This window comes from Streptomyces sp. NPDC002640 (assembly GCF_053592575.1).
This window is the reverse complement of sequence record NZ_JBSFVZ010000007.1, coordinates 226,614-283,594: the sequence shown is the minus strand read 5'-3', so window position 1 is coordinate 283,594 and position 56,981 is coordinate 226,614. Positions and strand designations below refer to the sequence as shown.

The following is a 56,981-nucleotide window of genomic DNA, read 5'->3' as shown; positions in this document are numbered from 1 at the left end:
ACAACCTCAGCGACACCGAGGTCGACCGGGTCATCCTCGACATGCTCGCCCCCTGGGAGTGCCTGGAGGCCGTCTCCAAGGCGCTCGTTCCCGGCGGCATCCTCTGCTGCTACGTGGCCACCACCACGCAGCTCGCCCGCACCGTCGAGTCCATCCGTGAGATGGGCTGCTTCAACGAGCCGACGGCGTGGGAGTCGATGATCCGCAACTGGCACATCGAGGGCCTCGCGGTCCGCCCGGACCACCGGATGATCGGCCACACCGGCTTCCTGCTCACCGCCCGCCGCCTCGCGGACGGCGTCGAGCCGCCCATGCGCCGCCGCCGCCCCGCCAAGGGCGCCTACGGCGAGGACTACGCCGGCCCCAACGCCGACGGCGGCTCCCGCTAGGGCCGTCCGGCGTGCGCGCCCGTGCGCACGCCCCCGCAACTCCCCGGCGCACCGGCCGGGTTGCCGCGCACCGCACGGCAACCCGGCCGGTGCGCCTCGCTGTTGGCGGGCGTGACCTGCCGCGCGGCGCCGTCCGCACGCGGTGTACGCCCCGTGAACGGTCCGCGCACACCCGGACCCCGCGGTTCCCCGGCCGTGTGACGTGTGGCACGATGCTGGACAACCCACCGGCACCGTCCCTCCACGGGAGACACCCACTCGTGCAGCACCCCGACGTCCCGGAACTGGCGCACGCGCACGCCTCCCCCCGCCCGATCCACTGGCTCGCCACGGCCACCGCCGTCGCCGGCGTGATGGCCCTGTCCTCCCTGGTGCAGCCCGGCCACGCCACCGCGGCGCCGCCCCGGGACGACAAGGCCGCCTCCGCCGCTCCGGCCGCCCCCGCCCGCCCGGCCCCCGACCCGGCCGCCGCGCGGCTGCCGCTGGACTGCGGCGACATCGCCGAACCGGTGGTGGCCCGGCAGAGCGCCGGCGACCTCGACGGCGACGGCAACCCCGAGACGGTCGCCGCCGTCCACTGCGACAGCGCCATGGGCACACCGCCCGACGCCGTGTACGTCATCACCCGCGCGGGGGACACCGGCGAGCCCCGGGTGGTCGCCACCCTGGTCGGGCCGAAGGAACGCCGCAACGTCACCGAGCTGGCGGTGCGCGACGGGCAGGTCGAGGCCACCGTGCTCGGGTACTCCTCGCAGGACGTGCCCAGTTGCTGCCCGGACGTCGAGGAGGACGTCAACTGGCGCTGGGCCGACGGCGCGTTCCACCGCGGTTCCCCCGAGGTCACCGAACAGGTCTGAGCAGGGCGTACCGCTGCCGCCCGGTCACCTCACGGGCCGCCCCGGGGCCGCCCGCCGCTCCGTCCGGCCGGTCGTCGTGATGTTCACTGCTTTCGATTCACGTTCCTTGGGTATCTCCCTGGCAGTGAGGGAGAGCGCAAGGGTGAAGATCGGACACACTCCGACGGTCTTTGTGATCTAGGGTTTCAATCGACACCCGCCCAGGTAGGGTCTGGAAGCGTCCAGCTCCCCTTGGAGGAGGTGAGGACCGTGGCAGCCCACGACGACGACATGAACCGCGGCATCCGCCCGGGTCGAGGGTCCGAGGACCCGGCCGGGCAGATCGCCTACCTTGAGCAGGAGATCGCCGTCCTGCGACGCAAGCTCGCCGACTCTCCGCGGCACACGAGGCTTCTCGAAGAGCGGATCGTCGAGTTGCAGACCAATCTGGCCGGCGTGTCCGCGCAGAACGAGCGGCTGGCCGGCACACTCCGCGAGGCCCGCGACCAGATCGTGGCCCTCAAGGAGGAGGTCGACCGGCTCGCGCAGCCGCCGGCCGGATTCGGAGTGTTCCTCGCGGCGAACGAGGACGGCACCGCCGACATCTTCACCGGCGGCCGCAAGCTCCGGGTGAACGTCAGCCCCAGCATCGACCTGGACGAGCTCCGGCGCGGCCAGGAGGTGATGCTCAACGAGGCGCTCAACGTGGTCGAGGCCATGCAGTTCGAGCGCGTCGGCGAGATCGTCACCCTCAAGGAGGTCCTGGAGGACGGCGAGCGCGCCCTGGTGACCGGGCACACCGACGAGGAGAAGGTGGTCCGGCTCGCCGAACCGCTCCTCGACGTCACCATCAGGGCCGGCGACGCCCTGCTGCTCGAACCCCGCTCCGGGTACGTCTACGAGGTCGTGCCCAAGAGCGAGGTCGAGGAACTGGTCCTCGAAGAGGTGCCCGACATCGGGTACGAGCAGATCGGCGGCCTCGGCGGCCAGATCGAGGCCATCCGGGACGCGGTCGAGCTCCCCTACCTGTACCCGGACCTCTTCAAGGAGCACGAGCTGCGCCCGCCCAAGGGCGTCCTGCTCTACGGCCCGCCCGGCTGCGGCAAGACGCTCATCGCCAAGGCCGTCGCCAACTCGCTGGCCAAGAAGGTCGCCGAGGTCACCGGCCAGGCGGCGGGCAAGAGCTTCTTCCTCAACATCAAGGGTCCCGAGCTCCTCAACAAGTACGTCGGCGAGACCGAGCGGCAGATCCGCCTGGTCTTCCAGCGGGCCCGGGAGAAGGCCAGCGAGGGCACGCCCGTCATCGTCTTCTTCGACGAGATGGAGTCCCTCTTCCGCACCCGTGGCTCCGGCGTGAGCTCGGACGTCGAGAACACCATCGTCCCGCAGCTCCTCGCCGAGATCGACGGCGTGGAGGGCCTGCAGAACGTGGTCGTGATCGGCGCCTCGAACCGCGAGGACATGATCGACCCGGCCATCCTGCGCCCCGGCCGGCTCGACGTGAAGATCAAGATCGAGCGTCCGGACGCCGAGGCGGCCAAGGACATCTTCGGCAAGTACCTCACCGAGCGCCTGCCGCTCCACGCGGACGACCTGTCCGAGCACGGCGGCGACCGGGCGGCCACGGTCCAGAACATGATCCAGTCCGCGGTCGAGCACATGTACGCGGAGTCCGAGGAGAACCGCTTCCTGGAGGTCACCTACGCCAACGGTGACAAGGAGGTCCTGTACTTCAAGGACTTCAACTCCGGCGCCATGATCGAGAACATCGTGGGCCGGGCCAAGAAGATGGCGATCAAGGACTTCCTCGACCACAGCCAGCGCGGTCTGCGGGTCTCCCACCTCCTCCAGGCGTGCGTGGACGAGTTCAAGGAGAACGAGGACCTGCCCAACACGACCAACCCGGACGACTGGGCCCGGATCTCCGGCAAGAAGGGCGAGCGGATCGTGTACATCCGCACCCTGATCACCGGGAAGCAGGGCGCGGACACCGGACGGTCCATCGACACGGTGGCCAACACCGGTCAGTACCTGTAACCACGAGGGGGCGGCCGCGGGTGCCTGCGAGGCACCCGCGGCCGCCTCTTACTCCCACCCGCCCGTACGGGCGCGCGGGAGCGGCAAAGAGGCGAATGATCTCCCCGTCGGCGCCGTGGCGTTCTAGGCTCTGCAGTACCGCCGCTCCGCCGCCGCGGGCAGACCGGAACGGGCACGCACCTGCGCCGGAGCACGGGTGGGACTTGAGGGCCGCCCCCGACCGAGGGCGCCGCCGGGCAAGGAGGGCCGCATGACCGTACGGCGAGTGATGGGGATCGAGACGGAGTACGGGATCTCCGTTCCCGGCCACCCCAACGCCAATGCCATGCTCACCTCGTCCCAGATCGTCAACGCCTACGCGGCGGCGATGCACCGGGCCCGCCGGGCCCGCTGGGACTTCGAGGAGGAGAACCCGCTGCGGGACGCGCGCGGCTTCGACCTGGCGCGCGAGGTCGCCGACTCCAGCCAGCTCACCGACGAGGACATCGGCCTCGCCAACGTGATCCTGACCAACGGCGCCCGCCTCTACGTGGACCACGCCCACCCGGAGTACAGCGCCCCCGAGGTCACCAACCCGCGGGACGCGGTGCTCTGGGACAAGGCCGGCGAGCGGATCATGGCCGAGGCCGCCGAGCGGGCCGCCCAGCTGCCCGGCGCGCAGCCCATCCACCTCTACAAGAACAACACCGACAACAAGGGCGCCTCCTACGGGACGCACGAGAACTACCTGATGAAGCGGGAGACCGCCTTCTCGGACATCGTGCGCCACCTGACGCCCTTCTTCGTCTCCCGGCAGGTCTTCGCCGGCGCCGGCCGCGTCGGCATCGGCCAGGACGGCAACGAGCACGGCTTCCAGCTGAGCCAGCGGGCGGACTACTTCGAGGTCGAGGTGGGCCTCGAGACCACCCTGAAGCGGCCCATCATCAACACCCGCGACGAACCGCACGCGGACGCGGAGAAGTACCGCCGCCTGCACGTGATCATCGGCGACGCCAACCTCTCCGAGATCTCGACCTACCTCAAGCTGGGCACCACCTCCCTGGTCCTGTCCATGATCGAGGACGGTTTCATCGCCGTCGACCTGGCCGTGGACCAGCCGGTGCGCACCCTGCACCAGGTCTCCCACGACCCGACGCTCAAGCGGCTGGTCACGCTCCGCAGCGGCCGGAAGCTCACCGCGGTGCAACTGCAGATGGAGTACTACGAGCTGGCCCGCAAGTACGTCGAGGAGCGCCTGGGCGTCGACGCCGACGACCAGACCAAGGACGTGCTCGCCCGGTGGGAGGACGTCCTGGGCCGCCTGGAGAACGACCCCATGAGCCTGGCCGGCGAGCTGGACTGGGTGGCCAAGCGGGAGCTCATGGAGGGCTACCGGCGCCGGGACTCCCTGGACTGGGACGCCCCGCGGCTCCACCTGGTCGACCTGCAGTACGCCGACGTGCGGCCCGACAAGGGCCTCTACAACCGCCTGGCGGCCCGGGGGCGGATGAAGCGGCTGCTCGACGAGCAGGAGGTGCTCAGGGCCGTCACGCAGCCTCCGGAGGACACCCGGGCCTACTTCCGCGGCCGCTGCCTGGAGCAGTACGCGGACGACGTGGCCGCCGCCTCCTGGGACTCGGTGATCTTCGACCTCCCCGGCCGGGACTCGCTCCAGCGGGTGCCCACGCTGGAGCCCCTGCGGGGTACCCGGGCGCACGTCAAGGAACTGCTCGACCGGTGCCGGACGGCGGAGGAACTGGTCAAGGTGCTGAGCGGCAACAACTGAGCGATCTTCCACCCCCGCTTTCGGGGTGGGACCGGTCGTGAAGGGGAATCATCGGGATGGTTTCCCCGTGTGAGGGAACTGTGGGGTCGATGTCGGACCCTGCTTGTAGGGTCTGATCGAGAACGTCGAACCGAGCGGGGTGAGGGTTATGGCGACCAAGGACACCGGCGGCGGACAGCAGAAGGCCACGCGGTCGACCGAGGAGGTCGACGAGCAGGCGCAGGAGGCGCAGGCGAGCGAGGACCTGAAGGAACGGCAGGAGGCGCTGAGCGACGACGTCGACTCCGTCCTGGACGAGATCGACGACGTGCTCGAGTCGAATGCCGAGGAGTTCGTGCGTTCCTTCGTGCAGAAGGGCGGCCAGTAGGCCTCAGGGCCTTCGAAGCGAAGGCGCAGTGCCGAGCACGGGGGCTGCCCTCCGGCGGCCCCCGTGCTCCGGTGTTCGAAGGTGGATCATCGCCTGAGTGCGGGTAGGGTCCGTGGCACAACCAACTGTGCTTCAGCTTGCTCGAACCGCGCAGGTCGGATGCGACGGCGGCGCGGAAGCCGTGTTCTTCGGAAGGAAATGCGTGGAAGCCAACACTCGTGACACGGGGCGACTGCCGGCCGCCTTCCTGACTCCGGGATCCTCCTCCTTCATGGACTTCCTGGCGGGGCACCAGCCGGACCTGCTGCCCGGCAAGCGGCAGCTGCCGCCGATGCAGGGCGTCGTCGAGGCCCCGCACGGCACCACCATCGTGGCGGTGACGTTCCCGGGCGGCGTGGTCCTGGCGGGTGACCGGCGGGCCACCATGGGCAACGTGATCGCCCAGCGCGACATCGAGAAGGTGTTCCCGGCCGACGAGTACTCCGCGGTGGGCATCGCGGGCACGGCCGGTCTGGCCGTGGAGATGGTGAAGCTGTTCCAGCTCGAGCTGGAGCACTTCGAGAAGGTCGAGGGCGCCCAGCTCTCCCTCGAGGGCAAGGCCAACCGGCTGTCGACGATGATCCGCTCCAACCTGGCGATGGCCATGCAGGGCCTGGCGGTCGTGCCGCTGTTCGCCGGCTACGACCTGGACGCCGGCCGGGGCCGCATCTTCTCCTACGACGTCACCGGCGGCCGCTCCGAGGAGCACCAGGGCTTCGCGGCCACGGGCTCCGGCTCGCTGTTCGCCCGTGGCTCGATGAAGAAGCTCTACCGCGAGGACCTGACGGAGGAGCAGGCGACCACCCTGGTCGTCCAGGCCCTGTACGACGCGGCCGACGACGACTCGGCGACGGGCGGCCCGGACATGGCGCGCCGGATCTTCCCGATCGTCACCGTGATCACCGAGGACGGATTCCGCCGGCTGACGGACACGCAGTCGTCGGGGATCGCCCGCTCGGTCCTGGACCGCCGGCTCGAGGAGCCCGACGGCCCGCGCGCGGCGCTGCTCTGACGGCGCGTCGCCCTCACGGACCCTCAGGACGATCCCTGTGACCTCTACCAACCCTTCGACGGAATCCACGGAAAGGGACGGATAACCGGTGTCGACGCCGTTCTATGTCTCACCCCAGCAGGCGATGGCGGACCGGGCGGAATACGCCCGCAAGGGCATCGCGCGCGGCCGCTCCCTGGTCGTGCTGCAGTACGCCGACGGCATCGTCTTCGTCGGTGAGAACCCGTCCCGCGCGCTGCACAAGTTCAGCGAGATCTACGACCGCATCGGCTTCGCCGCGGCGGGCAAGTACAACGAGTACGAGAACCTCCGCATCGGCGGCGTGCGTTACGCGGACCTGCGCGGCTACACCTACGACCGGGGCGACGTCACCGCGCGCGGCCTGGCCAACGTGTACGCGCAGACGCTGGGCACCATCTTCTCCAGCGCGGGGGAGAAGCCCTACGAGGTCGAGCTGGTGGTGGCCGAGGTGGGGGAGACCCCCGAGGGCGACCAGATCTACCGGCTGCCGCACGACGGCTCCATCGTGGACGAGCACGGCTCGGTCGCGGTCGGCGGCAACGCCGAGCAGATCAGCTCCTACCTCGACCAGCGCCACCGCGAGGGCATGACCCTCGGCGAGGCCCTCAAGCTGGCCGTGCAGGCGCTCTCCCGCGACACCAGCGGCTCCGAGCGGGAGATCCCCGCGGAGCGCCTGGAGGTGGCGGTCCTGGACCGCACCCGGCCGCAGCGGCGGAAGTTCCGCCGGATCACCGGGCCGCGCCTGGAGCGCCTCCTGGTGGACGGCGGCGAGGGCGGGGCCACGGCCGCCGAGCCCGATAAGCCCGAGGGGCCGGCGAAGTCGGAGGGGCCGGCGGACTCCGCCGAGAGCTGACCGGTCCGGCCGGCCGGAGCACGGGGCCGCCCGAGCACCCGGCCGTCGGAACACCGACTCCGTACACCGACTCCGAGTACCAACTCCGAGTACCGACCTCCAGCACCGGTTCCGTGCCGCGTGCCCACGGCCCTCGCCGTGCGCACGCGGCACCGTCGTGTCCGGGCCCCGAGCGGGCCGGGTCCGGGCGGCGGGCGGCCGGTGTCAGGGGGCGGGCGGGGGAGCGGTCGAGCCCCTGACGACCAGGTCGACCGGGATGTCCCGGGTGACCGGCGCACGGCCGTCGATCACCGACAGCAGCGCCTCCATGCCGCGCTCCCCGGTCAGCTCCGCGTCCAGGCGGACGGTGGTGAGCTCCGGCTCCAGGGCCAGCGCGAGGATCTGGTCGTCCACCCCGGTGACCGACAGGTCCCGGGGCACCCGCAGCCCCAGGCCGCGGGCCGCCTTGTAGGCGCCCACCGCGAGCATGTCGTCGTCGCAGACCACGGCCGTCGGGCGGGGGCCCGGCGCGCGCAGGGCGGCCTCCACGGCGGCGCGGCCGTGCTCCGGGGTCATACCGGAGGCGGCGGTGACCAGCGCGGTGTCCGCCACCGCCGCCAGCCGGTCCTCCAGCGCCCGGGCCCGCTGGGCGAAGGTCCACGAGGGCACGTCCGCCCGCAGGTGCAGGAACCGGCGGTGGCCGAGGCCCAGCAGGTGGTCGGCCACCTGGCGGACGCCGTCCGCGATGTCCAGGTTGACGGTGGCGGTGCCCGGGGTGGCGCCGGGCTCGCTGTCCAGCATCACCAGCGGAAGCCGGTCGCCGCGCAGCACGGTCAACGCCCGCGCGGCCATCGACGAGGCCAGCACCCCGTCCAGCGCGGCCGGCGCCGAGGCGAAGGGGTCCCGGGCCGGGCCGACGCCCGCCGGTGAGGGGTAGAGCACGATCGAGAAGCCGTGCGTCGCGGCGACCCGGGCGGCACCGGTGTGCACCCCGGCGAAGAAGTGCGTGGTCAGCGAGGGGACCACCAGGAGGACCGTGCGGGTGCGGCCGGTGCGCAGGTTCCTCGCCGCCAGGTTGGGCCGGTAGCCGAGGGTGCGGGCGGCCTCCCGCACCCGCTCCGCGGTGGGCTCGGAGATCCGGCCGTGCCATTTGCCGCCCAGGACGAGTGAGACGGAGGCCTGCGAGACGCCGGCCGCGCGGGCCACGTCCTTGCTGGTGGGGCGGGTCTTGCCTGATGGGGGCATGGTCGCGCGCTTCTCCGGGTCGGGGCTCGTCTGGACTGCGAGTCGTCGGACATGCTACGTATGACGTTCACGTTATACGTAAAACGGAGGGCGTTGCATGCTGTCGCGGTACCTGGAGATCCTCAAGGCCCGGCATGCCGCGCGCCTCCTGGCGGGAACGCTGGTGGGCCGACTGCCCAACGCCACGTCGGCGATCGCCATCGTCCTGTTCGTCCGGGCCGAGGGCGGTTCCTACAGCCTGGCCGGAGCGCTGGCCGCGGTGTACGGCGTCGCCAACGCCGTCGGCCAGCCGGTGCTGGGCCGCCTGGTCGATCTCCACGGGCAGCCGCGGGTGCAGTTGCCCGCCGCCGTGCTGGCCGCCGCGGGGATGGCCGTCTTCGCCTTCACCGGCCTGGACCCCCTGCCCGTCGCCTACCTGGCCACCGCCGCCGCCGGTCTGTTCACCCCGCCGCTGGAGGGCGGACTGCGCGCCCTGTGGCCCTCCGTCCTGCGCCGCGAGGACCAGATCCACACCGCCTACGCCATGGACGCCGTGGCCCAGGAGGTGATGTTCACGGTGGGCCCGCTGCTGGTCTCGCTGTTCATCGCCGTCTGGTCGCCGATGGCCGCGCTGCTGGCGCTCAACGTGATCGGCGTGCTCGGCGCCCTCTCCGTGGTCGTCTCGCAGCCCTCCAGAGCCTGGCGCTCGGCGCCCCGCGAGGCGCACTGGCTGGGGGCGCTGCGCTCCGGGGGACTGCTGGTCCTGCTGGGCGCGCTCTTCTTCGTGGGCATCGCGCTCGGCTCCATCACGGTCGCCGCCGCCGCCTACGCCGACCGCAGCGGCGACGACAGCGACGCGGTCTACGCCCTCCTGCTCGCGGCCCTCGGCTTCGGCGCCCTGATCGGCGGCGGCTTCTACGGCGCCCGTGAGTGGGCGGGAGCCCCCGAGCGGCGGCTGAAGATCCTGGTCGCCCTGCTGGCCGTCGGCTACGCCCCGCTCGTCCTGATGCCGGGGCCGGCGCCGATGACCCTGCTGGCCGCCCTCGCCGGCGTGTTCCTGGCGCCCACCATCGCCTGCGCCTTCGTCCTGGTGGACCGGCACGCCCCCCGCGGCACGGTCACCGAGGCGTTCTCCTGGCTGGTGACCACCTTCACCGTGGGCCAGTCGGTGGGCACCGGCGTCGCCGGCCCGGTGCTGGAGCTCTTCGGGACCCGGGCCGGATTCGCCGTCCCGGCCGCCGCCGGAGCGGTCTCCCTGCTGGTGCTGCTCGCCTCCCGGGGCGCGCTGGCGAAGCCCCGGAATCTCGGGAGAGTCGCCGCCGCTTCGGAAAATGATCCGAATCGGACCGTCGAACCCCGTTTCAGCTCGGGGGATCGGGCGTAATGTTCAGACATGGACCGCCGAATTTTCGGGCTGGAGAACGAGTACGGCGTCACGTGCACGTTCAGGGGACAGCGCCGTCTGTCGCCTGACGAGGTGGCGCGGTACCTCTTCCGGCGTGTCGTGTCATGGGGCCGCAGCAGCAATGTGTTTCTGCGAAACGGCGCCCGCCTCTATCTCGACGTGGGATCGCATCCGGAATACGCCACACCCGAATGCGACAACGTGACGGAGCTCGTCACCCACGACAAGGCCGGCGAGCGCATTCTGGAAGGTCTTCTCGTCGACGCGGAACGCCGCCTGCACGAGGAGGGGATCGCGGGCGACGTCTACCTCTTCAAGAACAACACCGACTCGGCGGGGAACTCGTACGGCTGCCACGAGAACTATCTGGTGGCCCGGCACGGCGAGTTCTCCCGGCTGGCGGACATCCTGATCCCCTTCCTGGTCACGCGGCAGCTGCTGTGCGGGGCGGGCAAGGTCCTCCAGACCCCCCGCGGCGCGGTGTACTGCGTCAGCCAGCGGGCCGAGCACATCTGGGAGGGCGTCTCCTCGGCGACCACCCGCTCGCGGCCCATCATCAACACCCGCGACGAGCCGCACGCGGACGCCGAGCGCTACCGCCGCCTGCACGTGATCGTGGGCGACTCCAACATGTCGGAGACGACCATGCTGCTCAAGGTCGGGGCCACCGACCTGGTGCTGCGCATGATCGAGGCCGGCACGGTGATGCGCGACCTCACCCTGGAGAATCCGATCCGGGCCATCCGCGAGGTCAGCCACGACATCACCGGCCTCCGCAAGGTGCGCCTGGCCAGCGGCCGGGAGGCCTCGGCGCTGGAGGTGCAGCGCGAGTACTACGAGAAGGCCTGCGAGTTCGTCGACCGGCGCGGCATCCGCACCGGCGTCGTCGAGCAGGTGCTCGAGCTCTGGGGCCGCACCCTGGACGCCATCGAGACGGAGGACCTCGACAAGGTCGGCACCGAGATCGACTGGGTGATCAAGTACAAGCTGCTGGAGCGCTACCGCGCCAAGCACAACATGACCATGTCGAACCCGCGGGTCGCCCAGATAGACCTCGCCTACCACGACATCCACCGCCGCCGCGGCCTCTACTACCTGCTGGAGAAGAAGGGCCAGGCCAAGCGGATCTGCAACGACGTCAAGATCTTCGAGGGCAAGTCGGTGCCGCCGCAGACCACGCGGGCCCGGCTGCGCGGCGACTTCATCAAGCGGGCCCAGGAACAGCGCCGCGACTTCACGGTCGACTGGGTCCACCTCAAGCTCAACGACCAGGCCCAGCGCACGGTCCTGTGCAAGGACCCGTTCCGTTCGGTCGACGACCGGGTGGAGAAGCTGATCGCCGGGATGTAGCCGGCCGGCAGGGCCGCGGCACGGCGCACGGGGTTCCGGAGAGCATCCGGAACCCCCGTCCGCACGTACGGGAGCGGTGAGGCGGGGAACCCGTAGAGTGACGCGGGACGCCAACTCGAAGATCGACCGATAGAGGCCCCCATCGTGCGCCGACGCTCACTCCTCCTGGCTGTTCCCGCCGGACTGGCCACCCTCTCCGCCTGTGGCTCCGACTCGTCGGACAAGGAGGCGGAGGCCAGCACCAAGCCGTCCCCGGAGTCGTCCGCCTCCGCCCCGCCGCCGCCGAAGATCGTCGACGGCCCGCTCCCGGAGATCACCGGCGGAACCGCGTTCGGGGAGAAGCCGACGGTGGCCAAGGGCTCCGGATCGCCGTCGAAGGACCTGGCGGTGCGCACGGTGATCGCCGGCAACGGACGCACGGTCGCCGAGAACGACTTCGTCCAGGCCCAGTACTTGGGGCAGAACTGGGAGACCGCGAAGGTCTTCGACAACTCCTACGACCGCAAGAGCCCCATCGTGATCCAGCTCGCCCAGGGCCAGATCATCGACGGCTGGCGCTACGGGCTGGCGGGCAAGAAGGCCGGCAGCCGCGTGATGATGGCGATCCCGCCCACCTGGGGCTACGGCGAGCAGGGCAACGCGCAGGCCGGCATCAAGGGCGACGACACCCTGGTGTTCGTGATCGACATCGAGAACACCTTCAACGCCCGCAGCTCCGCCGACGGCAGCAAGGTCGCGCAGTCCGACGCGGCGCTCCCCAAGGTCGGCACCAACACCGACGGCAAGGCCCCCTCGGTCGAGATCCCCAAGGGCGCGGCGCCGAAGAAGCTGGTCTCCGAGTACGTCCTCGAGGGCGACGGACCGGAGGTCGCCGAGGACGCCACCGTCCTGGTGCAGTACAAGGGTGTGCTCTGGGCGGACGGCAAGGAGTTCGACTCCACCTACGGCCGCGGCGCGCTCACCTCGTTCTCGCTCCAGCAGGTCGTCCCGGGCTGGGCGCAGGGACTGGCCGGCAAGAAGGTCGGCAGCCGCGTCCTGATCGTGATCCCGCCGGACCTCGGCTACGGCGACACCCCGCCGGAGGGCAGCCCGATCAAGAAGGACTCGACGCTCGTCTTCACCGTGGACCTGCTGGCGACCATGTGACGTCCGGGATGGGAGACTGCTCCCGTTGCATCGTGTCGTCCATCAGCAGGAGAGAAGTTTCGTGAGCATCGAGAAGCCCGAGGTCGACTTCCCGGGTGGCGAGCCGCCGGCGGACCTCGAGATCAAGGACATCTGGGAGGGCGACGGCCCGGAGGCCAAGGCCGGCGACGTCGTCTCCGTCCACTACGTCGGCGTGTCCTTCTCGTCCGGCGAGGAGTTCGACTCGTCCTGGAACCGCGGCACCCCGCTGCGCTTCCAGCTCGGTGTCGGCCAGGTCATCAGCGGCTGGGACAAGGGCGTGCAGGGCATGAAGGTCGGCGGCCGCCGCCAGCTGATCATCCCGCCGCACCTCGCCTACGGGGAGCGGGGCGCCGGCCGCGCCATCGGCCCCAACGAGACGCTGATCTTCGTCTGCGACCTGGTCGCCGTCTGATCTCGAGTCGTCCCGCCACGGTCGACGAGTGATCGGAAACGATCACAGTGGGCTTTCAGGGGTCCGCGCCCGGTCCGGGCGCGGACCCCTCGGCTTTCCCCCCGGCCCCCCGAAACGGTACGGTCGTCCGTCGGAAGTGTGTGAGGGAGAGGGCGTAGGGCGTCGATGGCGATTGCCAAGGCAGAGCGGCTGATGAACCTGGCACTGTGCCTGCTGGGCACCCGGCGGCCGCTCAGCAAGCGGGAGCTCCGCGCCTCCCTGGAGGCCTACATGGAGGCCTCCACCGACGAGGCGTTCAACCGCATGTTCGAGCGGGACAAGGACGACCTGCGGGAACTCGGGCTGGTCATCGAGACCGTCGAGAACCTCGACGGCGAGATCGGCTACCTCGCCCGCCACGACTCCAACCAGCTGCCGCCCATCACCCTGGACGCCGAGGAAGCCGCCGCCCTGGGCCTGGCCGCCAGCGTGTGGCAGCAGGCCCGGCTGGCCGGCGCGGCCAGCGGCGCCCTGCAGAAGCTGCGCGCGGCCGGACTGCCCGAGGACGTCGACCCCTACGCGGCCCACGGCGCCCTCGAGCCGCGCATCCCGGTCCACGAGGCCGCGTTCGAGCCGCTGATGCTGGCCTGCCGCGACCGCCGTCCGGTCGTCTTCGACTACCGCAAGGCCACCGCCGCCGCCCCCGAGACCCGTCAGGTCGAGCCCTGGGCGCTGGAGTGCTGGCGCGGGCACTGGTACCTGGCCGGCTGGGACCGAGACCGCGGCGCCGAGCGGGTCTTCCGGCTCTCCCGCATCACCGGCAAGGTCCGCGCCCGCGCGGGCGCCTTCACCGCCGAGGTCCCCGACGTGGTCGGCATCCGCGAGACCGTCGCCTGCTGGGCCGGCGAGAGCGCCGACCGGTCCGCCCTGATCCGGCTCCGCGCCGGCTGCGGCTACCCGCTGCGCGCCCGCGCCACCGCCGTCCGCCCGCTCGGCGACGGCTGGGACGAGGTGGAGATCCCGTACGGCCACGGCCTCGACGCCCTGCTCGTCGAGTTCGGACCCGACGTGGTGGCACTGGAGCCGGCCGAACTGCGGGCCGACGTGATCGACCGGCTGCGCGCCGTGGCCAAGGGCTGAGGGGGAACAGCAGCATGACGACCAGCCGGGGCAGCCGCCCCGCCAACGCCATCGACCAGACCCGGCGGATGCTCTCCCTGGTCACCTACCTCCGGGAGCGCCCCGGCGCCCGGGTCGCCGACGTGGCCCGCGCCTTCGGCGTCAGCGGCGACGAGCTGATCGCGGACCTGGAGCTGCTGCCCATGTGCGGGACCAGCTTCCGCGGCGGCGACCTGCTCGACATCGACACCGACGGCGAGCGCATCTGGTGGCACAACCCCGCCGCGCTCTCCTCCGAGGCGGCCCAGCCGCTGCGCCTCGCCTCCGACGAGGCCACCGCCCTGCTCGTCGCCGCCCGCGCCGTCGCCACCCTGCCCGGCCTGCGCGAGGGCGACCGGCAGGCGCTGCTGCGGGCCACCGCCAAGGTGGAGGCGGCGGCCGGCGAGACCGCCGAGGCCAGCTCCCGCCTCTCGGTGACCTTCGAGTCCGAGGGCGGCGTCTTCGCCGACGTCGACCGGGCCATCTCCGAGGGCCGCCGGCTGTGGATCCGCTACTGGTCCCCGGCCCGTGACGAGGTCACCGAGCGGGAGATCGACCCCATCCGCCTGGTCAGCGTCGGCCACACCTACGTCGAGGCCTGGTGCCGCCGTTCCGAGGCCCGCCGCACCTTCCGCCTGGACCGGGTCGCCGAGATCCGCATCCTCGACGAGCCCTCCGAGCCGCCCCGGATCGAGCCGCGCGACCTGTCCGCCGGACTGGTCCAGCCGTCCGCCGACGACCCCGAGGTCGTGGTCGAGACCGGCCCGGCCGGACGCTGGGTCGCCGAGTACTACCCCCACGAGGGCGCCGAGGAGCTCCCTGACGGCGGTCTGCGGATCACCATCCGCACGCCCGCCCCGGAGTCCCTGCGCCGCCTCGCGCTGCGGCTCGGCCCCGACGGGCGGATCGTCGCGCCGGTCGAACTCGCCGAGAGCGCCCGGGACGCCGCCCGCGAGGCGCTGGCCGCGTACGGGGAGGGCGGTCTGTTCGAGGCCGCCGACCCGGTGTGCCCCGCCGCTCCGGCGGACCCGGCCGGCGCGGGCGCCGCCCCGGCAGGCGCGTAGGCTCGTCCCATGTCCGGTGCGATGTTCTGGGCGATGCTCGCGGTCGCCCTCGGTTTCCTGGGGCTCACCGTCCTCGCCTTCTTCGCCGTGCGGGTCTTCGTGGAGGCCCGGCGGCTCGGTGCGCAGGTGGAGGACTCCGCCCGGCGCATCGGCGGCGCCGCGGCCGACCTGGAGGAGGCGGCGGAACGGACGGCCAGGGCGGCGCGGACCCTCTGAGGCCTCACCCGCGCGAAGTCCTGCCCGGATACGCGCGGTGCGGCGGGGAGGGGCGGTGAGCGGGCTGCGTGAGTCTGTTCGAGCGAGGGCGGGGGCGGGTACGCTGCTGTCTCGCGGGCCGGAAACGAGGCATCGGCTCGTGTGACCGGGAGTACGCCCCGGGGACGCCCGTCGTTCATCCCCGGACGTTACGATCGCTGGCGGAGGCCGGACTGCTGTCCGCTCCGACAGCCAAACACCCCCAGTGGCCTCGGTGAGAAGGTAAAGACTTATGGGACGGCTCGGACCTACCGAGATCATTCTGATCCTCGTCGTCATCCTGCTGCTGTTCGGCGCCAAGAAGCTGCCCGACATGGCGCGGTCCCTCGGCAAGTCCGCCCGCATCCTCAAGAGCGAGGCCAAGGCGATGAAGGACGAGGGCAAGAAGGACGAGGCGGCCCCCGCCGGCCCGCCCGCGGACGAGCCCGCGCAGCGCGTCATCCAGGCCGCTCCCGGTGACGTGACGAGCTCGCGCCCGGTGAACGAGCCGACCGACACGACCAAGCGCTGACGTCCGGGCCGGACCCCCTTCCGGCCTGCCGCACGAGATGAGGATGTGGGTTGCTCAAGTCTGCCCGCAAACAGGAGAAGGACCCTGAGGGGCGGATGCCCCTGACGGAGCACCTTCGGGAACTCCGCAGCCGGTTGTCCAAGGCGGTCGTCGCGATCGTCGCCGTGACGATCGGCGCGGTGTTCTTCAGCGAACAGCTGATGGACTTCCTCGCGGCTCCCGTGCCCATCTGCGAAGGCGGATTCGCGCAGAGCAAGGGCGGCAACTGCGCGGTGCTGTCGTTCAACACGCTGGCGTCGCCCTTCACCGTGACGGTCAAGGTCAGCCTCATGGCGGGCCTGATCATCGCCAGCCCGGTCTGGCTGTACCAGCTGTGGGCCTTCGTGGCCCCGGGTCTGCACCAGCACGAGCGCAAGTACACGTACACCTTCGTGGCCGCCGCCGTGCCGCTGTTCGTGGGCGGCGCCTGGCTCGCCTACGTGGTGCTGCCGGTCAGCGTCAAGGTGCTGCTGAGCCTCACGCCCGACGTGGCGTCCAACATGCTGACGCTCGACGACGTCCTGGACTTCACCGTCCGGATGGTGCTGATCTTCGGTCTGGCCTTCGAGCTGCCGCTCCTGCTGATCATGCTCAACATGGTCGGCGTGGTCACCGGCAGGCGGATGGCCGGCTGGTGGCGCGGCGTGGTCATGGGCGTCTTCGTCTTCGGCGCCATCGCGACCCCCACCACCGACCCCGTCGGCATGCTCGCCCTCTCCGGCCCGATCGTGGTGCTGTTCTTCCTGGCTGTCGGCTTCTCGCTCCTCAACGACAGACGCCGGGCGCGCAAGAACAAGGACGCCGCCCTCTCCGACGACGAGGCGTCCCAGCTGGACCTGACGCCGGAGGCCATCGGGGAGGTCCAGCCGGTGGCGGCCGCGCCGATGCTGCCGGAGCAGGCGGGCGGCGGGCGCGCGGAACTGCCGGGCAAGGTCAACGGTTACGACGACGTGACCTGACCGGGCTCCCCCCGGGGTCGCGGACCTCGTAGGGTGCCGCCGTGACCAGCGACATCACCCTCTTCGTCAACCCCACCGCGGGCCGCGGCCGGGGCGCCCACGCGGCGCAGCCGGCCGCTTCGGCGTTGCGGGACGCCGGGTTCTCCGTGCGCACCGTCCTCGGCCTGGACGCCGACGACGCGCTGGACCGGGCCCGCGAGGCCGTGGCCGCCGGCACCGGGGCCCTGGTCGCCGTCGGCGGCGACGGCCTGGTCCACCTCGCCCTCCAGGCGGTGGCCGGCACCGGCACCCCGCTCGGCGTGGTGGCCGTCGGCACCGGCAACGACTTCGCCGGCGCGCTGGGCCTGCCGCGGCGCGACCCGGCCGCCGCGGCCCGGCGGATCGCCCGGGACCTCAAGGAGTCCCGGCTCGCCGACGTCGACCTGGGCCGGGCGAACGGGCGCTGGTTCGGCACCGTGATCGCCACCGGCTTCGACTCGCGGGTCAACGACCGGGGGAACCGGATGAGGCTGCCGGTCGGCCGGTTCCGCTACGACCTGGCGATCCTCGCCGAGCTCGCCGCGTTCCGCCCCCTGCCGTACCGGATGACGCTGGACGGGGGCGCGACCCGTGACGTCGAGGCGACGCTGATCGCCGTCGGCAACGGCTCCTCCTACGGCGGCGGGATGCGGATCTGCCCCGGGGCGGACCTGCGGGACGGGCTCTTCGACGTGACCGTCGTCGGCGGCTGCGGCCGGAGCACCCTGCTGAAGGTCTTCCCGAAGGTGTACCAGGGCACCCACGTCGACCATCCGGTGGTCACCACGCACCGGGCCGCCCGGATCGAGCTGGTCGCCCAGGACCTGACCGCCTACGTCGACGGCGAGCGGCTCGGCCCGCTGCCGGTCACCGCCGAGTGCGTCCGCAGCGCCGTGCGGGTGGCCGGGGCCGGCTGACCGCCCGACCGCTCGCCCGCCCGCCCGCCCGACCGCTCGCCCGCCCGACCGCCCGCAAAAGATCGTTCGGTTGTCGGCGCCGACGGGTACGCTCGAACGTACGATGACAGAGGATCTCTCCCCCGCCGAACGGTACGCGGCAGCCCGCAGGCGCTCCGCGGAGCAGGCCACCGCCCTCGGCACGTTCCGCGAGATGTACGACTTCGGCCTCGATCCGTTCCAGATAGAGGCCTGCAAGGCGCTGGAGGCGGGCAAGGGCGTGCTGGTGGCCGCCCCCACGGGCTCCGGCAAGACGATCGTCGGCGAGTTCGCCGTCCACCTGGCCCTGAACCAGGGCAAGAAGTGCTTCTACACCACGCCCATCAAGGCGCTCTCCAACCAGAAGTACTCCGACCTGTGCCGCCGCTACGGCGCCGACAAGGTCGGTCTGCTCACCGGTGACAACAGCGTCAACTCCGACGCCCCCGTGGTCGTGATGACCACCGAGGTGCTGCGGAACATGCTCTACGCGGGCTCGCAGACCCTGCTGGGGCTCGGCTATGTGGTCATGGACGAGGTGCACTACCTCTCCGACCGGTTCCGGGGCGCGGTCTGGGAGGAAGTGATCATCCACCTCCCCGAGTCCGTCACCCTGGTCTCGCTCTCCGCCACGGTCTCCAACGCCGAGGAGTTCGGCGACTGGCTGGACACCGTGCGCGGCGACACCCAGGTGATCGTCTCCGAGCACCGCCCCGTACCGCTGTTCCAGCACGTGCTCGCCGGGCGCCGGATGTACGACCTGTTCGAGGAGGCGGAGGGCCACAAGAAGGCCGTCAACCCGGACCTGACCCGGATGGCGCGCCTGGAGGCCAGCCGTCCGTCGTTCCAGGAGCGCCGCCGCGGCAAGATGATGCGCGAGGCCGACCGGGAGCGGGAGCGCCGCCAGCGCTCCCGGATCTGGACGCCCAGCCGCGCCGAGGTCATCGAGCGGCTCGACGCCGAGGGCCTGCTCCCGGCGATCACCTTCATCTTCAGCCGGGCCGGCTGCGAGGCCGCCGTCCAGCAGTGCCTCTACGCCGGGCTGCGGCTCAACGACGAGGACGCCCGCGAGAAGGTCCGCGCCCTGGTGGAGGAGCGCACCGCCTCCATCCCGGCCGAGGACCTCCACGTCCTCGGCTACTACGAGTGGCTGGAAGGCCTCGAGCGCGGCATCGCCGCCCACCACGCGGGCATGCTGCCGACCTTCAAGGAGGTCGTCGAGGAACTCTTCGTGCGCGGCCTGGTGAAGGCGGTCTTCGCCACCGAGACGCTGGCGCTGGGCATCAACATGCCCGCCCGCTCCGTGGTGCTGGAGAAGCTGGTCAAGTGGAACGGCGAGACCCACGCCGACATCACCCCCGGCGAGTACACCCAGCTCACCGGCCGGGCCGGCCGCCGCGGCATCGACATCGAGGGCCACGCCGTGGTGCTGTGGCAGCGCGGGATGAACCCCGAGCACCTCGCCGGCCTCGCGGGCACCCGCACCTATCCGCTGCGGTCCAGCTTCAAGCCCTCGTACAACATGGCCGTGAACCTCGTCGACCAGTTCGGGCGGCACCGCTCGCGGGAGCTGCTGGAGACCTCGTTCGCCCAGTTCCAGGCCGACAAGTCGGTGGTCGGGATCTCGCGCCAGGTCCAGAAGAACGAGGAGGGGCTGGAGGGCTACAAGGAGGCCATGACCTGCCACCTCGGCGACTTCGAGGAGTACGCGCGGCTGCGCCGCGAGCTCAAGGACCGGGAGAACGAGCTCGCGCGGCAGGGCGCGAACGTGCGCCGTGCCGAGGCCGCCGCCTCCCTGGAGAAGCTGAAGCCCGGCGACATCATCCACGTGCCGACCGGCAAGTACGCGGGGCTCGCCCTGGTCCTCGACCCCGGCCTGCCCGCCGGGCGCACCAACGGCGACCGCGGCTTCGAGCGGCACGACGGGCCGCGCCCGCTGGTGCTCACCGCCGAACGCCAGGTCAAGCGGCTGGCCGAGATGGACTTTCCGGTGCCGGTGGAGGCGCTGGACCGGATGAGGATCCCCCGGTCGTTCAACGCGCGCTCCCCCCAGTCCCGCCGCGACCTGGCCTCCGCGCTGCGGACCAAGGCCGGTCACATCGCGCCCGAGCGGCACCGCAAGCGCCGCGCGGAGGCCGCCGACGACCGGGAGATCAAGCGGCTGCGCACCGCGCTGCGGGCGCACCCCTGCCACGGCTGCGACCAGCGCGAGGACCACGCCCGGTGGGCCGAGCGCTACCACCGGCTGCTGCGCGACACCTCGCAGCTGGAGCGGCGCATCGAGGGCCGGACCAACACCATCGCCCGGACCTTCGACCGGATCGTCGCCCTGCTGACCGAGCTGGACTACCTGCGCGGCAACGAGGTCACCGAGCACGGCAAGCGGCTGGCCCGCCTCTACGGCGAGCTGGACCTGCTGGCCAGCGAGTGCCTGCGGGCCGGCGTCTGGGAGGACCTGAAGCCGGCGGAACTCGCGGCCTGCGTCTCGGCGCTGGTCTACGAGTCCCGGTCCGGGGACGACGCGCTGGCCCCGAAGGTGCCGTCCGGCAAGGCCAAGGCGGCGCTGGACGAGACGGTCCGCATCTGGGGCCGCCTGGACGCGCTGGAGGAGGAGTTCCGCATCCGGCAGACCGAGGGCGTGGGCCAGCGGCAGCCGGACCTCGGCTTCGCCTGGGCGGCCTACATGTGGGCCTCCGACAAGGGGCTGGACGAGGTGCTCCGGGAGGCCGAGATGCCGGCCGGCGACTTCGTCCGCTGGTGCAAGCAGGTCATCGACGTGCTCGGCCAGATCGCCGCGGCGGCCCCCTCCGAGGGGTCCACGGTGCCCAGGACGGCCCGCAAGGCCGTCGACGGCCTGCTGCGGGGCGTGGTGGCCTACTCCTCGGTGGGGTAGACGGACGCCGGGCCGGGGAATCGTCCGCGGCGGGCGCCGGGTCAGGAGGGGAAGCCCTCCAGCTCGCGCCCGCTGCGGAAGGCGTGGCGCACGCCGGTCACCGGGTCGGTGAAGCTCAGGGCGCGGGCCAGCAGCTGGAGCGGCCGGGAGAAGTCCCCGGGCGCGGCCGGAGGCAGGACCTCGGGGTACAGCGGGTCCCCGAGGATGGGCACGCCCAGCGAGCACAGGTGGACGCGCAGCTGGTGCGTCTGGCCGGTCCGCGGGAGCAGCCGGTACCGGGCCAGGCCGCCGCGCCGCTCCAGCAGCTCCACCCGGCTGACGGCGTTCGGCTCGCCCTCCACCTCGCGGGCGGTCAGCGATCCCCGCTCCTTCACCATCCTGCTGCGCACCTCGCGGGGCAGTTCCAGCGCCGGGTCGAACGGCGCGATCGCCTCGTACTCCTTGGTGACGTGCCGGTCCCGGAAGAGCGACTGGTAGGCGCCCCGCTCCTCGGGCCGCACGGTGAACAGGACCAGGCCGGCGGTGTGCCGGTCCAGCCGGTGCGCGGCGGTCAGCGTGGGGATGGAGAGGTCACGCCGCAGCCGGGCGAGCGCCGTCTCGGCGACATGGCTGCCGCGCGGGGTGGTGGCCAGGAAGTGCGGCTTGTCGGCGACCACGACGTGCTCGTCCCGGTACACGATCCCGACGGGGAACGGCACCCGTTCCTCGTCCGGCAGGTCGCGGTGGAACCAGACGCACAGCCCCGCCCGGTAGGGCGTCGCGGGATCCACCGGGCGGCCGTCCGCGCCGACGATCTCCCCGGCGGCGAACATCGCGTCGAGCAGTGCGGGATCGGCCGCCAGCCGGGCCCTCAGGTGCTCGCCGACCGTCGTCCCCGGGCCCCCCGCGGGCAGCCGGATCCGCACCGCGTCGACACCGTCGCGCTGCGGCAGGGGAGAGGACGGGGCGGAGGTGCGGCGGGGCATCGTCGGTGGGGGTCGTGGCGCGGCGGCCAAGCGGGCGGCGGTCGGGTGCGTGGTGCCTAGGCGGGGCGCCGGTCGGTCCGTCCCGCCGAAGCGGGGCGGCGGTCGGGCGTCGGCGTCCGGCGGCGGGACGTCAGGCCGCGGGACGTCAGGCGGCGGCGGGGGAGAGCACCGGGGCGTCCGCGGGGGCGCCCTCCTGCTCGGCCTCGACGGCCGCGTTCCACTCCGGCTTGGCGGCCTGCCAGCGGTCCTCGGTGTGGCCCAGACGCCAGTAGCCGGAGACCGAGAGGTCCTCGCGGGGGACCTGCCGCTCCACGCGCAGCAGCCGGCGCAGGTCGCGCACGAAGCCCGCCTCGCCGTGCACGAAGGCGTGCACGCGGCCCTCGGGCCACTCCAGCGACTCGACGGCCGGGACCAGCAGGGAGCCCACCGGCGCCTCGCCGCGGTGCAGCCAGACGATCTCGGCCTCGCAGTCGACCGGCTGCTCCTCCTCCGGACCGGCGACCTCCACGAAGGCGCGGACCTGAACGCCCTTCGGCAGCGCCTCCAGGGCGGCGGCGATGGCCGGCAGCGCGCTCTCGTCACCGGCCAGCAGGTGCCAGTCGGCCGCCGGGTCGGGGGCGTAGGCGCCGCCGGGGCCCAGCATGACGAGGGTGTCGCCGGGCCGCGCGCGCAGGGCCCACGGGCCGGCCAGGCCCTCGTCGCCGTGGACCACGAAGTCCAGGGTCAGCTCGCGCGCCGCCGGGTCCCAGGCGCGCACCGTGTAGGTGCGGGTGACCGGCCACTGCTCGCGGGGGAACTCCTCGCGGATGCGGGCCATGCTGAAGGGCTCGGGGTAATCGACGCCCTCGGCGGGGAACACCAGCTTGACGTAGTGGTCCGTGCACGTCCCGGCCTCGAACGCCGCCAGGCCGTCGCCGCCGAAGACCACCCGCTGCATGTGCGGGGTGAGCCGCTCGGTGCGGATCACCCGCCCGAGGTGCGACTGAGGAGTCTTGCGGACCGGGCGCGCTGCCATGACGGGCCTCCCTGCTAGTTAGCTTAGGCTCCCCTAAGCTAACACCGATTCAAGGTCGGTGACCTTGTGCGGCGGTAAAGTCTCGCCGCGTTCCCCCGGTGCGAGGCCGCCGCCGTCACCCCTCCAACGTGGTCAGGAGGCGCTGCAGCGAGCCTCCCAGGTTCCACCGCGCGGCGAGTGCCTGGACCATCTCGGGGTCGCGCGGCGCCTTGGGCAGAGCCACCTCCACCTCGGGCAGTGGCACGTCCGAGGCCACCCGCACCACCTTCGGGGCCACCGCCAGGTACGGACGCGACTCGTCCAGGCGGCGGCGCTGTGCGGGGGTGAGCCCGGAGGCGGGGTCGTCCACCGCGGCGACGATCCCGGCCAGGTCGCCGAACCTCTCCAGCAGCTTGGCGGCGGTCTTCTCGCCGATGCCCGGGACGCCCGGCAGGCCGTCGCTCGGGTCGCCGCGCAGCAGCGCCAGGTCGGCGTAGCCGCCACCGTCCACGCCGTACTTCTCCCGCAGCGCCGCCGCGTCCATGATCTGCGGGTTGCCGACGCCCTTCACCGGATAGAGCACCCGGATCCCCCGGGCGTCGTCCACCAGCTGGAACAGGTCGCGGTCGCCGGTGACGATGTCCACCGGACCGGTCGCGCGGGCCGTGAAGGTGCCGATGACGTCGTCGGCCTCGTACCCGGCGACGCCGACCCGGGCGATGCCCAGGGCGTCCAGCACCGCCTCGATCACCGGGACCTGCGGCGAGAGGGTGTCCGGGACCACCTCGGCGTCGGGGCCCTGGGCGTGCTCCTCGGCCACCCGGTGGGCCTTGTAGGAGGGGATCAGCTCCACCCGCCAGGCCGGCCGCCAGTCCGCGTCCATGCAGGCCACCAGCGCGTCGGGGCGGTGGTCCTTCACCAGGCGGTCGATGAAGTCCAGCAGGCCGCGCACGGCGTTCACCGGCATGCCGTCCGGTGCCTTCACCGATTCGGGGACGCCGAAATAGGCGCGGAAGTAGAGGGAGGCGGTGTCGAGAAGCATCAGTCGTCCGGTCACGCCTCGCCATCTTGCCGTACCGGTGATTGAGCCGTGTCTCGAGCGGGACACGAATGTAAGCGTGCCGTGAAGGCGGCTTGAACAAACGTTTGCCTCGGGCGAGGTCGGGCAGGCACGGCTCTTGACCCGACCCGTTGCGCATGCCAACGGACCTCCGATGTCGGGTGGTAGGACGAAGGGCTGAACGTGTCATCCAGGTTGCGGGCCGAGCACGTCTACAAGGTGTTCGGCAGAAGACCCGAGCAAGCGGTGGAGCGACTGCGCAAAGGTGCCGATCGTGAAGAGCTGAGGTCCGACGGCGTCACCGCCGCCGTGATCGACGCCTCGTTCACGGTGGAATCCGGCGAGATCTTCGTGGTCATGGGCCTCTCCGGATCCGGCAAGTCCACGCTGCTGCGCATGCTCAACGGGCTCGCGGAGCCGACCGCCGGCACCGTGAGCTTCGACGGGCAGGACCTGTCCGCGCTGAGCGCCGCCGAGCTGCGCACCCTGCGCTCACGCCGGATCAGCATGGTCTTCCAGCACTTCGCGCTCTTCCCCCACCGCACCGTGCTGCAGAACGCCGCCTACGGCCTGGAGGTCCAGGGCGTGCCGCGCGCCGAGCGGGAGCGGCGCGCCGCCGAGGCGCTCGCGCTGTGCGGCCTGGAGGGCTGGGAGAAGTCCTGGCCCGACGAGCTCTCCGGCGGCATGCGCCAGCGCGTCGGCCTGGCCCGCGCACTGGCCACCGACGCCGACCTGCTGCTGATGGACGAGTCGTTCAGCGCCCTCGACCCGCTGATCCGCCGTGAGATGCAGGACCAGCTCCTGGACCTGCAGAAGACCCTCCACAAGACCATCGTCTTCATCACCCACGACCTCAACGAGGCGATGCGCCTCGGCGACCGGATCGCCGTGATGCGGGACGGCGAGATCGTGCAGATCGGCACCGCCGAGGACATCCTGGTCCGCCCGGAGGGCGAGTACGTCGCCTCCTTCATCCGGGACGTGGACCGCTCCAAGGTGCTCACCGCGGCCTCCGTGATGGACGCCGCCCCGCGCGGCGACGAGGCCGACTGCGGCTGCCCCACCGCCACGCCCGACACCCCGGTCGAGGAACTGTGCGCGATCGGCGCCCGGTCCGGCCACCCGGTCGCCGTGCTGGACGAGGACGGCGAGCTGATCGGCTCGGTCTCCCTGGAACGCCTGGCCGGCGTGATCGGCGACGTCCCCCAGGACGGGGAGGCGGCCGCCTGCGACAGCCCCCGTGACGCGAAGGGGGTGGCCGCCTGATGCCGCGCATCACCTTCGGCGAGTGGGTCGACGCGGGGGTCGACTGGCTCCGCGAGAACGTCGCCTGGTTCTTCGACTTCTGCAAGGCCGTCTTCCTCGGCGCCTTCGACGGCATCAACGCGGTCCTCCAGGCGCCCGAGCCGCTGCTCCTGGCCGGCATCCTCGCCGTCGTCGCCTGGCGCCTGCGGGGCCTGGCGGCCGGTGTCCTCTCCTTCCTGGGCTTCGCCTTCATCGACGCCCTCGGCCTCTGGTCCGACTCCATGATCACGCTGGCGCTGCTCCTGGTGGCGACCGTGATCGCCCTGGTGATCGGGGTGCCGCTCGGCATCTGGGCGGCCCGCTCGGACCGGGTGAGCGCCGTGGTCCGGCCGGTGCTGGACTTCATGCAGACCACCCCGGCGATGATCTACCTGATCCCGGCGATGCTCTTCTTCGGCACCGGCGCCCCGGCGGGCGTCGTCGCCACCCTGATCTTCGCCCTGGCGCCCGGCGTCCGGATGACCGAGCTGGGCATCCGCCAGGTCGACCCGGAGCTCGTCGAGGCGGCCGAGGCCTTCGGCACCACGCGCCGCAACATCCTGCTCCGCGTCCAACTGCCGCTGGCCCTGCCCACCGTGATGGCGGGCGTCAACCAGGTGATCATGCTGGGCCTCTCCATGGCGGCGATCGCCGGCATGGTCGGCACCGGCGGTCTCGGCGGCGCCGTGAACTCCGCCATCGGGCAGCTCGACGTGGGTCTCGGGGCGGAGGCCGGCATCTCCATCGTGATCCTGGCCGTCTACCTGGACCGGATGACCGGCGCGCTGGGCCGCGAGGTCTCCCCGCTGGGCCGTCGCGCCGCCGCCGCGGTCCGCACGACCGGCTTCGCGCGGTTCCTCGGTCACCGCCCCCGCCCGGTCGTCGCCGGGGTCGGCGTGGTCGTGCTCGCGATGGTCGCCGGTCTGCTGGGCGTCTTCGGCGGAGCCGCCGCCGGACCCGCGACCGCGGACGAACCCGGCAACGTCGGCAAGGGCGAGAAGATCACCATCGGCTACGTCACCTGGGAGGAGGCCGTCGCCTCCACCTTCGTCTGGAAGAACATCCTGGAGCAGCGCGGCTTCGAGGTGGAGACCCAGCAGTACGAGGTGGCACCGCTGTACACCGCGCTGGCCAACGGCGACATCGACTTCCAGACCGACGCCTGGCTGCCCACCACCTCCGGCCCGTTCCTGGAGAAGCACGGCGGCAAGGTCGAGCGCCTGGGCGCCTGGTACGGCCCGACCTCGCTGGAGCTCGCCGTCCCCGCCTACATGGACGGCATCGACTCCATGGAGGACCTGAAGGGCCGCGCCGACGAGTTCGACGGGAAGATCACCGGCATCGAGCCCAGCGCCGGCGAGATGGCCCTGCTGAAGGACAAGGTGCTGGGCGCCTACGGCCTGGAGGGCGAGTACCAGGTCCAGGCCAGCTCCACGCCCGCGATGCTCACCGAGCTCAAGCGCGCCTACGAGGCGAAGGAACCCATCGTGGTGACGCTCTGGTCGCCGCACTGGGCGTACAACGACTTCGACCTGAAGAAGCTCAAGGACCCCGAGGGCGCCTGGGGCACCGGCGACAAGATCTACACCCTGGCCCGCGACGGCTTCTCCGGGCAGAACCCGGTCGTCGCCGACTGGCTGCGCGACTTCCGGATGGACGAGAAGCAGCTCACCGGTCTCGAGGCGGAGATCAACGCGGCGGGCAAGGGCAACCACGACAAGGCCGTCAAGGATTGGCTGAAGAAGCACCCCGAACTCGTCGACGCGTGGGCGCCGCTGCCGGAGGGATCCGGCGGCGACAAGGAGACCGAGCGCCCGCTGGAGGTCGCCTGGTTCCCGTGGGAGGAGGACATCGCCATCACCTACCTGTGGAAGCACGTCCTCGAGGAGCGCGGCTACACGATGAACCTCAAGCAGATGGACGTCGGCCCGGTCTACACCGGCCTGGCGGGCGGGGACATCGACCTCAACTTCGACGCCTGGCTGCCGCACGCCCAGGGCAACTTCTGGGCGAAGAGCAAGGACGACCTCGTCGACCTCGGCAGCTGGTACGAACCCACCTCCCTGGAGATCGCGGTGCCCTCCTACGTCAAGGGCATCGACTCGATGGAGGATCTCCGGGGCCGCGCCGACGAGTTCGAGGGCAGGATCGTCGGCATCGAGCCCGGCACCGGCCAGATGAACCTGCTGAAGAAGGACGTGCTGCCCGCCTACGGGCTCGAGGACGAGTACGAGGTCGTCGACAGCTCCACGCCGGCCATGCTTACCGAACTCAAGCGCGCGTACGCGGAGAAGAAGCCCGTCGCGGTCACCCTGTGGTCCCCGCACTGGTCCTACGAGGAGTACGAGCTCACCAAGCTGAAGGACCCGAAGGGGGCCTGGGGCGAGGGCAACAAGATCCACACCATCGCCGCGAAGGACTTCCCCGAGCAGTACCCGAGGCTCGCCGGCTGGATCAAGGGCTTCCGGATGACCGAGAAGGAACTGGCCTCCCTGGAGGCCGAGATCGTCCGCAGGGGCCAGGGCAAGGAGCCCGAGGCCGTCGCCGCCTGGCTCGAGGAACACCCCGACGTGCCGAAGCGGATGACCTCCGGCACCTGACGGCTCCCGGCCGGTCGCCCTCCTCGCGCGCAGCTCGTGCGCAGCTCGTGCACAGGGAGGATTCGAACGGCCACGTAGTGCTACGCTCCCACCCCGGTTGCCCTCGCGGCCGGGGTGGGAGTTCGTCGTTCCGGACCGTCGCGCGGCGGACGCGGGACGTGACGGTTCGTCGAGTTCCGTTTGGCCGGAGGGCCGGGGGTCAAGGAAGTCTGGAGAAGGACTTACCGCACCATGGAGTTACGCGCGGGCCGTCCCGGCGCGCGCCGACACAGCGAGGGAGGGAGCCGGAGCGATGGGCGACCACAAGGAACAGCCCCTGCGGGTGGGGGCGGCCGTCCGGCGGCGCCGCCGCGCGCTGGAGCTCACCCTCGCCGCGGTGGCCGAGCGGAGCGGCCTGTCCGTCCCGTTCCTCAGCCAGATCGAGAACGAGCGGGCACGGCCCAGCCCGCGGTCCCTGGAGAAGGTCGCCGACGCGCTGCGCACCACGGCGGTGGAGCTGCTGGCCGCGGCGGACCCGGCCTGCAGCGTGGACGTGGTGCGGGGCGAGGGCTTCGGCGACGACTCCCGCGGCGGCGCGTCCGCCGCCGGGCCGCACACCGGCGACGAGACCCTCGGGCCGGCCGGGGGAGAGGCGCGGACCCGGACCCTGGTGCGCGGACACCACCAGATGCACGCCACCGAGTTCAGCGGGGAGTACGACGCCGGGCGGGAGTTCCAGCACCGCAACGACGAGCTGATGTACGTCGCCGACGGGGCGGTGGAGGTCGAGGCCGAGGGCCGCGCCTACCGGCTCGGGCGCGGTGACACGCTGTACCTCACCGGCGGCGTCCGGCACCGCTGGCGGGCCACCGAGCCGGGGACGCGGGTGGTGGTGGTCGCGGTCGCCGAGCACATCGAGGCCACGCAGGACCGGGCGCGCTGACGCCCCGCTCCCGCGCGGTCGCTACACCGTCACCGGCGAGGAGACCTGGCCCGCGGGCGCGGGCTCGGCCGGCGGCGCGGGCGGCGGGGGAGACACGGGAGGCGCGGGAGCGGCGAGGAGCCGGCCCCGCAGCAGGCCCCGGGCCGTGTGGAAGGCCGCGGCGGCCCAGGCCGTGACCAGGGCCGCGAAGAGGAGCACCGCGAGGGCGTCGAACACCGCCAGCCCGGTCTGCCGCCCGAGCGCCGTCGCGCCGGTGACGCAGGTGCCCACCGGGAAGGTGAACGCCCACCAGGTCATCGCGAAGCCCATCCCGGCGCGCACCGCCCGCACCAGCAGCGCGGTGGCGAGGGCCAGCCAGAGCAGGGCGAAGCCGGTCACCGGCACGCCGTAGAGCACCGAAGCCGCCCGCAGCGCCTCGGCGAACGGGCCCGGCACGGCGTCCGGGGCGGCCACGGCGAAGTTCCCCGCGGCGGTGGTCGACTGGCCCAGCGGGCCGAGGACCAGGAACAGCGTCGGGGTGAGGGCGAGCGGCAGCGGCCCGGCGGTGAGCAGGCGGGCGACCACGGCCGGCAGTACCACCAGCACCGCCAGCAGGCTGAGACCGAACAGCGCCAGGCACAGGGCCAGCAGGGTCTGCCGGGCGGCGCCCTCGGGCAGGTGCGGGACCAGTTGCGGGCCGAGCGCGGCCGAGACCATCGGCACGACCAGCGGCAGCAGCCAGGCGGGCGCCGCGTCCGCCGCGGACGGGCGGTGACGCACGATCATCAGGTACGGGACCGCGACTGCGGCGACCAACCCGGTCACCGTGCCGGCCGTGAACAGCGTGAGGTCCAGGGCGACGGCGGCGGGCAGCCCGATCCAGTCCCGCCCGACCGTGAGCGCGCCGCCGCCGACCGCCAGCAGCGCCATTGCCGCGCAGCCGTAGAACGGGGCGACGGCCGGGTCCAGCAGGTGACGGCGGGCCTGGTCGCGGTGGTGACGCCAGTGGAGCGCGCGGGCGGCCAGCAGGGCCGCCAGCATCAGCGCGGAGAGCGCCCACACGGCGGTCCACAGGGTCCGCGGCACCCACGGGCCGAGCGGGAGACCGGCTCCCGCCGTGCCGACCACGGCGGTTCCCATGACGGACGCGTACCAGTTGGGGCCGAGATGACGTACCGCGCGGATCATGTCCCCATCGTCCGCGGAGGCGGTCCGGACCGGAAGAGGCCTCGCCCCTATGGGGGCATAAGCTGAGGTTATGAGCAGCTCCGACGATCATCACGCCACCGTGCCCCCGGCCTCCGGGGCCGGCCACGCGGCACCGGACGTCCCCGGGTCGCTGGCCCACCGGGTGCCCGACCTCGGGGCGCTGGAGCTGCTGCTGGCGGTGGCGCGGCTGGGGAGCCTGGGCCGGGCCGCCCGGGAGCTGGGCATCTCGCAGCCGGCGGCCAGCAGCCGGGTGCGGTCCATGGAACGCCACCTGGGGCTGGCCCTGGTCGACCGCTCGCCGCGCGGGTCGCGCCTCACCGACACCGGGCAGCTGGTCGCGGACTGGGCCCGCAAGGTCGTGGAGGCCGCGGCGGCGTTCGACGCGGGCACGCGGGCCCTGAAGGACCGGCGCGACTCGCGGCTGCGGGTGGCGGCGAGCATGACGATCGCCGAGTACCTGCTGCCGGGCTGGCTGATCGCGCTCAGCGAGCGGCGGCCCGGCACGGCGGTGTCGCTGCACGCCGGGAACTCGGCGGAGGTGGCGCGGCGCGTGCGGTCCGGCGAGGCGGACCTCGGGTTCGTCGAAGGGCTCTCCGTGCCGGAGGGGCTGGACTCGGCGGTGGTCGCGCACGACCTGCTGCTGGTGGTCGTCGCGCCCGGGCACCCCTGGGCGCGGCGGCGGCGGCCCGTGCCGGGGGAGGAGCTGGCCGGCACGCCGCTGATCCTGCGGGAGGAGGGGTCCGGGACGCGGCAGGTCCTGGAGGACGCCCTGGGCGGCGTGTCCCGCCCGCTGATCGAGCTGTCCTCCACCACGGCGGTGAAGTCGGCGGCGGTCGGCGGCGCGGGTCCGGCCGTGGTCAGCGAACTGGCGGTCGCCGAGGAGGTCGCGGCGCGGCGCCTGGTCCCGGTGCCCCTCGACCCCGAGGTCCGCCTGCGCCGGGACCTCCGCGCCGTCTGGCCCGCCGGCCACCGCCCGGTGGGACCGGCCAGGGAACTGCTCTCCCTGACCCGCGTCTGAGGCCCCCGCCCACGCCCTGACCCACGCCGTCCGGACCCGTTCAGGCCCGGGCCCCGCTCACGCCCGGACCCGCGCCGCCCAGGCCCGCGCCGTCCGGATCCGCTCTGGCTCGGCCCCGCTCAGGCCCGGACCCCGCTGATGCCCGGACCGCGCCGCCCGGACCTGCTCAGGCCCGGACCCCGCTCAGGCCCGGACCCCGCTCAGGCGCGGACCCCGCTCACGCCCGGTGCCCGCTTAGGCCCGGACCCCGTTGATGCCCGGCCCTGCGCCGCCCGGCCCCGCTTAGGCCCGGACCCCGTTGATGCCCGGCCCCGCACCGCCCGGACCCGCTCAGGCCCGGACCCGCGCCGCCCGGCCCCGCGCCGTCCGGCCCCGCGCCGTCCGGCCCCGCGCCGTCCGGATCCGCTCAGGCCCGGGCCCCGCTCAGGCGCGGACCCGTGTCGCCGAGTCGATCAGGGCGCGCAGCAGGCGGAGGTCGGTGCCCATCTCGGGGTGCCACTGGACGCCCAGGACCCAGTCGGCGCCGGGGCGTTCGACCGCCTCGACCGTCCCGTCGGAGACCGCCCGCGCCGAGACGACCAGGCCCGCCCCCAGCCGCTCCACCGCCTGGTGGTGGTAGGTCGACACCGACGTCACCTCCGGCACCAGCTCGGCGTACCGCGTCCCGGCCACCGGCATCACCGCGTGCCGCCCGAACACCCCCGGCGCCTCCGCGTGGCCGTCCACGTGCTGCGTCAGCGTGCCCCCGAGGGCGACGTTGAGCAACTGCATCCCCCGGCACACCCCCAGCAGCGGCACCCGCGCCCGGAGCGCCGCGTGGATCAGCGCCAGCTCCCACGCGTCCCGCTCGGGCGCCGGCGGCCCGGTGCGCGGGTCCCGCTCGGCGCCGTAGCGCGAGGGATCCACGTCCGGCCCGCCCGCGACGAGCAGCCCGTCCAGCCGCGCCACCGCCTCCGCCGCCCGCTCGGGCGCGTCCGGCGGCAGCAGCAGCGCGATCCCGCCCGCCCCCTGCACCAGCCGGTGGTAGCCGGACGGCAGCAGCGCCGCGTCCAGCTCCCAGGAGCCCCACCGCACCCCCGCCTCCAGGTAGGTGCTGAGCCCGATCAGCGGACGCTCGGACATGAGGCTGCCTCTCTCCCTGGTTCCGCCGGCGCGGCCCCGGTGGTGCCGTTCCGGCCGCGTGACGCCCCCGAGGCCGGTCCTGCCGCACACCCTGATCGTTCCGGCCCGCCTTTTCAACCGGAACGCCACCGGTCACGCCGGACGCACCGGCCCCAGGAGACCGCCGCGCCCCCTTCCCTCGCCGAGTCCGCACGCCCTACGTTAGGCATCGCGGCAGGCCGCAGGGCCTGTGCGTGAGCCTGAAGGAGGACCATCCCGTGGCCGACCGCACACCCCCGCTCGGCGTGGACGAACTCAAGGCCCTGGTGACGGCCGGGGAGATGGACACCGTCGTCCTCGCCTTCACCGACATGCAGGGGCGGTTGCAGGGCAAGCGGTTCGCCGCCCGGTTCTTCCTCGACGAGGTGCTCGACCACGGCACCGAGGGCTGCAACTACCTGCTCGCCGTCGACACCGAGATGAACACCGTCGACGGATACGCCATGTCCTCCTGGGACCACGGCTACGGCGACTTCGCCATGTACCCCGACGTCAGCACCCTGCGCCGGATCCCCTGGCACCCCGGCACCGCCCTGCTCACCGCCGACCTCGCCTGGGCCGACGGCAGCCCGGTGGCCGCCGCGCCCCGCCAGATCCTGCGCCGCCAGCTCGACCGGCTGGCCGCCCACGGGCTCACTGCCCGGGCGGGCACCGAGCTGGAGTTCATCGTCTTCAAGGACACCTACGAGCAGGCCTGGGACGCCGGTTACCGCGGCCTCACCCCGGCCAACCAGTACAACGTCGACTACTCGGTCCTCGGCACCGGCCGGATGGAACCCCTGCTGCGCCGCATCCGCAACGAGATGGGCGCCGCCGGGATGACCGTGGAGTCGGCCAAGGGGGAGTGCAACCCGGGCCAGCACGAGATCGCGTTCCGCTACGACGAGGCGCTGACCACCTGCGACCAGCACGCCCTCTACAAGACCGGTGCCAAGGAGATCGCCTCCCAGGAAGGCGTCTCGCTCACCTTCATGGCCAAGTACAACGAGCGCGAGGGCAACTCCTGCCACGTGCACCTGTCGCTCTGGGACGGTGACGGACGCAGCGTCATGTCCGGCGACGGCGAGCACGGCATGTCCGACACCATGCGGCACTTCCTGGCCGGACAGCTCGCCGCGCTGCGGGAGTTCACGCTGCTGTACGCGCCCAACATCAACTCCTACAAGCGGTTCCAGCCCGGCTCCTTCGCGCCCACCGCCGTCGCCTGGGGCCAGGACAACCGCACCTGCGCGCTCCGCGTCGTCGGACACGGGCAGTCGCTGCGGTTCGAGAACCGGCTGCCCGGCGGCGACGTCAACCCCTACCTGGCGCTGGCCGGGATGGTCGCGGCCGGACTGCACGGCATCGAACGCAAGCTGGAACTCCCCGAGGCCTGCCCGGGCAACGCCTACGCCGCCGGATACCCGCGGGTGCCCGGCACCCTGCGGGACGCGGCCGACCTCTGGGAGCACAGCGACCTCGCCCGCGCCGCCTTCGGCGACGAGGTGGTCGACCACTACCTGAACATGGCCCGCGTCGAGGTCGCCGCCTTCGACGCCGCCGTCACCGACTGGGAGCTGCGCCGCTCCTTCGAACGACTGTGAGGCCGCGCATGACCGAATCCGCCAGCCTCGACGTGCTCGACCCCTCCACCGGGGAGACCATCGCCTCCGTCCCCGGCGCCACCGCCGCGGACGTCGACGACGCCGTGCGACGGGCCGCCCGCGCCCAGACCGGCTGGGCGGCGCTCGCCCCGGGCGAACGGGCCCGGCTGCTCCGCCGCTTCGCGGCCGTCGTCGACGGACACCTCGAAGAACTGGCCCAGTTGGAGGTCCGGGAGGCCGGACACACCGTCGGCAACGCCCGCTGGGAGGCCGGCAACGTCCGTGACCTGCTGGACTACGCGGCAGGCGGCGTGGAACGGCTCACCGGCCGCCAGATCCCGGTGGCCGGCGGCATCGACGTCACCTTCCTGGAACCGCTCGGCGTCATCGGCGTGATCGTGCCGTGGAACTTCCCGATGCCCATCGCCGCCTGGGGCTTCGCCCCCGCCCTGGCCGCGGGCAACGCGGTCGTCCTCAAGCCCGCCGAGACCACCCCGCTCACCGCCCTGCGCCTGGCCGAACTCGCCCTGGAGGCGGGGCTGCCCGAGGACCTGCTGCAGGTGCTCCCCGGACGCGGTGACGTCGCGGGCGAGGCGCTGGTGCGGCACCCCGGCGTCGCCAAGATCGTCTTCACCGGGTCGTCCCGGGTCGGCCGGCGGGTGATGGCGCTCTGCTCCGAGCAGGTCAAGCGGATCACCCTGGAACTCGGCGGCAAGAGCCCCAACATCGTCTTCGCCGACGCCGACCTGGAGGCCGCCGCTGCCGCCGCCCCCATGGCCTTCCTCGACAACGCCGGCCAGGACTGCTGCGCCCGCACCCGCATCCTGGTGCAGCGGCCGGTGTACGACCGGTTCCTGGAACTGCTGGAACCCGCCGTCGAGTCGGTGCGGGTGGGGGACCCGGCCGACGAGCGGACCCAGATGGGCCCGCTGATCTCCCGCGCCCAGCTCGAGCGGGTCGGCGCCTACGTGGAGGGCGCCCACGGCGACGGCGCCACGCCCGCCATCCGCGGCAAGGCGCCCGAGGGACCCGGCTTCTGGTTCCCGCCGACCGTGCTCACCGGACTCTCCCCGGAGGCCCCCGCGGCGTGCGAGGAGATCTTCGGGCCGGTCGCCGTGGTGCTGCCCTTCGAGGACGAGGCGGACGCCGTCCGGCTCGCCAACGGCACCGAGTACGGCCTCTCCGGCTCGCTGTGGACCCGTGACGTGGGCCGCGCCCTGCGGGTCTCCCGCGCCGTACGGGCCGGAAACCTGTCGGTCAACTCCCACTCCAGCGTCCGCTACTGGACCCCCTTCGGTGGCTTCGGCGCGTCCGGCATCGGCCGCGAACTCGGCCCGGACGCCCTGGCCGCCTTCACCGAGACCAAGAACGTCTTCATCAGCACGGAGGGCACCGACCGATGACCGACACCAGCCAGACCGGCACCGGCCGGGAAGCCGTCTGCCGCCGCCTCGTCGGCCGTACCGCCGTCGTCACCGGCGCCGGCAGCGGCATCGGACTGGCCACCGTGCGACGGCTCGCCGCCGAGGGCGCGCACGTCGTCTGCGGCGACGTCGACGAGACCACCGGCAAGGCCGCCGCCGACGAGGTCGGCGGCACCTTCGTCCAGGTCGACGTCACCGACCCCGAACAGGTCGAGGCGCTGTTCCGCACCGCGTACGAGACCTACGGCTCGGTCGACATCGCCTTCAACAACGCCGGCATCTCCCCGCCCGACGACGACTCCATCCTGGACACCGGCCTGGAGGCCTGGAAGCGGGTCCAGGAGGTCAACCTGACCTCGGTCTACCTGTGCTGCAAGGCCGCCATCCCCTACATGCGGCGGCAGGGCCGGGGCTCCATCATCAACACCGCGTCCTTCGTCGCCCGGATGGGCGCGGCCACCTCGCAGATCTCCTACACCGCCTCCAAGGGCGGCGTGCTGGCCATGTCCCGCGAACTCGGCGTGCAGTTCGCCCGGGAGGGCATCCGGGTCAACGCCCTCTGCCCCGGGCCCGTCAACACCCCCCTGCTGCGGGAGTTGTTCGCCAAGGACCCGGAGCGCGCCGCGCGCCGGCTGGTGCACATCCCGGTGGGCCGGTTCGCCGAGGCCGAGGAGATCGCCGCCGCGGTGGCCTTCCTCGCCAGCGACGACTCCTCCTTCGTCAACGCCACCGACTTCCTGGTGGACGGCGGCATCTCGGGCGCGTACGTCACGCCCCTGTAGCGGACACAGGTGTACGGTCCCGGGCATATGGGACACCTGACGTACCGCCGCCTGCTCCTCCGGGCCGCCCGGACCCTCGCCGCGGCCACCACGCTGGTGGCCGCGGCGGTTCCGTCCTCGGCCGCCCCGGCCGCTTCAGCCGCTTCAGCCGCCTCGGCCGTCGGGGCCGACCGGGAGACCCGCTGCCCCCGGCTCACGGGGGAGTGGAGCGGTGACAACCGGGAGCGGCTGCAGCGGCTGATCGACACCCGCGGCCCGTGCGCCACCGGCCGGCGGGGCGCGCCGCCGGTCGCGGTCTTCGACTGGGACAACACCGTCGTCAAGAACGACGTCACCGACGCCACCCTGTCGTGGGCACTGCGCCACGACCGGCTGCGGCGCCCCGCCGACTGGTCCGACACCAGCCCCTGGCTCACCCCCGCTGCCGAGACCGCCCTGCGCACCGCCTGCGGGCGCAAGCCGGCGGGCGGGGCCATGCCGACCTCCGCGATGCCGGCCTGTGCCGACGAGATCTCGCTGATCCGCGAGACCGCCCGCACCGCCGCCGGCGCACCCGCCTTCGCCGGGAACTGGAACCACCGCCGCACCGTGCCGCAGTACGCCTGGGTGCCCCGGCTGTTCGCCGGACTCACCCCGCAGGAGGTCCGCGAGATCGCCTCCGCCGCGCGCAAGGAGGCGCTGGCCGCGCCGGTCGGGTCCACCGTCCGGCTGGGCACCCGGTCCGTGCCGGGCTGGGTCCGCCCCTACGAACAGCAGCGGGAGCTGATCCGGGCGCTGCAGCGGGCCGGGTTCGCGGTGTACGTGGTCTCCGCCGGGTTCGAACCCGTCACCGAGGTCTGGGCGCGGCCGGTCGGGGTGGACGCCGCGCACACCGTCGCCATCCGCCCCGTCACCGACGCCCGGGGCCGGATCACCATGGAGGCCGAGGGCTGCGGGGCGGTGGGCGCCAACAGGGGCGAGGCCATCCCCTACGTCGACGGCAAGCGCTGCTGGGTCAACGAGACGATCTACGGGGTCCGCGGCGCCGCCGCCTGGCAGCGGCAGCAGCCCGCGCGACGGCCCCTGCTGGGCGCCGGGGACGCGGACACCGACGTCACCTTCGTCGGCGACGCCACCGGACTGCGGGTGGTGCTGGACCGGCGGAAGCCGGAGATCCTCTGCCGGGCCCGCGACAACGCCGACGGCCGGTGGCTGGTCCAGCCGATGTTCATCGAGCCGCTCCCCGCGGAGCGCGGCCACCACCCGTGCTCGACCACCGCCTTCACCCGCCCCGACGGCACCGGCGCGCCGGTCCGCCGGGACGACGGCACGGTGATCCCCGACCAGCCGCTGTAGGACCGCCCGGGCGTTGGGACCGCCCGGGCGTAGGGAGCGCCCAGGCGTTGGGAGCGCCCGGGCCCGCGGCTCACAGGAAGGTCATGCCCTCGCCCCGGTAGGTCGGCACCGTGCGGACGACCCGGTCGCCCTCGACCAGGTGGAGCGCGGCGAAGCGTTCGCACAGCTCGCCCGCCTTGGCGTGGCGGAACCACACCCGGTCGCCCACGAGCAGGTCGTCCGCCGCCGGCCCCATCAGCGGCGTCTGCACCTCCCCGGCGCCCTCCATCGGGTCGTACCGCAGCCCCTCCGGCAGGTACGGCTGCGGGAGCCGGTCCCGGCCGGGGGCGCCGGAGGCCGGGTAGCCGCCGCCCAGGACCGTCACCACGCCCACACCGGGACGCCGGACCACCGGCTGGGCGAACAGGGCGGCGGGGCGGGCCCGGAAGGACGTGTAGTCGTCGAACAGCCGCGGCGCGAACAGGCCCGAACCGGCGGCGATCTCCGTGACCGCCTCCTCCGCCGCCGTGTGCTGCACGCTCCCGGTGCCGCCGCCGTTGACGAACTCCAGGTGCGGCGCGGCCTCCCGCACCGCGCGGACCGCCGCCGCCCGGCGCGCCGCCAGCTCACGCCGCGCCGCCGCCTGCATCAGCCGCACCGCGCGGGACTTCAGCGGCTTCCCCGCCACCGCGTCCCCCACCCCGGCGACATGGCCCTCGTACGCCATCAGGCCCACCAGCCGGAAGCCCGGCCGCCCGGCCACCGCCCGCGCCAGCTCCGCCAGTCGCTCCGGGGCGTGCAGCGGCGAGCGCCGGGCGCCCACCCGGACCCGTCCGCCCAGCAGCCGCAGCGAGGTGTCCAGTTCGAGGCAGACCCGGACCGTCTCCCCGCCGCCGCCCCGCGCCTCGTCGATCAGCCGCAGCTGCGCCGGGTCGTCCACCATCACCGTCACCGCGGCGGCCAGCTTGGGGTCGGAGCAGAGCTCGGCGAAGGCGGAGCTGTCCGCGGACGGATAGGCGCACAGCACGTCCTCGAAGCCCGCCCGGGCCAGCCACAGCGACTCGGGCAGTGTGAAGGACATGATCCCGGCGAACCCCGGGCGGGCCAGCACGCGTTCGAGCAGGGCGCGGCAGCGCACCGACTTGCTGGCCACCCGGACCGGCTTGCCGCCCGCCCGGCGGACCAGGTCGTCGGCGTTGGCGTCGAAGGCCTCCACATCGACCACGGCCAGAGGGGCGTCGAGGTGTGCGGTGGCCCGGTCGTACCGGGTGCGATCGGTGGCTCGGGCTGTCATGAACGCAGACTGCCAGGCATGGGCACGCCAGGGTAGGGGGACGATCCGGGCAGATGCCGCGACGCCGAGAACCGGTTCCCCGACCGGGCGCGTCTGGCCGTAGAGTGACGCGCACACCAGGCACGGAGGCGGGGGTGGAGATGAGCACGGAAGCGCGCCGTCCGTTCCCCCCGGCCCGGCCGCCGCACGATCCCCCACCCTCTCCCATGACCGTTCCCCCGCACCGCCGCGAGAGCGCGGACCAGGCCCGCGACCGGACGCCGCCGCCACCCGCCGCGTCCGCGCGCTTCCCCGACGCGCCGCCCGCCGTGGGCTCCCGGCCGACGGCCCAGGAGACCACCGTCCGGCTGCGTCCGGTCCCGTCCGGTCCCGCCGCCCCGAGGCCGCCCGCTTCTGCCGCCCCGAGGCCGCCCGCTTCCGCCGCCCCGGTGTCTCCGGCTTCCGCCGCCCCGTCGGGCGCCCCGTCCGGCGAGCGCGCGGCCGTGCCGCCGCCGTGGGGGCCGCCCGTGGCCGGGACCTCCGCGACGGTGACGCCGGCATCCGCGCCCGCCGCGCCCCTCCGTCCGCGGGGACGGGGGCGGCTGGGGGCGGCGCTGGCCTGCGGACTGCTCGGCACCGGACTGCTGGCCGCCGGCACCACCGCCGCGGTCACCGGCGGCGGGGAGGGCGGAGGCGACGCCTACGCCGAGGCCCGCTCCCTGTGGCGCACCACCCCGGTCGACGAGCTCTTCCCGCCCACCGTCAAGGGCCGGGACCTGGGCCCCGGCGGCGCGGACCGCACCTGGAACCGCGTCGCGGTCGCCCCCGACAGCGGGTGCTCCGACGCCTTCGACCCCGCGCTGCACAAGACCCTCGCCGCCGTCGGCTGCGAACGCCTGCTCCGCGCCACCTACACCGACGCCACCGGCAGCCACCTGGTCACCGTCGGCCTGCTCTTCACCGAGGGCGACGCCGACGAGATGCGGGCCCTGCGCACCCGGGTGCGGGAGGACGGGCTGGACGTCGGCGCCGACCGGCTGCCCCGCCCGTACGCGGCCGAGGGCACCCCCGCCGAGGGGTTCGGCGACGGTCAGCGCGCGTCCTGGGCGCTGGACGTGCTGACCGAGGCCCCCGTGATCGTCTACGCCGTCTCCGGCTGGGCGGACGGACGGCCGGTGGAGAAGCCGGTGCCCGCGCCGGAGGCCCTCCAGGGCTCCACCAACGCGGCCCCCGCCCAGGCCGGACTCGGTCACGACGCCGGCCGGCTGGCCGGCCTGTTCGCCGAGGACGTGCGCAGGACCGTCGCCCCCTACCGGGAGACCCCCTCGTGAGCGACACCGCCGACACTGCCGACACCGCCGACGCCCCCGCCCGCCGCCCGGTGCGCCGGGGCCGCCGCCGGGGGGCCGCGCTGGCCGCCGTGCTGGGCGCGACCCTGGTGCTGCTGCCCCTCCCCGTGGCGCACGCCGACCTGATCCGGGACGGGCAGTGGGCCCTGCGGGAGCTGCGCGCGGAACAGGCCTGGCGGACCACGCGCGGCGAGGGCGTCACCGTCGCGGTGCTCGACACCGGCGTCGACCCGGACCACCCCGATCTCGCGGGCAACGTCCTGCGGGGCAAGGACCTGGTCGGCTTCGGCGCCGGACCGGGCGACGACGCCTGGGCCGGGCACGGCACCGCCATGGCCGGCATCATCGCCGGTCACGGCCACGGCTGGAACGACGGGGACGGCGTCATGGGGCTGGCGCCCGAGGCCCGGATCCTCCCGGTGCGGGTGATCCTCGAGGAGGACGACCCGCAGCTCGCCAAGGCCCGACGCACCCGCGCCGACGCGCTCGCCGAGGGCATCCGCTGGGCCGTCGACCACGGCGCGGACGTCATCAACCTCTCGCTGGGCGACGACTCCCGGTCCGCGCACCCCGAGCGGGAGCAGGACGAGGCGGTGCAGTACGCCCTGGCCAAGGGGGTCGTGGTGGTGGCCTCGGCCGGCAACGGCGGCGAGTCCGGCAACCGGGTGTCCTACCCGGCGGCGTACCCCGGGGTCATCGCGGTGACGGCGGTCGACCAGGACGGGAAGCGGGCCGACTTCTCCACGCGGCGCTGGTACGCCACGGTCAGCGCGCCGGGCGTGGACGTGGTCACGGCCGACCCGGACGGGCAGTACTACGAAGGCTGGGGCACCAGCGCGGCGGCGGCATGGGTGTCCGGCGCGGCGGCGCTCCTGAAGTCCGCGCACCCGGACCTGTCGCCGGCCCAGGTGAAGCGGCTGCTCGAGGACACGGCCCGGGACACGCCCGACGGCGGACGGGACGACTCCCGGGGGCACGGGCTGCTCGACCCGGTTGCCGCGCTGGCGGCGGCGGAGAAGGCGGGACCGGAGGAGCGGCGGGTGGCGGCGCACCCCTACCGCGAGCGGTACTTCGGGGACGGGCCCGGGGACGCGGCCGGGGACCCCGGCGCGCCGGGGTGGGCGTACCCCGCGGCGGGGGCCGGCGTGGTCCTCCTCCTCGGCGCGACGGCCCTCGCCCGCGGCCGCCGCGGCACCTGACCCCGCCGTCACGCGAGCCGCGGCGGGCGGACGCGCCCCGCGCTCGGGCCGCGCGGGGCCTACGGCCCGCGCCTGAGGGCCGTAGGCCCCGCCCGGCCGTGCGGAGCGCGGGGATAGGGTCGGGGCGTGAAGAAGAACATCCCCGATCCCGGGTTCGCGGACGACGACGGGTCCGCGGATCCGCGCCTCGCCGCCGCGCTTCGGGCGTGGTCCGAGGACCGCGCCGCCCACGGCCCCGTGCTGGAGGCCCTGAAGGACGCCCGCCTCCTCGTCCCCGTCGTCGCCGTCCTCGGCGAGGTGGAGGAGGACGAGAACGGTCTGCGCCGGGAGAAGACCAGCGACATGGCCGTGCCGACCCTGAAGGCCGGCCACCGCACCGCGCTGCCCGCCTTCACCTCCACCGAGGCGCTCGCCCTCTGGGACCCGGAGGCCCGGCCCGTCGCCGTCCCGCTGCACCAGGCCCTCCAGGCCGCCGCGCACGAGAAGGCGGACACGGTCGTCCTGGACCTCGCCGGTCCGGTGCCCTACGAGCTCAACCGTCCCGCGCTGCTGGCGCTGGCCGAGGGCCGGACCTCGGTGGACCCGCTGGCCGACCCCGCCGTCGCCGCCGCGGTGCGCGCGACCGTGGCGGCCGAGCCCGCCGTCGGCCGGGCGTACCTGTTGCCGGGGGAGCGGGACGGGATGCTGGCGCTGGTCCTCGACGACCCGGAGGCCGCGGCCGCGGTGGTCCGGTCCGTCGCCGGGCGGCTCGCCGCCGACGAAACGCTGAGGGCCCGCCTGCTGCGCGGTCTCGACCTGGCGGTGGTGCCGGCCGGGACCCCGCTGCCGGGCGAGCCCCTCTACGTGCGCTAGACCCCCGACCACTTCCAGGTCGCCCAGGACATCTACATCGAGTACGGGGCCGTCAGCCCCAGACGGGGCCCGTGTACTTCTCGCCCGGGCCCTGTCCCGGCTCGTCCGGGACGGCCGAGGCCTCGCGGAAGGCGAGCTGCAGCGACTTCAGGCCGTCCTTCAGCGGGGCGGCGTGGAAGGAGCTGATCTCGGTGGCGCTCGCGTCGAGCAGGCCGGCCAGCGCGTGGATCAGCTTGCGGGCCTCGTCGAGGTCCTTGTACCGGTCACCCTCCTCGGTGAGGCCGAGGTTGACCGCGGCGGCGCTCATCAGGTTGACGGCGACCGTCACGATGACCTCGACGGCCGGAACCTCCGCGATGTCGCGGGTCATGGCGTCGAAGTCGGGCGTCGCGGCGGTGTCGGCGTGTTCGGCGTGCTCGTGCGCGCCCGAGGGGGAGGTCTCACTCATGGATGACACGATAGGCGCAGGCCCCGCGCCCCTCGCGGCCGGGAGCCGGGGCGCCGGACCCCGGCGGGCACCGGTTAGCGCACCACTCCCGGAGCTGCTAACCTAGTGTGACGACCGGCCGGACACGTGCGTCGCGAAACTTTTCGGGACCGCGGAACCGGCCCACAAGTGGAGTCCTTCGAACTCCCACCTGGCTGCCCTCCGGGCGGCGGGTCACCGGTCAGCGAAGGCCGTCCGTTCCAGGACGTCGTTCGCCGAATGCGCGCCCCGCGACGCTCGCGGCGGTGCTCCGGTAGCAGTTCGAGGAGCCCCGCCTGTGAGACCGTGCGGGGCATTTTTCTTGTCCCGGCGCGGTTAGGTCCGACGAAGACATAGACGTCCGCGGCTGTCATGCCAGGCTGCCGCGTGGTGCTACCGAGGAGGATCCATCAGCGCCGAGCCCCGCATCAACGACCGGATTCGCGTTCCCGAGGTGCGACTTGTCGGTCCCAGCGGCGAGCAGGTCGGGATTGTCCCGCTTGCCAAGGCCCTGGAGCTTGCGCAGGAGTACGACCTGGACCTGGTCGAGGTCGCGGCGAACGCCCGTCCGCCCGTGTGCAAGCTCATGGACTACGGGAAGTTCAAGTACGAGTCGGCCATGAAGGCCCGTGAGGCGCGCAAGAACCAGGCGCACACGGTCATCAAGGAGATGAAGCTCCGGCCGAAGATCGACCCGCACGACTACGACACCAAGAAGGGTCACGTCGTCCGGTTCCTCAAGCAGGGCGACAAGGTCAAGATCACGATCATGTTCCGCGGTCGTGAGCAGTCCCGCCCCGAACTGGGCTACCGACTGCTGCAGCGTCTCGCGGAGGATGTGGCCGACCTCGGGTTCGTCGAGTCGAACCCGAAGCAGGACGGCCGCAACATGATCATGGTCCTCGGTCCGCACAAGAAGAAGACCGAGGCGATGGCCGAGGCCCGCGAGGCCCAGGCGGCCCGCAAGGCGGATGCGAAGGCCAACCCCGGCAAGTCGCAGAACGCCGCCGAGGCCCCCGCCGACGGCCAGGCCGAGGCTTCGTCCGACGCCTGATCATCCCGGGCGCCCGATCCTTCGATCAGGCCCCAGGGTGTGTCCACCGAAAAACAGCGACGCTCCACAGGTGCCCGGCCTGGCCGCCGAGAGGCAGCCGAACCGGGCACCGGAGCGCCACCGACGAGGAGAGAACGGCGCTATGCCGAAGAACAAGTCGCACAGCGGTGCCAGCAAGCGCTTCAAGATCACCGGCTCCGGCAAGGTGCTCCGCGAGCGCGCCGGCAAGCGCCACCTGCTCGAGCACAAGTCGTCCCGTCTGACGCGTCGCCTCACCGGCAACGCCGAGATGGCCCCGGGCGACGCCAAGAAGATCAAGAAGCTTCTCGGCAAGTGACGTCCCGGCGGCCCGGCCGCCGTCACGTCAGTCAGACCGGGACCCAGTCGTTTCCGGGCCGTGTGAGCATCCACCACGGCCCCGCTACAAGGAGTTAAAAAGTGGCACGCGTCAAGCGGGCAGTCAACGCCCACAAGAAGCGCCGGGCGATCCTCGAGCAGGCCTCCGGCTACCGCGGTCAGCGTTCGCGCCTGTACCGCAAGGCCAAGGAGCAGGTCACCCACTCGCTGGTCTACAACTACAACGACCGCAAGAAGCGCAAGGGCGACTTCCGTCAGCTGTGGATCCAGCGCATCAACGCCGCTGCCCGCGCCAACGGCATGACCTACAACCGCTTCATCCAGGGTCTGAAGGCCGCCAACGTCGAGGTGGACCGCAAGATCCTCGCGGAGCTGGCCGTCAACGACGCCACCGCGTTCGCGGCGCTGATCGAGGTCGCGCAGAAGGCGCTCCCCGCGGACGTGAACGCGCCGAAGGCCGCGTGACGTCTGCCGGTGACCACCGGCTGTGACACCCCGGACCCGCAGGCCTGACGGCCTGCGGGTCCGGACGTGTGTGGGGCCCCGGCCCCACGACCCCCGCGTGCCGCGCCGGGGACGCCTCCGGCCGACGCCCGCACCGCGGGACGCCACGCGCCTGGGACGCCCGCGGCCGACGGCCCGCCCACGGGACGCACGTTCCACGGGCGCCCCCGTCCACGGGACGCACGTTCCACGGACGCCCCGCCCGCAGGACGCCCGCGCACGGACGTCCCGCACGGGTGCCGTGCACGGATGCCGCGCACGGACGTCCTGTACGGATGCCGCGCACGGTCGCCCTGTACGGGTGCCGTGCGCGGTCGCCCTGCAGGGATCCTGTGCGCGGGTGCCCTGTACAGGATGCCGCGCACGGACGTCCTGTACGGATGCCGCGCACGGTCGCCCTGCACGGGTGCCGCGCACGGTCGCCCTGCACGGTCGCCGCGCACGGACGTCCTATACGGACCCCGCGCACGGACGCCCTGCACGGGTGCCGCGCACGGACCCCGCGCACGGTCGCCCTGCAGGGATCCTGTGCGCGGGCGCCCTGTACGGAGGCCGTGTACGGGCCCCGTGTACCGGCGCCCTGTACGGAGGCCGTGTGCGGGCGCCGTGTACCGGTGCCCGTGGCTCGCGTGGGTGGGGTTCCGTGTCCGACCCGTGTCGGCGCACGCGGCTCCCTCCCCGCGAGGGCGCCTTCCGACCGATGCCCGAGTTCCGCCGCCCGCCCCCACCGAAGGTGAGTCCATGCCCTCCGCAGCCCCCGAGCTGATCTCCCCGCGTTCCCCTCGCGTCGGCGCCGCCCGACGGCTGGCGAAGCGGAACTTCCGGAGCAAGGAGCGGCTCTTCCTCGCCGAGGGCCCGCAGGCGGTCCGCGAGGCCGCGGCCCACCGGGGACCCGGCGGATCCGGCGGAACCGGCGGCACGCCCACCCTCACCGAGCTGTTCGCCACGCCCGAGGCCGCCGACCGCTACCCCGACATCGTCGGCGACGCCCGCGCGGCCGGCGCCCGCGTGCACCTGGCGGACGAGCAGGTGATCGCCGACATCTCCACCACGGTCACCCCGCAGGGCCTGGTCGGCGTCTGCCGCTTCCTGGACACGCCGTTCGAGGAGATCCTCCGCTCCCGGCCCAAGCTGGTCGCCGTGCTCGCCAACGTCCGCGACCCCGGCAACGCCGGTACCGTGCTGCGCTGCGCCGACGCGGCCGGCGCCGAGGCCGTGGTGCTCACCGACGCGTCCGTGGACCTCTACAACCCCAAGGCCGTCCGCGCCTCCGTCGGCTCCCACTTCCACCTGCCGGTCGCGGTCGGCGTGCCCGTCGAGCGGGCCGTCGCCGGGCTCAAGGAGGCCGGGGTCACCGTGCTCGCCGCCGACGGCGCCGGCACCCACGACCTGGACCACGAGCTGGACACCGGTTCCATGGGCGGCCCCACCGCCTGGGTCTTCGGCAACGAGGCGTGGGGCCTGCCGGAGGAGACCCGCGCACTCGCCGACGCCGTGGTGCGCGTGCCGATCCACGGCAGGGCCGAGAGCCTCAACCTCGCCACCGCCGCCGCCGTGTGCCTCTACGCCTCCGCCCGTGCACAGCGCGCCGCCGGAGGGTGCCGCTCCGTCACCGGCAGCTAGTAGGGTGACTGCCTCGGGGGCCCTCCCAACAGGCAGAGGCGGGTACGGGGATGAGCGTCGGCACCAGTACGTCGAAGGGCACGCCGTCCGGCACGGCGCCGGGCGCGCCGCGCCCGCGCGGCAACGCGCCCGGCCCTCCGATGGCCGCCCCCGACGTCCTGCCGCCGGACGGCGCCGTGCGCCCCGACGACCTGCCGGACGGCCTGGTCGTCGCCGACGAACGCGGCCGGGTGGTCTGCTTCAACGCCGCCGCCGAACGCATCACCGCCACCCCCGCCCAGGAGGCCCTCGGGCTCTCCCTGGAGCGCGCCCTGCCGCTGGAGGACCTGGACGGCCGCCGCTGGTGGCGGCTCACCGACCCCTACGGCGGCCTCGCCACCCGCACCCGCCAGCCGGAACGCAACCTGCTGCTGCCCGGCGGCCGTGAGGTCCTGGTCTCCGCCCGCTACGTGCGCGAACGCCCCGGCGGCCCGGTGCGCCGGGTGGTGGTGTGCCTGCGCGACACCGAGGCCCGCCGCCGCACCGAGCGCAGCCACGCCGAGCTGATCGCCACCGTCGCCCACGAACTGCGCTCGCCGCTGACCTCGGTGAAGGGGTTCACGGCCACCCTGCTCGCCAAGTGGGAACGCTTCACCGACGACCAGAAGCGGCTGATGCTGGAGACCGTGGACGCGGACGCGGACCGGGTCACCCGCCTGATCGCCGAGCTCCTCGACATCTCCCGCATCGACTCCGGCCGCCTGGAGCTGCGCCGCCAGCCCGTCGACATCGCCGCCGCCGTGGACCGCCACATCCAGGCGTACGTCGCGGCCGGTCAGAGCCCCGACCGGTTCCGGCTGGACGTCGAGCGGCCGCTGCCCGATCTGTGGGCCGACCCCGACAAGGTCGACCAGGTGCTCGGCAACCTGCTGGAAAACGCCGTGCGCCACGGCGGCGGGACTGTCACCATCGAGATCACGGCCCAGGCCTCGCCCCGCGAGGGGGTGGAGGCCGCCACGTCGGTCACCGTGAGCGACGAGGGCCCCGGCATCCCGGAGGAGTCCATGAACCGCGTCTTCACCCGCTTCTGGCGGGGCAGCAAGCGCGGCGGCACCGGCCTGGGGCTCTACATCGTCAAGGGCATCGTCGAAGCCCACTCCGGCGTCATCACGGTCGGGCGGGCCGCCTCGGGCGGCGCCCAGTTCCGATTTACCCTGCCCGTGGGCACCCCGGCGCACCTCCTCTGAGGGACCTCCTCCGGAGATCCGGGCGCCGGACCGCGGCCCACGGGCGCATCCGCACATACCCGCCCCGTTAGACTCGGCCCTTGGCACCTTGGTGTCCCCGCCTTCTGGGACACGGCCGCCGGGACACGCCGCCCCACCGGGACGGCGGCCGGGACAGCCGTCCAAGCGGGGCCACTCCAGCCAGCCAATCGGAAGAGCACGGGAAGAGATGTCGGCACCGAATAAGTCGTACGACCCGGTCGAGGTCGAGGCGTTGAAACCGGAAAACATCGAGCGCATGCGGGACGAGGCGCTCGCCGCCTTCGCCGCCGCCGACTCGCTCGAAGCCCTCCAGGAGGCGAAGACCGCCCACGCCGGCGGTACGTCGCCGCTGGCTCTCGCCAACCGCGAGATCGGCGCCCTGCCGCCGCAGGCCAAGGCCGAGGCGGGCAAGCGCGTGGGCCAGGCCCGCGGCGCCGTCAACAAGGCGCTCGCCACCCGCCAGGCGGAACTGGAGGCCGAGCGCGACGCCCGTGTCCTGGTCGAGGAGTCGGTGGACGTCACCCTCCCCCACGACCGCGTCCCGGCCGGCGCCCGCCACCCGCTCACCACCATGATGGAGCGCGTCGCGGACGTCTTCGTGGCCATGGGCTACGAGATCGCCGAGGGCCCCGAGGTCGAGGCGGAGTGGTTCAACTTCGACGCCCTGAACTTCGGCCCGGACCACCCGGCCCGGCAGATGCAGGACACCTTCTTCGTCCACGGCCCCGAGGGCACCGGAGGCGCCGAGGGCGAGTCCGGCGTCGTGCTGCGCACCCACACCTCCCCGGTGCAGGCGCGCGCCCTGCTCGACCGCGAGCCGCCGGTCTACGTGGTCTGCCCGGGCCGCGTCTACCGGACCGACGAGCTGGACGCCACCCACACCCCGGTCTTCCACCAGATCGAGCTCCTCGCCGTCGACGAGGGCCTGACCATGGCGGACCTCAAGGGCACCCTGGACCACATGGTGCAGGCGCTGTTCGGCGCGGACATGAAGACCCGGCTGCGGCCGAACTTCTTCCCGTTCACCGAGCCCTCCGCCGAGATGGACATGCTCTGCTACGTCTGCAAGGGCGAGTCCGTCGGCAACCCCGACCGCCCCTGTCGCACCTGCTCCAGCGAGGGCTGGATCGAGCTCGGCGGCTGCGGCATGGTCAACCCGCGGGTCCTCATCTCCTGCGGCGTCGACCCGGAGAAGTACAGCGGCTTCGCCTTCGGGTTCGGCATCGAGCGGATGCTGATGTTCCGCCACAACGTCGAAGACATGCGAGACATGGTCGAGGGTGACGTCCGGTTCACCCGGCCGTTCGGGATGGAGATCTGATGCGGGTCCCGCTTTCTTGGCTGCGGGAGTACGTCGACCTGCCGGCGACTCAGACCGGGCGCGACGTCCAGGCCAAGCTCATTTCGGCCGGTCTGGAGGTCGAGACCGTCGAGCAGCTCGGCGCCGACCTCAAGGGCCCCCTGGTCGTCGGCCAGGTGCTGACCATCGAGGAGCTGGAGGGCTTCAAGAAGCCGATCCGCTTCTGCACCGTCGACGTCGGCCAGGCCAACGGCACCGGTGAGCCCCAGGAGATCGTCTGCGGCGCCCGGAACTTCTCCGTCGGCGACAAGGTCGTCGTGGTCCTCCCCGGCGCCACGCTGCCCGGCGGCTTCCACATCGCCGCCCGCAAGACGTACGGCAAGACCTCCCACGGCATGATCTGCTCCAGCGACGAGCTGGGCATGGGCGACGACGGCACCAAGGGCATCATCGTCCTGCCGCCGGAGCACGAGGTCGGCACCGACGCCATCGAGCTGCTCGAGCTGGTCGACGAGGTCCTCGACATCGCCGTCACCCCTGACCGGGGCTACTGCCTGTCGATGCGCGGCGTGGCCCGCGAGGCCGCCACCGCCTACGGCCTGCCGCTGCGCGACCCGGCGCTGCTGGACGTGCCCGCGCCCAACGCGTTCGGCTACCCCGTCCAGATCACCGACCCGCGCGGCTGCGACCGGTTCACGGCCCGCACCGTCACCGGCATCGCCCCGGGCACCCGGTCCCCGATCTGGCTGCAGCGCCGCCTCCAGAAGGCCGGCATGCGCCCGATCTCGCTGGCCGTCGACATCACCAACTACGTGATGCTGGAGCTCGGCCAGCCGTTGCACGCCTACGACCGCACCCTGGTCCAGGGCGCCATCGGCGTGCGCCGCGCCGAGAAGGGCGAGAAGCTCACCACCCTCGACGGCGTGACCCGCACCCTCGACGCCGAGGACCTGGTCATCGTCGACGACCGCGGGCCCATCGGCCTCGCGGGCGTCATGGGCGGCGCCAACACCGAGATCGGCGACGGCCGCGAGAGCCACACCACCGAGGTGGTGATCGAGGCCGCGCACTTCGACCCGATCGCCATCGCCCGCACCGCGCGCCGGCACAAGCTGTCCAGCGAGGCCTCCCGCCGCTTCGAGCGCGGCGTCGACCCGCTGGCCGCCTCCGCCGCCGCGCAGCGCACCGTCGACCTGCTGGTCCTCCTGGCCGGCGGCAGCGCCGACGCGGGCGTCACCGAGGTCGTCGCGCCCTCCGCCCCGGCTACCATCACCATCCCCGCCGACCACCCCGACAAGGTGGCGGGCATGGCGTACGGCCGCGAGACCGTGGTCCGCCGCCTGCAGGAGATCGGCTGCGACGTCTACGGGCAGGACGAGCTGGTCGTCACCGTGCCGTCCTGGCGGCCCGACCTGACCGACCCCAACGACCTCGCCGAGGAGGTCATCCGGCTCGAGGGCTACGAGAACCTGCCCTCCACGCTGCCGCGGCCCCCGGCCGGACGCGGACTCACCCCGCGCCAGCGGCTGCACCGCCGCGTCGGGCGCGCGCTGGCCGCCGCCGGCTACGTCGAGGCGCCGAACTACCCGTTCCTCGGTACCCAGGTCCTCGACCAGCTCGGCGTGCCCGCGGACGACCCGCGGCGCACCCTGGTCACCCTCGTCAACCCGCTCTCCGACGAGGAGCCGGCGCTGCGCACCACGCTGCTGCCGGGCCTGCTCGGCGCGCTGCGGCGCAACGACGGCCGCGGCTCGCACGATCTGGCGCTCTTCGAGACGGGTCTGGTCTTCCACCCGAAGGCCGAGCGCTCCGTCCCCGGCACGCCGCCGGTGCACCGCCGTCCCACCGGCGAGGAGCTCGCGGACCTGCAGGCGGCGCTCCCCGAGCAGCCGAAGCACGCCGCGGTCGTCCTGGCGGGCGCCCGGGAGCAGGCCGGCTGGTGGGGCACGGGCCGGCCGTCCGACTGGGCCGACGCCGTCGAGGCGGCCCGGATCCTCGCCCGTGAGGCCGGGACCGAGCTGATCGTCCGCAAGGGCCAGTACGAGCCCTGGCACCCGGGCCGCTGCGCCGAACTGGTCGTGGTGGAGGGCGGCGAGGAACGCGTCATCGGCCACGCCGGAGAGCTGCACCCCGGCGCGCTGAAGACGCTGGGCCTGCCGCCCCGGACCTCCGCCATGGAGATCGACCTGGACGCGCTGGAGCGCGCCTCGGCCGGCCCGGTGGCCGCGCCGCGGATCTCCTCGATGCCGGTCGCCACGCAGGACGTGGCGCTCGTCGTCGACCAGGCGGTCCCGGCCGCCGAGGTCGAGGCGGCGCTGCGCGAGGGCGCGGGCGAACTGCTGGAGGCCATCCGGCTGTTCGACGTCTACCGCAACGAGGAGCAGCTCGGCGACGGCCGCAAGTCGCTCGCCTACGCGCTGCGGTTCCGCGCCGCCGACCGCACGCTCACCGCGGACGAGGCCTCGGCCGCGCGCGACGCCGCGGTGGCCACGGCGGCCGAGCGCTTCGGCGCGGTGCTGCGCGGGGCGTAGTCTCCGCCGGTCCCGGCACCCGGCCGGCCGCGGGCCCGTCCTCCAGCTCGGAGGGCGGGCCCGCGGCGTTTCCCAGGGAAGGGAGACGGCGGGCCGGCGTCGGTGGCGTGAGGGGGGAGACGGCGGCCCGCCGAGGAACCAGGGAACCGGCCGCCTCCGGCGTGGCGGAAGCGCGCGTACCGGGCCGGATGTGGCGTTCCGTTCGCACCCCGTGTGAATCGGGACCCACTACCCTGGCGGAACCGAGGCACCGGAGGGCACCCCACATGACCCCGAGACAGCCCAACACCCTGCTGGACGCGCTCCTCGACGAGGCGGGCGTCTCCCACGCCGGCCTGGCCACCCGGGTGAACGCCGCCGGCCGGGCCCGCGGGCTCGAACTGCGCTACGAACACACGGCGGTGGCCCGCTGGCTGAAGGGGCAGCGGCCCCGCGGCCAGGTCCCCGACCTGATCTGCGAGGTGCTCTCCGCTCGCCTGCGCCGCCCCGTCACCCTGGACGACATCGGGCTCGGCGTGCCCGGCGCGCCCGCCTCCCCGCACGCCGGCTCGCTGTCCGGCTTCGTCGACCGCGCCACCGCGCTGTGGCGCTCCGACGAGCTCCAGCGGCCGCACGTCCTCGGCGCGCCCGCCGTCACCGGCACCCCCGCCGTGATGCCGGTGTGGGAGTGGGAGAACCCGCCCGAGGACACCGACGTCTCCCGCGGCGGCCACCTGCGCGTCTCCCCCGACGACATCGAGATGCTGCGTGCCGCCCGCACCCACTACGAGCACATGTACCGCAAGGCCGGGGGAGTGGCGACCCGCGCCCGGGTCGTCGGCTTCCTCAACAACGAGGCCGCGCCGCTGCTGCGGGGCAGCTACCCGGACGCCACCGGGCGCCAACTCCACCGCGTCACCGGTGCGTTGGTGGCCGTCGCGGGGATCTGCGCCTACGACTCGGACGCCCAGGGGCTCGCCCAGCGGTACTTCCACCAGGCGCTGCGGCTGGCGAAGGCCAGCGGGGACCGGGGGCTCGGCGCGTACGTGATCGCGCTGCTGGTCAACCAGGCGCTGTTCATGCGGGAGTTCCGCCAGGCGGTGGCCTTCGCGGAGGCCGCGTTACGCACGGCCGGGAAGCACATCACCCCGGCCCTCGCCTCCGACCTCTACGCCATGCAGGCCAAGGCGTACGCGCACCTCGGCGACGGTACCGGAGCCCTCTCCTGCATCCGGCGGGCCGAGGAGGCCGCCGAACGCATCCACCGCGGCCACGAGCCGGACGAGACCGGCTATGTCCAGCCCGGTCTGGTCAACGTGCAGGTGGCGGAGGCGCTGCTCAGTCTCGGCGACCTGACGGCCGCGCGGGAGCACGCCGAGGCCGCCGTCGGCACCCCGGCGCACGACCGGGGCCGGGTGCACCGGCTGGCCATGCTCAGCCAGATCGAGCTGCGGCGCGGCGACGCGGACAAGGCGGTGGTCACCGCGGTCGAAATGGCCCGGCTCGCACGGGGGATGGAGTCCCAGCGGCTGCGGGACCGGCTCCGCACGGTGCGCGAGCACCTGCTGCGCAGCGACTGCGCGGGCACCGGCGAGGCGGCCGAACTCATCGACCTGGCGCTGCGGGTGCCGTTCCCCTAGGCATTCCTCTGCCCCGCGGGCGGCTCCGCGCACGCCGTGATGCGCCCCTGTCGCCCCTGCTGCGGGGCGCCGTCCTGCTGCGATATTGCCACTCACTCGTCGGATACCGTCGAAAGGTGGCAGAAAGATGCAGTGGGCGAAACTGAGCGAACAGCCGGTGTATGGGAACCGCTGGTTCGACGTGAAGCTGGCGGACGTCCGGCTGCCGGACGGAAGGCACCTGGACCACTACCTGATCCGGATGCGGCCGGTCGCCGTGGCCACGATCGTCAACGAGGCGGACGAGGCGCTGCTGCTCTGGCGGCACCGGTTCATCACCGACAGCTGGGGGTGGGAACTGGCCGCCGGGGTGGTGGAGGAGGGCGAGGACCTGGCCGTCGCGGCGGCGCGGGAACTGGAGGAGGAGACGGGGTGGCGGCCCGGGCCGCTGCGCCACCTGCTGAGCGTCGAGCCCAGCAACGGGCTCACGGACGCGCGGCACCACGTCTACTGGGCCGACAGCGGTGAGTTCGCGGGGGAACCGGTCGACGCCTTCGAGTCCGAGCGGCGGGAGTGGGTCCCGCTGAAGGTCGTCCCCGACCTGATCGCCCGGGGGGAGGTCCCCGGCGCGAACATGGCCGCGGCGCTGCTCCTCCTCCACCACCTCCGTCTCGGCCACGACGCCACCTCCTGACGCCGCCCCGCGTCGACGCCGCCCCCGCCCCGGCGGACCCGGAACGGGGGCGGCGGGCAGCGGGGGCCGCGGAGGCTGCGGGGCTGCGCGGCGGGGGCGGGCGTGGGCGTGGGGGTGGGGGGAGTGGGGTCAGTGGGGGAAGGTCTGCCAGGCGGTGAGGGCCAGGGCGGCGACGGAGGCGAGGGTGGCCACGGCGCGCAGTGGCCAGCGGTTGCGTTCCAGCGCCGTCACCCTCGCGGCGAGCGCCTCCAGCTCTCCGGCCGCCTCCTCGGCCCGGTGGTCGAGCAGCGCCAGCCCGCCGTCGACGCGGGCCTGTGCCACGTCGCAGCGGCGGCGCAGTTCGGCCACCTCCTTGTGCACCACCGGCGGTTCGGGGGTGGTGTTCACGGTCTCGCTCCTCTCTCGAGTCGTACCGGCAAGCCAACAGCGCCGGGCGACCGAGCGGGAGAGTGTGCGCCTGGCATATGCACGCCCTCGGCTCACACGGTGTGTGAAACGCGGTCACCCACCGTCACCGTGACGGATCACCACCACCGGGCACGCCGCGTGCTGCACGCAGTGCTGGGACACGGACCCCAGCAGCAGCCCCGAGAAGCCGCCGAGTCCCCGCGCGCCGACCGCCAGGAGCTCCGCACCCCGGGAGGCGTCGATCAGCACGCCGGCCGCCGTGCCGTAGCGCACCTCGGAGCGGATCGCCACCGGCGGCCGCGGTCCCACCGTCGCGGCGACGGCCTCCTCGAGCTCGTCCAGCGCGCGGGCCTGGAGCGCCGCCTCGTCGCTGCTCGGCGGGGGGAGCCAGCCCAGGCTGCCGTGGAAGTGCGGGAAGTCCCACGCGCTCAGCGCCTCGACCACGCCGCCGGTGTACCCCGCCTGGCGCACCGCCCATCGCAGCGCCTCCTTGGAGGCGTCCGAACCGTCGACCCCGACCACGATGCGGCCCGGCCCGTCCTGCTGGTCAGTCATGGCTCCTCCTCGACCGGGCGGCGGGCGCCACCGCGGCGTCTGTCATATCGTCGCAAACAGTACATACCGGAAGGCGGCGTGGAAGGGGTAGGCCGACCCGGCCTGGACATCATGGAACTTGCGTTTCTTCAGCCTCTGTACGAGAGCGAAGGCCCCGTGGTCTCCGTCCACCTGGACACCACGCGTTCCTCGCACGACGCCGACAAGCAGATCGAACTGCGCTGGCGCTCCGCGCGCCGGACGCTGGCCGAGCAGGGGGCGGACGAGGAGACCCTCGCCGCCCTCGACGAGGTGGTCGGCGGCGTCGCCGAGGTGCCCGGCCCGCAGGGCGAGGCGCTGTTCGCCGCCGGCGGCCGGGTCCTGGGCGCCTTCACCCTCGCCGAGCCTCCCGCCGCGGACAGCGCCCGGGTGCTGCCGGTCCCCGACCCGCTGGGGCTCGCCCTCGACCGCGACCACCAGCTCCCGCACGTGGTGGTCGCCGTCGACCGTGAGGGCGGAGACGTGTACGCCTACCCGGCCGCGGCCCACGAGGCGTCCCACCAGCGCACCTTCAACGGCAGCACGCTCCACATCACCCGCGTGAAGGCGGGCCAAGAGGCGCAGAAGTCCTACCACCGCCGCTCGGTCCAGGTCTGGTCGGAGAACACCGGGCAGGCGGCCGACGGGGTACGGGAGGCGGCGGCCGACGTGGACGCCGCGGTCGTCCTGGTGGCGGGCGACCCCAAGGCGATCGGACTGCTGCGCGAGCACCTGGCCGACCGGCCGCCCTCCGGGAAGGTCGTCTACGTCGAGGGCGGCCGGTCCGACTCCTCGGCGCGGGAGTCCCTGCGGGAGAGCGCCGACGAGGCGATCCGGGAGGCCATGACGGCCAGCCACCGCGAGGTGCTGGACCGGCTGGAGGCCGAGACGGCCGGCGGCCGCGCCCTCCAGGGCATCCCCGCCGTGCAGCAGGCCCTGTCCGAGGGGCGGGTGGAGACGCTGCTGCTCTCCGCCGACCGGGCGAACGACCCCGACCTCTACGCCTCCCGCACCGACCCCCAGGTCCTCGGCACCGACCCGGCCGAACTCGGCGACGCCTCGTCCCTGTTCACGGCCCCGGCGGGAACCCTGCTGCTGCGCGCGGCCGTGCTGAGCGGGGCGAACTTCACCGAACTGCTGCCTCCGGCCACCGCCACCGACGGGGTCGCCGCGCTGCTGCGGTACTGACGGCGCGTCCGGGCCCGGGGGCCGCGCCCACGGGCCCGGACGGTGACGACATCACGCCTTCACGCCGTCACACAGTCACGCCGTCACATGAAGAGGACGCTGGAGGCCGCGGGCACGTCCAGGGACCCGGCCCGCCGCGGCACGCCGTCCTCGTCGAGGTCGAACCAGGTGACGTCCCCCGAGCGCTCGTTGGCCGCGTAGAGCCGCCTGCCCGACGGATCCAGCACCAGGTCCCGCGGCCAGGTTCCGCCGCACGGCACCGAGGTGAGGACCTCCAGCCGCTCGCCCTCCTCGTCCACCGAGAGCACCACGACGGTGTCCGTGCCGCGCACCGCCGCCCACAGCCGCCGGCCGTCGTGCGAGATCACCGGGGCCGACGGCTGGACGGGGACGTCGGAGCCGTCCGGGAAGAGCGGGAACTCCGCCACCGGCCGCAGCTCGCCCGAGGCGCCGTCCCAGCGGCACACCGTGACCACGGGCCGCAGCTCGCCGAGGACGTAGGCGTGCGTGCCCCGCGGGTGGAGCACCAGGTGGCGCGGGCCCGTGCCCGGCGGCAGCGGCACCGAGGCGTGCAGGCGCAGTCCGCCGCTCGCCGCGTCCAGCTCGCAGACCCGCACCGCGTCGGTGCCGAGGTCGACGCCCAGCACCCAGCGCCCCGACGGGTCCGGCACCACCTGGTGCGCGTGCGGGCCCTCCTGCCGCTCCGGGTCCGGCCCCGTCCCCTCGTTGCCCAGCACGCCGCTGGGCGTCCCCGGCACGCCGTCGGCGCCCAGCGGCAGCGCGGTGACGCTGCCCGAGCCGTAGTTGGCGGTCACGACATGGCCCGCCACCACGGCGAGGTGCGTCGGGTCGGCGCCCTCCACCGGCACCGGCGTGCCGAGCGGCTCGGGCGCGGGCCCGGCGACGTCGAACGCGGCCACCGCCCCCTCGGACCGCTCGGAGACGCAGTAGAGGACCGGTCCGCCGCCGGTCCGCCGCCCGAGGGCGAGGTAGGACGGGTCGGGCACGGAGTCGACGACCGCCGTCGGGGTCAGCGATCCCGTGGCGGGGTCCACCGTCGCCTGGACGATCCCCCGTCCGCCGCTCGACGTGAAGGAACCGATGAAGGCCCGAGGGGCCGCTGTGCTCGTCATGCCGGTCAGCCTAGGAGCCGCACGTCCGGGCCGCCCGCGCGTCCACCCGCCGGGATGCCACGAACGCACCAACGACCACGGGGACCGTTTGCGGCCCGCCCGGGCCTCGGGAAGGGTGACAACGACAGGGCGCGCAGGGAGGAGACGGCATGCAGGATCCCGATCCGGCGTTCCGCCCGGTGCGCAGGACCGACGGCTACCTCCCGCTCGAGGACCTCGGCCTGATCGGCGACGGCACCACCGCGGCACTGGTCGGCCTCGACGGCTCCGTCCCCTGGATGTGCCTGCCGCGCTTCGACTCCGACCCCGTCTTCTGCGCCCTGCTCGACCACGCGCGCGGCGGCCACTTCACGGTGGCGCCCGAGGACCTGACGGAGGCGCGGCAGCTGTACGAGCCCGACACCGGCGTGCTGCACACCGAGATGCGCGGCCGCACCGGACTGGTCCGGGTCACCGACGCGCTGGTCCTGCGCTCCGGCGCCGACCTCGGCGAGGACGTGTCGTCCGGCCGGAGCGAACTCGTCCGCTCGGTGCGGGTCCTCGACGGCGAGGTGCGCCTGCGGGTGGACATCGAACCCCGAGGCGGCGCGCGCACCGACCAGCTGTTCAGCGGACTCGAGCTGCGCCCCGCCCGCCAACCCGGCCTGCGGCTCCACCTGCGCTCCAGCCA

Annotated in this window: 51 protein-coding genes (2 of these 51 cut by a window edge); 40 read left to right on the top strand and 11 right to left on the bottom strand. The window is 73.5% G+C overall.

Going from position 1 to position 56,981, the window contains the following annotated elements; genetic code table 11:
- From ACWD3O_RS12645 to prcA, 7 genes are all read left to right on the top strand, one after another.
- A protein-coding gene (locus ACWD3O_RS12645; protein ID WP_151774704.1) for a tRNA (adenine-N1)-methyltransferase crosses the window boundary here: on the top strand, window positions 1–389 show its end. The gene continues 511 nt to the left of window position 1, outside the view; the window shows 389 of its 900 coding nt (coding positions 512–900); the start codon falls outside the window, past its left edge; its stop codon occupies window positions 387–389.
- Between the two features lie 260 nt (window positions 390–649).
- Window positions 650–1,246 (top strand): hypothetical protein, encoded by a 597-nt coding sequence (locus ACWD3O_RS12640; RefSeq protein WP_451415821.1) that lies wholly within the window; start codon window positions 650–652, stop codon window positions 1,244–1,246.
- Window positions 1,247–1,495: 249 nt separating this feature from the next.
- Window positions 1,496–3,262, top strand: a complete 1,767-nt coding sequence (gene arc / locus ACWD3O_RS12635) for a proteasome ATPase (protein ID WP_451414257.1) — start codon at window positions 1,496–1,498, stop codon at window positions 3,260–3,262.
- A gap of 250 nt (window positions 3,263–3,512) precedes the next feature.
- Window positions 3,513–5,027, top strand: coding sequence for a depupylase/deamidase Dop (gene dop / locus ACWD3O_RS12630; RefSeq protein WP_451414335.1), 1,515 nt, complete (start codon window positions 3,513–3,515; stop codon window positions 5,025–5,027).
- 148 nt (window positions 5,028–5,175) lie between these two features.
- A complete protein-coding gene (locus tag ACWD3O_RS12625) occupies window positions 5,176–5,394 on the top strand; it encodes a ubiquitin-like protein Pup (RefSeq protein WP_382558816.1) in 219 nt (72 codons plus the stop codon).
- Between the two features lie 202 nt (window positions 5,395–5,596).
- Window positions 5,597–6,445, top strand: coding sequence for a proteasome subunit beta (gene prcB / locus ACWD3O_RS12620; protein WP_451414336.1), 849 nt, complete (start codon window positions 5,597–5,599; stop codon window positions 6,443–6,445).
- An 88-nt stretch (window positions 6,446–6,533) separates the two neighbouring features.
- Window positions 6,534–7,319, top strand: a complete 786-nt coding sequence (prcA, locus tag ACWD3O_RS12615; protein WP_451415820.1) for a proteasome subunit alpha — start codon at window positions 6,534–6,536, stop codon at window positions 7,317–7,319.
- 204 nt (window positions 7,320–7,523) lie between these two features.
- On the opposite strand, the gene ACWD3O_RS12610 is transcribed toward prcA, so the two are convergent.
- A complete protein-coding gene (locus tag ACWD3O_RS12610; RefSeq protein ID WP_451415819.1) occupies window positions 7,524–8,543 on the bottom strand; it encodes a LacI family DNA-binding transcriptional regulator in 1,020 nt (339 codons plus the stop codon).
- A 97-nt stretch (window positions 8,544–8,640) separates the two neighbouring features.
- Here ACWD3O_RS12610 and ACWD3O_RS12605 point away from each other — a divergent pair, with 97 nt between their 5' ends.
- The 11 genes from ACWD3O_RS12605 to ACWD3O_RS12555 all read left to right on the top strand — a co-directional run bounded on the left by ACWD3O_RS12605 (window position 8,641) and on the right by ACWD3O_RS12555 (window position 20,667).
- Window positions 8,641–9,906, top strand: coding sequence for an MFS transporter (locus ACWD3O_RS12605; protein ID WP_451411078.1), 1,266 nt, complete (start codon window positions 8,641–8,643; stop codon window positions 9,904–9,906).
- A 9-nt stretch (window positions 9,907–9,915) separates the two neighbouring features.
- Window positions 9,916–11,277: a Pup--protein ligase gene (pafA, locus tag ACWD3O_RS12600; RefSeq protein WP_451415818.1), complete on the top strand. Its 1,362-nt coding sequence runs from the start codon at window positions 9,916–9,918 to the stop codon at window positions 11,275–11,277.
- 144 nt (window positions 11,278–11,421) lie between these two features.
- Entirely contained in the window at window positions 11,422–12,423 is a 1,002-nt protein-coding gene (locus tag ACWD3O_RS12595) for an FKBP-type peptidyl-prolyl cis-trans isomerase (RefSeq protein WP_451415817.1), read from the top strand.
- A 61-nt stretch (window positions 12,424–12,484) separates the two neighbouring features.
- A complete protein-coding gene (locus ACWD3O_RS12590; protein WP_356138089.1) occupies window positions 12,485–12,856 on the top strand; it encodes an FKBP-type peptidyl-prolyl cis-trans isomerase in 372 nt (123 codons plus the stop codon).
- A gap of 165 nt (window positions 12,857–13,021) precedes the next feature.
- Window positions 13,022–13,975, top strand: coding sequence for a helix-turn-helix transcriptional regulator (locus tag ACWD3O_RS12585; RefSeq protein ID WP_451415816.1), 954 nt, complete (start codon window positions 13,022–13,024; stop codon window positions 13,973–13,975).
- 14 nt (window positions 13,976–13,989) lie between these two features.
- On the top strand, window positions 13,990–15,057 hold the full coding sequence (locus ACWD3O_RS12580; protein WP_451415815.1) for a helix-turn-helix transcriptional regulator: 1,068 nt from the start codon (window positions 13,990–13,992) through the stop codon (window positions 15,055–15,057).
- Window positions 15,058–15,078: 21 nt separating this feature from the next.
- Window positions 15,079–15,273, top strand: coding sequence for a hypothetical protein (locus ACWD3O_RS12575; RefSeq protein WP_356138123.1), 195 nt, complete (start codon window positions 15,079–15,081; stop codon window positions 15,271–15,273).
- Window positions 15,274–15,544: 271 nt separating this feature from the next.
- Window positions 15,545–15,823 (top strand): Sec-independent protein translocase subunit TatA, encoded by a 279-nt coding sequence (gene tatA / locus ACWD3O_RS12570; RefSeq protein ID WP_451411073.1) that lies wholly within the window; start codon window positions 15,545–15,547, stop codon window positions 15,821–15,823.
- A 95-nt stretch (window positions 15,824–15,918) separates the two neighbouring features.
- Window positions 15,919–16,821, top strand: coding sequence for a twin-arginine translocase subunit TatC (gene tatC, locus ACWD3O_RS12565; RefSeq protein ID WP_451411072.1), 903 nt, complete (start codon window positions 15,919–15,921; stop codon window positions 16,819–16,821).
- 41 nt (window positions 16,822–16,862) lie between these two features.
- Window positions 16,863–17,756 (top strand): diacylglycerol kinase, encoded by an 894-nt coding sequence (locus ACWD3O_RS12560; protein ID WP_451415814.1) that lies wholly within the window; start codon window positions 16,863–16,865, stop codon window positions 17,754–17,756.
- Between the two features lie 103 nt (window positions 17,757–17,859).
- On the top strand, window positions 17,860–20,667 hold the full coding sequence (locus ACWD3O_RS12555) for a DEAD/DEAH box helicase (RefSeq protein ID WP_451411070.1): 2,808 nt from the start codon (window positions 17,860–17,862) through the stop codon (window positions 20,665–20,667).
- A gap of 41 nt (window positions 20,668–20,708) precedes the next feature.
- Here the strand turns inward: ACWD3O_RS12555 and ACWD3O_RS12550 are convergent, their stop codons facing one another.
- The 3 genes from ACWD3O_RS12550 to ACWD3O_RS12540 form a co-directional block, all read right to left on the bottom strand.
- Complete coding sequence (locus tag ACWD3O_RS12550; protein ID WP_451415813.1) at window positions 20,709–21,632, bottom strand: RluA family pseudouridine synthase; 924 nt, start codon at window positions 21,630–21,632, stop codon at window positions 20,709–20,711.
- Between the two features lie 145 nt (window positions 21,633–21,777).
- A complete protein-coding gene (locus ACWD3O_RS12545) occupies window positions 21,778–22,647 on the bottom strand; it encodes a siderophore-interacting protein (protein WP_451415812.1) in 870 nt (289 codons plus the stop codon).
- A gap of 115 nt (window positions 22,648–22,762) precedes the next feature.
- Window positions 22,763–23,668, bottom strand: coding sequence for a 5'-3' exonuclease (locus ACWD3O_RS12540; protein ID WP_451415833.1), 906 nt, complete (start codon window positions 23,666–23,668; stop codon window positions 22,763–22,765).
- A gap of 201 nt (window positions 23,669–23,869) precedes the next feature.
- Between ACWD3O_RS12540 and ACWD3O_RS12535 the strand changes: the two genes are divergently transcribed.
- From ACWD3O_RS12535 to ACWD3O_RS12525, 3 genes are all read left to right on the top strand, one after another.
- Window positions 23,870–24,952 (top strand): quaternary amine ABC transporter ATP-binding protein, encoded by a 1,083-nt coding sequence (locus ACWD3O_RS12535; protein WP_451415811.1) that lies wholly within the window; start codon window positions 23,870–23,872, stop codon window positions 24,950–24,952.
- Window positions 24,952–27,570 carry an ABC transporter permease/substrate binding protein gene (locus ACWD3O_RS12530; protein WP_451415810.1) on the top strand — a complete coding sequence of 873 codons (2,619 nt, stop codon included), beginning with the start codon at window positions 24,952–24,954 and terminating at the stop codon, window positions 27,568–27,570. Before ACWD3O_RS12535 ends, ACWD3O_RS12530 begins: the two co-directional genes overlap by 1 nt.
- 292 nt (window positions 27,571–27,862) lie before the next feature.
- Window positions 27,863–28,492, top strand: a complete 630-nt coding sequence (locus ACWD3O_RS12525) for a helix-turn-helix domain-containing protein (protein ID WP_451411065.1) — start codon at window positions 27,863–27,865, stop codon at window positions 28,490–28,492.
- 21 nt (window positions 28,493–28,513) lie between these two features.
- Here the strand turns inward: ACWD3O_RS12525 and ACWD3O_RS12520 are convergent, their stop codons facing one another.
- The gene (locus tag ACWD3O_RS12520; protein ID WP_451415809.1) at window positions 28,514–29,659 is read right to left on the bottom strand and encodes a TDT family transporter; all 1,146 of its coding nucleotides are present in this window, start codon (window positions 29,657–29,659) and stop codon (window positions 28,514–28,516) included.
- Window positions 29,660–29,729: 70 nt separating this feature from the next.
- On the opposite strand from ACWD3O_RS12520, the gene ACWD3O_RS12515 reads away from it, so the two are divergent.
- A complete protein-coding gene (locus tag ACWD3O_RS12515; RefSeq protein ID WP_451411063.1) occupies window positions 29,730–30,698 on the top strand; it encodes a LysR family transcriptional regulator in 969 nt (322 codons plus the stop codon).
- A gap of 423 nt (window positions 30,699–31,121) precedes the next feature.
- On the opposite strand, the gene ACWD3O_RS12510 is transcribed toward ACWD3O_RS12515, so the two are convergent.
- Entirely contained in the window at window positions 31,122–31,820 is a 699-nt protein-coding gene (locus tag ACWD3O_RS12510; protein WP_451415808.1) for a gamma-glutamyl-gamma-aminobutyrate hydrolase family protein, read from the bottom strand.
- Between the two features lie 257 nt (window positions 31,821–32,077).
- Between ACWD3O_RS12510 and ACWD3O_RS12505 the strand changes: the two genes are divergently transcribed.
- The 4 genes from ACWD3O_RS12505 to ACWD3O_RS12490 are packed head-to-tail and all read left to right on the top strand — an operon-like array spanning window position 32,078 to window position 36,983.
- Window positions 32,078–33,442 (top strand): glutamine synthetase family protein, encoded by a 1,365-nt coding sequence (locus ACWD3O_RS12505; RefSeq protein WP_451415807.1) that lies wholly within the window; start codon window positions 32,078–32,080, stop codon window positions 33,440–33,442.
- An 8-nt stretch (window positions 33,443–33,450) separates the two neighbouring features.
- Window positions 33,451–34,845, top strand: a complete 1,395-nt coding sequence (locus ACWD3O_RS12500) for an aldehyde dehydrogenase family protein (RefSeq protein ID WP_451415806.1) — start codon at window positions 33,451–33,453, stop codon at window positions 34,843–34,845.
- Window positions 34,842–35,648 (top strand): 3-oxoacyl-ACP reductase, encoded by an 807-nt coding sequence (locus ACWD3O_RS12495; protein ID WP_451411059.1) that lies wholly within the window; start codon window positions 34,842–34,844, stop codon window positions 35,646–35,648. Before ACWD3O_RS12500 ends, ACWD3O_RS12495 begins: the two co-directional genes overlap by 4 nt.
- Before the next feature lie 27 nt (window positions 35,649–35,675).
- Entirely contained in the window at window positions 35,676–36,983 is a 1,308-nt protein-coding gene (locus ACWD3O_RS12490) for a haloacid dehalogenase-like hydrolase (RefSeq protein ID WP_451415805.1), read from the top strand.
- Window positions 36,984–37,053: 70 nt separating this feature from the next.
- Here ACWD3O_RS12490 and ACWD3O_RS12485 read toward each other — a convergent pair whose 3' ends face one another.
- Window positions 37,054–38,256 carry an amino acid deaminase/aldolase gene (locus ACWD3O_RS12485; protein WP_451415804.1) on the bottom strand — a complete coding sequence of 401 codons (1,203 nt, stop codon included), beginning with the start codon at window positions 38,254–38,256 and terminating at the stop codon, window positions 37,054–37,056.
- Between the two features lie 506 nt (window positions 38,257–38,762).
- Between ACWD3O_RS12485 and ACWD3O_RS12480 the strand changes: the two genes are divergently transcribed.
- From ACWD3O_RS12480 to ACWD3O_RS12470, 3 genes are all read left to right on the top strand, one after another.
- Window positions 38,763–39,566, top strand: coding sequence for a hypothetical protein (locus ACWD3O_RS12480; RefSeq protein WP_451415803.1), 804 nt, complete (start codon window positions 38,763–38,765; stop codon window positions 39,564–39,566).
- 50 nt (window positions 39,567–39,616) lie between these two features.
- Window positions 39,617–40,783: a type VII secretion-associated serine protease mycosin gene (mycP, locus tag ACWD3O_RS12475; protein ID WP_451415832.1), complete on the top strand. Its 1,167-nt coding sequence runs from the start codon at window positions 39,617–39,619 to the stop codon at window positions 40,781–40,783.
- Between the two features lie 126 nt (window positions 40,784–40,909).
- A complete protein-coding gene (locus ACWD3O_RS12470; protein WP_451415802.1) occupies window positions 40,910–41,635 on the top strand; it encodes an SseB family protein in 726 nt (241 codons plus the stop codon).
- Between the two features lie 52 nt (window positions 41,636–41,687).
- On the opposite strand, the gene ACWD3O_RS12465 is transcribed toward ACWD3O_RS12470, so the two are convergent.
- Window positions 41,688–42,083, bottom strand: a complete 396-nt coding sequence (locus ACWD3O_RS12465; protein WP_356138047.1) for a DUF1844 domain-containing protein — start codon at window positions 42,081–42,083, stop codon at window positions 41,688–41,690.
- A gap of 427 nt (window positions 42,084–42,510) precedes the next feature.
- On the opposite strand from ACWD3O_RS12465, the gene infC reads away from it, so the two are divergent.
- From infC to ACWD3O_RS12420, 9 genes are all read left to right on the top strand, one after another.
- Entirely contained in the window at window positions 42,511–43,155 is a 645-nt protein-coding gene (infC, locus tag ACWD3O_RS12460) for a translation initiation factor IF-3 (RefSeq protein WP_451411086.1), read from the top strand.
- 142 nt (window positions 43,156–43,297) lie between these two features.
- Window positions 43,298–43,492, top strand: a complete 195-nt coding sequence (gene rpmI, locus ACWD3O_RS12455) for a 50S ribosomal protein L35 (protein WP_003947156.1) — start codon at window positions 43,298–43,300, stop codon at window positions 43,490–43,492.
- A gap of 101 nt (window positions 43,493–43,593) precedes the next feature.
- Window positions 43,594–43,977, top strand: a complete 384-nt coding sequence (rplT, locus tag ACWD3O_RS12450; RefSeq protein ID WP_151774738.1) for a 50S ribosomal protein L20 — start codon at window positions 43,594–43,596, stop codon at window positions 43,975–43,977.
- A gap of 780 nt (window positions 43,978–44,757) precedes the next feature.
- Entirely contained in the window at window positions 44,758–45,639 is an 882-nt protein-coding gene (locus tag ACWD3O_RS12445; protein ID WP_451415801.1) for a TrmH family RNA methyltransferase, read from the top strand.
- A gap of 50 nt (window positions 45,640–45,689) precedes the next feature.
- The gene (locus ACWD3O_RS12440; RefSeq protein WP_451415800.1) at window positions 45,690–46,865 is read left to right on the top strand and encodes an ATP-binding protein; all 1,176 of its coding nucleotides are present in this window, start codon (window positions 45,690–45,692) and stop codon (window positions 46,863–46,865) included.
- 208 nt (window positions 46,866–47,073) lie between these two features.
- Window positions 47,074–48,207, top strand: coding sequence for a phenylalanine--tRNA ligase subunit alpha (gene pheS, locus ACWD3O_RS12435; RefSeq protein WP_451411051.1), 1,134 nt, complete (start codon window positions 47,074–47,076; stop codon window positions 48,205–48,207).
- The gene (gene pheT, locus ACWD3O_RS12430; RefSeq protein ID WP_451415799.1) at window positions 48,207–50,717 is read left to right on the top strand and encodes a phenylalanine--tRNA ligase subunit beta; all 2,511 of its coding nucleotides are present in this window, start codon (window positions 48,207–48,209) and stop codon (window positions 50,715–50,717) included. The genes pheS and pheT overlap by 1 nt, the downstream gene beginning before the upstream one ends.
- A 266-nt stretch (window positions 50,718–50,983) precedes the next feature.
- Complete coding sequence (locus ACWD3O_RS12425) at window positions 50,984–52,336, top strand: transcriptional regulator (protein ID WP_451411049.1); 1,353 nt, start codon at window positions 50,984–50,986, stop codon at window positions 52,334–52,336.
- Between the two features lie 127 nt (window positions 52,337–52,463).
- On the top strand, window positions 52,464–53,009 hold the full coding sequence (locus ACWD3O_RS12420; RefSeq protein ID WP_451411048.1) for an NUDIX hydrolase: 546 nt from the start codon (window positions 52,464–52,466) through the stop codon (window positions 53,007–53,009).
- Between the two features lie 129 nt (window positions 53,010–53,138).
- Here ACWD3O_RS12420 and ACWD3O_RS12415 read toward each other — a convergent pair whose 3' ends face one another.
- Together ACWD3O_RS12415 and ACWD3O_RS12410 are read right to left on the bottom strand one after the other, a co-directional pair.
- Complete coding sequence (locus ACWD3O_RS12415) at window positions 53,139–53,396, bottom strand: hypothetical protein (protein WP_451411047.1); 258 nt, start codon at window positions 53,394–53,396, stop codon at window positions 53,139–53,141.
- Between the two features lie 114 nt (window positions 53,397–53,510).
- Window positions 53,511–53,972, bottom strand: coding sequence for a universal stress protein (locus tag ACWD3O_RS12410; RefSeq protein WP_451411046.1), 462 nt, complete (start codon window positions 53,970–53,972; stop codon window positions 53,511–53,513).
- A gap of 111 nt (window positions 53,973–54,083) precedes the next feature.
- Here ACWD3O_RS12410 and ACWD3O_RS12405 point away from each other — a divergent pair, with 111 nt between their 5' ends.
- Window positions 54,084–55,178 (top strand): baeRF2 domain-containing protein, encoded by a 1,095-nt coding sequence (locus tag ACWD3O_RS12405; RefSeq protein ID WP_451415798.1) that lies wholly within the window; start codon window positions 54,084–54,086, stop codon window positions 55,176–55,178.
- A gap of 83 nt (window positions 55,179–55,261) precedes the next feature.
- Here the strand turns inward: ACWD3O_RS12405 and ACWD3O_RS12400 are convergent, their stop codons facing one another.
- Window positions 55,262–56,311, bottom strand: a complete 1,050-nt coding sequence (locus ACWD3O_RS12400; protein ID WP_451415797.1) for a lactonase family protein — start codon at window positions 56,309–56,311, stop codon at window positions 55,262–55,264.
- Between the two features lie 149 nt (window positions 56,312–56,460).
- Between ACWD3O_RS12400 and ACWD3O_RS12395 the strand changes: the two genes are divergently transcribed.
- Window positions 56,461–56,981, top strand: the beginning of a protein-coding gene (locus tag ACWD3O_RS12395) for a glycoside hydrolase family 15 protein (RefSeq protein WP_451415796.1). The gene runs 1,339 nt beyond the window's last position; only the first 521 of its 1,860 coding nucleotides appear in the window; it begins with the start codon at window positions 56,461–56,463; its stop codon lies beyond the right edge, outside the window.

Excerpts from the sequence above, each read along its gene's own strand:
- ACWD3O_RS12610 (WP_451415819.1), bottom strand. The coding sequence starts at position 8,543 with ATGCCCCCATCAGGCAAGACCCGCCCCACCAGCAAGGACGTGGCCCGC.
- ACWD3O_RS12485 (WP_451415804.1), bottom strand. The coding sequence starts at position 38,256 with ATGACAGCCCGAGCCACCGATCGCACCCGGTACGACCGGGCCACCGCA.
- ACWD3O_RS12555 (WP_451411070.1), top strand. The coding sequence starts at position 17,860 with ATGACAGAGGATCTCTCCCCCGCCGAACGGTACGCGGCAGCCCGCAGG.
- tatC (WP_451411072.1), top strand. The coding sequence starts at position 15,919 with ATGCCCCTGACGGAGCACCTTCGGGAACTCCGCAGCCGGTTGTCCAAG.
- ACWD3O_RS12465 (WP_356138047.1), bottom strand. The coding sequence starts at position 42,083 with ATGAGTGAGACCTCCCCCTCGGGCGCGCACGAGCACGCCGAACACGCC.
- ACWD3O_RS12410 (WP_451411046.1), bottom strand. The coding sequence starts at position 53,972 with ATGACTGACCAGCAGGACGGGCCGGGCCGCATCGTGGTCGGGGTCGAC.
- ACWD3O_RS12625 (WP_382558816.1), top strand. The coding sequence starts at position 5,176 with ATGGCGACCAAGGACACCGGCGGCGGACAGCAGAAGGCCACGCGGTCG.
- ACWD3O_RS12425 (WP_451411049.1), top strand. The coding sequence starts at position 50,984 with ATGACCCCGAGACAGCCCAACACCCTGCTGGACGCGCTCCTCGACGAG.
- ACWD3O_RS12495 (WP_451411059.1), top strand. The coding sequence starts at position 34,842 with ATGACCGACACCAGCCAGACCGGCACCGGCCGGGAAGCCGTCTGCCGC.
- ACWD3O_RS12585 (WP_451415816.1), top strand. The coding sequence starts at position 13,022 with ATGGCGATTGCCAAGGCAGAGCGGCTGATGAACCTGGCACTGTGCCTG.
- pheT (WP_451415799.1), top strand. The coding sequence starts at position 48,207 with ATGCGGGTCCCGCTTTCTTGGCTGCGGGAGTACGTCGACCTGCCGGCG.
- ACWD3O_RS12445 (WP_451415801.1), top strand. The coding sequence starts at position 44,758 with ATGCCCTCCGCAGCCCCCGAGCTGATCTCCCCGCGTTCCCCTCGCGTC.
- ACWD3O_RS12540 (WP_451415833.1), bottom strand. The coding sequence starts at position 23,668 with ATGCTTCTCGACACCGCCTCCCTCTACTTCCGCGCCTATTTCGGCGTC.
- ACWD3O_RS12525 (WP_451411065.1), top strand. The coding sequence starts at position 27,863 with ATGGGCGACCACAAGGAACAGCCCCTGCGGGTGGGGGCGGCCGTCCGG.
- ACWD3O_RS12405 (WP_451415798.1), top strand. The coding sequence starts at position 54,084 with ATGGAACTTGCGTTTCTTCAGCCTCTGTACGAGAGCGAAGGCCCCGTG.
- pafA (WP_451415818.1), top strand. The coding sequence starts at position 9,916 with ATGGACCGCCGAATTTTCGGGCTGGAGAACGAGTACGGCGTCACGTGC.
- ACWD3O_RS12400 (WP_451415797.1), bottom strand. The coding sequence starts at position 56,311 with ATGACGAGCACAGCGGCCCCTCGGGCCTTCATCGGTTCCTTCACGTCG.
- ACWD3O_RS12530 (WP_451415810.1), top strand. The coding sequence starts at position 24,952 with ATGCCGCGCATCACCTTCGGCGAGTGGGTCGACGCGGGGGTCGACTGG.
- rpmI (WP_003947156.1), top strand. The coding sequence starts at position 43,298 with ATGCCGAAGAACAAGTCGCACAGCGGTGCCAGCAAGCGCTTCAAGATC.
- ACWD3O_RS12520 (WP_451415809.1), bottom strand. The coding sequence starts at position 29,659 with ATGATCCGCGCGGTACGTCATCTCGGCCCCAACTGGTACGCGTCCGTC.
- ACWD3O_RS12420 (WP_451411048.1), top strand. The coding sequence starts at position 52,464 with ATGCAGTGGGCGAAACTGAGCGAACAGCCGGTGTATGGGAACCGCTGG.
- ACWD3O_RS12580 (WP_451415815.1), top strand. The coding sequence starts at position 13,990 with ATGACGACCAGCCGGGGCAGCCGCCCCGCCAACGCCATCGACCAGACC.
- ACWD3O_RS12500 (WP_451415806.1), top strand. The coding sequence starts at position 33,451 with ATGACCGAATCCGCCAGCCTCGACGTGCTCGACCCCTCCACCGGGGAG.
- ACWD3O_RS12550 (WP_451415813.1), bottom strand. The coding sequence starts at position 21,632 with ATGCCCCGCCGCACCTCCGCCCCGTCCTCTCCCCTGCCGCAGCGCGAC.
- pheS (WP_451411051.1), top strand. The coding sequence starts at position 47,074 with ATGTCGGCACCGAATAAGTCGTACGACCCGGTCGAGGTCGAGGCGTTG.
- ACWD3O_RS12440 (WP_451415800.1), top strand. The coding sequence starts at position 45,690 with ATGAGCGTCGGCACCAGTACGTCGAAGGGCACGCCGTCCGGCACGGCG.
- ACWD3O_RS12605 (WP_451411078.1), top strand. The coding sequence starts at position 8,641 with ATGCTGTCGCGGTACCTGGAGATCCTCAAGGCCCGGCATGCCGCGCGC.
- ACWD3O_RS12515 (WP_451411063.1), top strand. The coding sequence starts at position 29,730 with ATGAGCAGCTCCGACGATCATCACGCCACCGTGCCCCCGGCCTCCGGG.
- tatA (WP_451411073.1), top strand. The coding sequence starts at position 15,545 with ATGGGACGGCTCGGACCTACCGAGATCATTCTGATCCTCGTCGTCATC.
- ACWD3O_RS12510 (WP_451415808.1), bottom strand. The coding sequence starts at position 31,820 with ATGTCCGAGCGTCCGCTGATCGGGCTCAGCACCTACCTGGAGGCGGGG.
- ACWD3O_RS12490 (WP_451415805.1), top strand. The coding sequence starts at position 35,676 with ATGGGACACCTGACGTACCGCCGCCTGCTCCTCCGGGCCGCCCGGACC.
- ACWD3O_RS12575 (WP_356138123.1), top strand. The coding sequence starts at position 15,079 with ATGTTCTGGGCGATGCTCGCGGTCGCCCTCGGTTTCCTGGGGCTCACC.
- dop (WP_451414335.1), top strand. The coding sequence starts at position 3,513 with ATGACCGTACGGCGAGTGATGGGGATCGAGACGGAGTACGGGATCTCC.
- ACWD3O_RS12545 (WP_451415812.1), bottom strand. The coding sequence starts at position 22,647 with ATGGCAGCGCGCCCGGTCCGCAAGACTCCTCAGTCGCACCTCGGGCGG.